We start from the raw sequence: 57,671 nt of genomic DNA on the forward strand, positions 1-57,671 counted from the left end.
TTTGTGACCTGTACGCCCGTTCTCGCGCAAAAGCAGGCCTGTCATAACATAACGGCAGCCTACCAACGGTCATACCTGTCGCGCGGCGCGGCATTTCATCCGAAGGATGCAGGGATGGCGGCGGCCACTGCCAGTTCACGGCGTTAATCATTAATGAAACGAAACGATAGGAGAATGGGCCAAAGCCAAGTATAATGTACTTAACAATGAAAACGGTTAATGGGGCAAAGGAGTGAACCGATAGATGCACGATAAAATAAACGTACTGCTGATCGGCGAAAATGAAGGGGCGGCCTGGCATCCGCTCGAGCCCGCAAGGCAGGAGCTGGACGACATATTATCCAGCCGCTTTCATATCACGGTCACGGAAAATTACGAAGAGCTGGCAAGGCTCGACGCAGCCAAGTATGCTGCGCTTATCTCGTATACCGACTGCTGGAAACGCGACCTGACACCGGACCAAATCTCCGGATTACTGCGATTCGTATCCGGCGGGGGCGGCCTGCTCGCCATCCATAACGGCATTTCGCTTCAGCGCAGCTACGAGCTGGCACAAATGATTGGCGCCAAATTCACCGGCCATCCGCCTTATCAGCCGCTCCGCTATGTCCGAGCGCTCTCCGGACACCCGCTGCTGGCCGGCGTCGCTGATTTTGATGTAAACGAAGAGCCTTACATGTTCGAGTTCGATCCGTTCACACCGAAAAACGTTTTCCTTGAATTCGAATACGAAGGGGCGCGTTATCCTGCGGCGTGGGAGCATGCGTACGGTCTGGGGAAGGTCGTCTATTTGCAGCCCGGCCATCGGCAAGACTCGTTCCGGCCGGAAGCGTACCGGCAGCTGATACGCAACAGCGCGCTTTGGACAGCCGGCGTGGAGGTGTGAAGCACAGTGGTCACGAAGACTGGAAAGTCCGGCACGGGATGCCGGACTTTCGCAATTAAGATTTGGCCTTTACATCCAGCAAACGAAGCAGTACCGTTACCGCTTCTGCGCGAGTCGTCAGGTCGAGCGGATGCAGACGGGCCGTATCGTCGCCCTTAATGGCATGACCTGTTAACCCCATGAAGGCGATGCGGAGTAGCTAACGAAAAAAAAACCAGTCGTTCCGCCTATTCGCGGATGACTGGTTTATAGCGAGTATTCGCGGCTCGCAAGCCATATGTCGCCGGGAAGCATCGGAGATCGCAATTGTTGCCTATCGATCGCCTTGCAGCTTCGTCAAGCTTACCATCTGGATGCACAGGCATAAAATATCAATCGCCGTCTCCAGCTCTTCAAGCTTGGGAAACGTCGGAGCGATTCGTATATTGCGGTTGCGCGGATCTTTCCCGTAAGGGAACGTCGCTCCGGCCTTGGTCAAGGTAACCCCCGCCTCCGCCGCCATGCGAACGACTTCCGTCGCGCAGCCGTCCAGCGTATTCAAGCTGATGAAGTAGCCTCCGTTCGGCTTGTTCCACCACGCGATCTGCTTTCCGCCGAGCGATGCTTCGAGCTTGTGCAGCACCCGATCGAATTTCGGCTTGATGATGTCTGCATGCCGTTTCATGTGGGCCTCGATATGGTCGATATCCCGCAGAAAACGAACATGCCGCAGCTGATTGATTTTGTCCGGACCGATCGTCTGTGCGGATAGGTGCTTCCGGATATGGCTTACATTGGCCTCGCTCGACGCCATCGCCGCAACGCCGGAGCCGGGGAAAGTTATCTTCGACGTGGAGCAGAACAGGTAGACGCGGTTCGGATGCCCTGCCGCCTTGCAGGCCGCCAATATAGGCTTGAGCGGATCGGGCTCGTCCGTCAAATGATGGACAGTGTAAGCATCGTCCCAGAAGATCGTAAAGTCCGAAGCTTTCGTGCGCATGCTTGCAAGCCGGTCGACCGTCTCATCGGAATACGTAATGCCGTCGGGATTGCTGTATTTGGGCACGCACCAGATGCCTTTGATCGCGTCGTCCTCTCCGGCGAGCTTCTCCACCTGATCCATATCCGGTCCGCCCTCGAGCATGTCGACGGCGATCATTTCGATGCCGAGCTGTTCACATATGGCAAAATGCCGGTCGTAGCCCGGACTCGGGCATATAAATTTGACCTTCGGCAGCTTCCCCCACGGCGTTTCGCTCCCGTATACGCCATGAAGCATCGCCCTGGCTAACGCATCGTACATCATATTAAGGCTGGCATTGCCGCCGATGATCACCTCTTGCTCGCTCACGCCGAGCAGTCGGGAGAACAGCCGTTTCGCTTCGGGAATGCCGTCGATGCCCCCGTAGTTCAGGCAATCCGTGCCGTCCTCGGCTTGTAACGGATCGCTCGAAGTCAATAGATCGAGCATGCCTTTGGAAAGCGCAAGCTGCTCGGGACAAGGCTTGCCCCGGGACATATCCAGCTTCATGCCGCGCAGCTTGTACGCATCGTAGGACTCCTTCAGCGAAGCGTACAGACGGTTGCGTTCCGTTTCGCCCAGATTCGTGAAACTCGCAGATGGATTCATGCTCCCCAGCCTCCGTAGAACAATTTTCCAAATTATACTATAGTTCCAGGCGAAACGCACTTGCGAAATGCAAGGGGTGGGCCGAACCCAAAGGGACTTGCCGCTATGCTCCGGTCCTTGTGCCGATCTTCATAATGATAAAGCGCGCGAGCGCGGAGGCCGCATTGTAAAAAAGAAAAGAGAACAGCAATTTCCACGAGTTTAATTGGTAATACCCGATCCAAATAAAGATCGGCTCGGCGATGAACGCCAAAAAAGCCGCCGTTATTGCATTGGCGATCAGATGCTTTTTCCAATTCGTTGAAAACATCTGGTAGATAATCATCAGCACAATCGGTACTAGAATCGAGTCTGCCGTCAGCAGCGGCGGGATGGTAGGCAGCAATTTGATCGGATAGCCCCACCATGCCAGGTTCGTGCCGAAATCGTCCAGGATGATAGCCATAATATTGATCATGCAGCCGTAAAAGGCAATTTCATATGCTCTTTTTTTATCCAGTATGATCCACCACAGGATAAGAGGAATCGTCGTCAATCCGGCAAGGAGAAACCATTCCCACGTGAACAAGGATTCGTCCATCCATTGTTTATAATCGAGCTGGTGCAGCTGCTCCCGTGCTTTCTGCACTTCTTCAAACGCTTTCGTAATATGGCTGCTGCGAATAATCATTCTCCCCTTTGGAACCGATGCCGCGACCCGGCCGCAGGCCGCGCTGATCAGCCGCTATGCGCGCATGCTTTTACCCTATTGTGCGCTTGAAGTCGGCAGATTAAACATGATTTGGTAAAAGGGGCATAACTTGACATGACAAGGACAGAGACGATCTGCGGGAATGAAAAAATGCCGGACGGATAACCCGCCGGCAGCTCTCTCTTGTGCCGAGTTTGCCGATACCGCTTCTCGATGGATTCGGCCGTTTCGTCCGAAACGGGCCTGCCTTCCAAATAATCGTCCAGCACGTCATAGGCGATGCCAAGCTCCGTTTCGTCCGCTTGTCCCGGACGCTGGTCGAGCAGGTCTGCGGTCGGTGTCTTCGTGTATAGTCTTGCCGGCGCATGCAGCGTTTGCAGCAGCAGCGCTCCTTGGCGCTTCGTTAGTCCTGTTAACGGCGTTACGTCGGAGGCGCCGTCCCCGAATTTTGTGAAAAACCCCGTGACCGCTTCCGCCGCGTGATCCGTGCCGATGACGAGCGCCTGCTCGAAGGCGCCGAGCAAATATTGCGCGGTCATCCGCATGCGCGCCTTGACATTTCCCTTATCGTAATCGCTGATCGGCACGGCTGTCGCCTGTTCGAACTCAGGCACGAACGCGTCCGTCATAGGACGAATATTCAACGTATATACTTGATCGGGCTGAATGAAGGCCAGCGCCAATTGTGCGTCGTCTTCATCCCTTTGCGTACCGTATGGCAAGCGGACGGTGATGAACCGGTAATCCGCGTCCGCTGTCTCCTTTCGCAGTTCCTCCGCGGCAAGTTGCGCCAGCTTGCCGGCCAATGTGGAATCCTGTCCGCCGGAGATACCCAGAATGAGCCTCTTATGACCCGTGGACTGCAAGTAATCTTTCAGGAACCGCACCCTCCGCTTGATTTCATCATGCGGATCGATGACCGGCCGAACCTGTAATTTCGTTATGATTTCCTGCTGCATCCTTCTCATCGCTGCTCCCATCCTTTCATTGCAATGCTGATTTACCATATTTTATCACAAGAAAGGAATCATGGAAGGCGATGCTCCTTGCAGTCAACCCTTCGCTGCGCTGCTTTGTCGGTCGCGATATGCGGCACATTCGTCCAGCCACCTGCGCGCGAGCGCCGGCCGGGAGGCAAAATGCAGATGTGTATACCCGGCTACGATGCGATGCAGCAAGCAGCCCTCCGGCTTCGTGCCCCGCAGCCCTTTGCTTGTATAAGCGGCGGGCAGCTCTGCGCCTTGCTGAAACGTCGAGTAGTGAAACTCGTGCCCGCGGGCCAATTCGCCGGGTCCGAGCAGGAAGTTGCCCTCCATGCCGGACACCTCGCGGTAGCCGAGCGCGGCCAGCTTGCGCTGCATCGTGACGATGCCCGGGATGATGCCCGCCATTGGATAGCGGGTTCCCTGCGTGTCCTCGATCGCTTCCGTCAAATACATGAAGCCGCCGCATTCCGCCAGTGTCGGCAGCCCCTTCTCAATGGCCCCGCGAATCGACTGCTTCACATGCTCTTGCCCGCTTAACGTTGCGGCAAACTCCTCCGGAAACCCTCCGCCGATATACAGACCGTCGACCGCTTCGGGCAAAGTTTCTCCCGCCAAGGGGGAGAAATAGCGAATCCGGGCGCCGTAATGCTCCAGCAGCTCGATATTTTCCGGATAATAAAAATGGAACGCCGCGTCGCGGGCAACGGCAAGCGTGACTTCCCGAAGCGCGGAAGGAGCAGGCGGAGCAAACAACACGGGCGTCTCACATACCACGCGCTCGGTCTCGTCTGCAAGCTCCAGCAGCCGGTCCAGATCGGTCGTCTGTTCGATCCGGCTCGCGAGCCGCTCGAACAAGCTGTCCAACTCTCCGCGCTCGATGGACGGGACGAGTCCCAAATGCCGCTCCGGCACCGTCAGCTCTTCTTCCCGGGCCAAATAGCCGATGACCGGGATGCCGCATTCATGCTCGATCGCTTCTTTGACGATCCGGTAATGGCCGGCGCTGCCGACTTTATTGGCGAAGACGGCGGCGATTCGAACATGCGGATCGAGCAGTTGAAAGCCTTTGACGACCGCGGCCGCGCTGCGGGCCATGCTTTGGCAGTTCAGGACGAGCAGCACGGGACTTTGCAGCAGCAGGCTGATTTCCGCAGTGCTCCCCGCATTCGACAGCGGATCTTTTCCATCGTATAAGCCCATCACGCCCTCGATCACCGCGATGTCCGCATCCGCCGAGGCGCGGCAATATATTTCCCGCACCGCTTCATGCGGCAGCATCCAGCCGTCCACATTGCGCGACGCTCGGCCGGTCACCGCCCGATGATACGTCGGATCGATATAATCAGGGCCGCATTTGAACCCCTGCACGCGCAGTCCTTTTCGCTGCAAAGCAGCCATGATGCCGAGCGTCACCGTCGTTTTGCCTGCACCGCTGCCAGTTCCGGCAATAACGATGCTCCGGCTGGCCGAAATCATGCTCATGTGCCGCACGCATCCTTTCTATTCTTATAATGCAGCAGCGCGCATTCGCCGCCACGCAATGCAAATTTCTACATACGATGTAATGATTATGAACAAGGAGGTCGGAACGTGCTACGAACGCAGGTGAAAACGTACAAGCACCGGGTGGGCAAATACCATTATCTAGTCATTCAAATATTTCAATCCGCCATCGCCAAGGCAGATATGGGAAACGTACTGGCGAGCAACGCAGTCAACGTAAAGATTTTCAAATCCGGGAAAACCGTCAGACCGCCGAAAAGGAGGTGATCCCATGCCCAAACAATCGAAGAAAAAACACAAGCGGAGCGGCAAAAATACCGTCAATGTGAGACAATCCGCTAATGCGAGAACAGGCCAGGGAGGCAACGCTTTTGCATTCAACGGTTCGGATGTAGGGGTTGTCCGGACCGACGTTACGCCAAGTAAAGGATAACTGTTATTTAAAGGAAGAGAGAAGGCGTATGCTTCTCTCTTTCTTTTGCATGAAATTACAGTACCCTACTAACCGTTCAGCTCAAGAGGCCTACAGTTAAAGCCAAGTTGTTTTGTCCGAGAACGGCGTCCGCTTGGTAGCCGGGGTGTCCGCAGCAGGATACCCGATGAACACGGAGCCGATGATTTTGCGGTTATCGGGTGCGCCGATGAAACGGTGCAGCCGTTCATCCCGTACCAAACCGATGCCGCGGGTTCTCCAAACCAAACCGAGTCCGAGCTCATGCGCCGCAAGCCACATCGAATGGATGGCGCAAGCGGCCGCATATTCGTTATCTTCAGAAGAAGCGTCGTCTCCCGGTACAAGATCGGCCGTTACGACAATGATCAGCGGCGTATGGTTCAGGACGGCGAGCGATTCTTGCACCAGATGCGGTTTCGCGGGAAACCGTTCCTCGAGAAACTGTCGGGCGATTTGTTCATATCGGAGCTTGGCTTCTCCTCGAATCACGTAAAAATGCCATGGCTCGCGCAGCCGGTCGTTAGGCGCCCAGGATGCGGCTTCGAGCAATGCGGCGATTTGGTCGTCCTCTACTTCGCGCGGTTCATAGCTGCGAACGGCGCGGCGTTGTTGTAACGATTGAACGATGCTCATCGTGCTGATTCTCCTTCTATATAAAGAAATTCCGTTTACAGGCCGGTATCGGGCATGGGCCGTGTAAGCTTCTTCTATGCATTCCTTCGGGCCTCGGGCGTTACGCGGGCAATCGAGATCGTCACGTTCCCGCTCTTCTTCTTCTCCAGCAGCCAACTGTCAGCTCCGCTGGACAATTTGGCCGCAGGATCGCTAACCCCATACGCCCCTGTATATTGAAACACCTTCTCCGAAGGATTCGGCAGAGGCACCGTGTTGAGCTGCTCCGGCGTGTAGATGTCCATGCGCCACTTGTATTTGCGGCACACGTCAAGCAGCCCTTGCTCGTCCTTCTTCAGATCAATGGTCGCGATATTGCGAACGCTCTTGACGGACAGCTGCAGATCGGCCATCGTCTCGGCGATGACCTGCTCGATTTCCTCCGCAGCCGTTCCCCGGTTGCAGCCGATCCCGAGCACAAGCGTCTTGGGCCGGTACAGCACGCCGTTATGCAGCAGCACCCTCTCCTCCTCCGGGGCGAGCAGCCGGTCCGTCACGACGAGAGCCGCGTCAAACCCGGCCTCCGCCGCTTCCTTGCCGCTTGCGTAAACCTTGATATGATCGGGAATCGGCCGGTCATACGTCCACCAGTTCGTTTCGCCCGCTTCCTGCACGACGGCCACCCGCTCCTCGTTCACGACCGATGCGCTGACCGGCGTCGCTTTGTCGAAGCTCTCGATCTCCCATCCGAAGCTGCGGCCGAACAGATCGACCGGGATCGTCTTCTGCACGTCCGAAGCGGTCGTAATGACCGGGCGGGCGCCGATCACCTGCGCCACCTCGCGGGTCAGTTCGTTCGCGCCGCCGAGATGGCCGGACAAGACGCTGATCGCGTGTTCGCCTCGGTCGTCGATGACGACGACCGCCGGGTCCGTCTTCTTATCCTCCAGAATCGGAGCGATCATGCGAACGACCGCCCCAAGCGAAATAAATAAAATAATGCCGCTGTACCGCTTAAACAAATCCGGCAAAATGAGCTTGACCGAGCCCTCGAACAGCTCGTAGCCCCGCTCCGCCTCATCGCCCCGCGCAAATTTGCTCATATAATATAAATCCGTACCCGGAAATTGATCGACCAGCGCTCTTGCCATTTCAACCCCATGCTTCGTGATGGCGACGGCGGCGAACGGCTTACTCATGCGCCGGCACCCCTTTCCGGTAGCCGTGCGTGAACGTCCTGTCGTACAGCTTGGAGCGGTGCTCGTCGCGTTCGACAATCGTCGGGTCCAGCGCCCACCCGGCCAAAATCATCGCATGCATGCGAATGCCCGCCTCGCGCAGATCTTGATCCAGCCGCTCCAGCGTCGTGCGGACGATCTTCTGATCCGGCCATGACGCGCGCTGCACGACGGCGACCGGCGTCGCTTCCGACCATCCGGCCTCCAGAAACTCCCGGACGACCTTCTTGGCGAGCGTCGCGCTGAGGAACAGCGCGACCGTGCAGTGATGCGAAGCCAGATCGCGCAGCTTCTCGCGGTCAGGGACCGGCGTGCGGCCTTCCGCCCGCGTCAAAATGACGGTTTGCGTCAGGTCGGGCACCGTCAATTCCGCCCCAAGCGCCGCAGCCGCAGCAAACACCGAGCTGACCCCGGGCACAATCTCGTAATCAATCCCCCGCTGCCGGAGCAGCACCATCTGCTCGAGGATCGCCCCGTATACCGACGGGTCGCCCGTATGCACGCGTGCCACCGATTGGCCTTCGCGAACGGCGCTCGCCATTTTCGCTACCATCTGCTCCAGGTCCATGCCGGAGCTTTGCAGCACTTCCGCATGGCTTCCCGCGCGCGCAATCAAGTCTTCGCTGACCAGCGAATCGGTATACAGCACGACGTCGGCGTTTTGCAAAATGTTCTGGCCTTTGACCGTAATCAGATCGGGATCGCCCGGCCCGGCGCCGACAATATATACTTTAGGTTCCAGCCGCATTATTTACGCACCACCATTAACGTCAAATATTCAAGCTCCTGCCCTTTGAGCGCGCGGACGTCTTTCCAGATCAATTCATGCGGCGACGTTACCTTCGTCACGACCGACGCCTTGTCCGTCATCCCCAGCTCCTCCAGCAGCTCGATCATCAGATCCAGCACCTTCGCCACTTTGATGAAGACGATGGCGTCATGCGATTGCAGCGCCTGCCTCATCGCTTCCTTGTCGCCGCTGGCCGGAACGATCGCGACCTGCTCGTCGCCGTCAGCCAGCGGCAGATCCAGACGCGCCGCAGCGCCGAGCACCGAAGAGATGCCCGGTACGGAGCGAACCGGCGCTTCCGGATGCTTCTCCTGCATCAGACGGGCCATATGGATAAAGGTGCTGTACAGGTTCGGGTCCCCTTCGGTCACGAAGGCAATGTCTTTTCCCGCCTGAAGCTGCTGCCAGCACAGCTCCACCGTCTTGCTCCATTCGCGGTCCAGCGTCGCCTGGTCTCTCGTCATCGGGAAGACGAGTCCGAGCATTTCCTTCTCCGCTACATCGACGTACAGCTCGACGATTTCGAGCGCGTACGATTTGGCGCCCATTCTTTTTTTCGGGTAGGCGATGACCGGGCATTCCTGCAGCATCCGGTAGGCTTTCACCGTGATCAGTTCCGGGTCGCCGGGACCGACGCCTACGCCGTAAAGCGTCCCTCGTTTTACCGCTGTCGCTGTCATGTTCATTCTCTCTCCTGTTCCGATTCCGGCGATGAAGGCCGGAAGCCGGTAATGACATAGATCGGATTCAGCCCTTCGAAGCGGGTCATATCCAAGATCGGCTTGCTGCGCCCGATCTGCACGAGCGCCACCCGCGTATCGAAGCCTTGCTCACGCAGCGCTTGCTGCGTATCCGCCAGCGTCTCAATCGTCGCCGCATTGACGACGATGCGCCCGTCCTCCCGTAGCCGGCTGCAGCATACGCGAATCAGCTCGCGCAGCTCGCCCCCGCTTCCGCCGATGAAGACCGCGTCCGGATCGGGAATCCTATCAAGTCCGTCCGGTGCCTTCGCATGAATCGCGGTGATATCCGCGCGAAACTTGCGGCGGTTCTGCTCGATGTTGTCCATGTCCGCTGTGTTCTTCTCCAGCGCAAACACTTGCCCGAAAGGCGCCAGTCTGGCGCATTCCACCGCCACCGAGCCGGAACCGGCGCCGATATCCCACACGACGCTGTCCGGCTTCAGCTTCAGCTCGGACAAGCTGAGCACACGCACTTCCTTCTTCGTGATCAGCCCTTTGTCCGGCTTTCGCTGGGCGAACGTCTCATCTTCGAAGCCAAAGCCGCCGAGGGCGGCAGGCGCCCCGGGCTTGCGCCGCAGAATGACGACGTTCAGCGGGGAAAATTCGGCCTCCGCCATGTCTCCGAGCGTCCAATGCCCGAATCGTTCACGTTCTCCGCCGAGATTTTCCGCAACGAACGCTTCATACTCGTCCATACCGAATTCGAGCAAATAACGCGCCAGCGCGGAAGGACTGTTCTCTTCATCGGTTAAAATAGCGATCTTCGCCTTCCCGTCGATCCGCTGCGCGAGGCCCCGCATCGGCCTGCCGTGCACGCTCTCCAGCACGGCGTCGTGCCAGCTGTCGCCGAGCCGGGCGAACGCCAGCTGCAGCGAGCTGAGATGCGGATGAATCGCAACCGCCGGCGATCCCGCCTTTTTGGCGATAAAGCCGGCGATCCCGTAAAACAACGGATCGCCGGACGCCAATACGACGATCCGGCGCGTTTCCCGCAGCCGCACAAGCTCTTCGACCGTTCGCGCCAGTCCGCCCTGCAGCGCGACGCGCTCGGCCGCAGCCTCCGGGAACATCGCCAAATGCCGCTCTCCCCCGACGAGCATATCCGCTTGTTCGATTAACTGCGCGGTCCTGCCGTTCAATTCCCTCGGTCCGTCGTCGCCGATGCCGATAATATGAATCCGGTTATCCACTGATTGCCGCCCTCCCCAATACATCGCCTTTCATGGTGACCAGCACCGTCTCTACCTGGATCCCGCTGCCGATATGCTCTAACGCATGCCGGCAGGCGTAATCGCATAATATTTCAAAAAATGCCGTCGTGCCCGCCTCCGCCATCAAGTCCCCGGCGTGCGACGCCGTATTCGCTCCCGCGACCTGAGCCTGAAGCTCCGGCGATGCTCCCGCTTCGCCGGCCGCCCGCGCCAGGAACGTGAAATCGACCGGCGCGCTTTTCGAATGAACCATCATCACGCCTTGCGCCACCTTGGAAAACTTGCCCATCATACCGACCAGGCTGACGGTTTCCATGCCGAGACGTTTGGCGTGCTGTAGCGAAAATCCGACGAAGTCGCCCATCTGAATGAACGATTCTTCGGACAATTCGGGGTACATGCGCATCGCGTATTTTTCGCTGCTGCCCCCGGTCGTCAGCACCACATGCTTACAGCCGGACGCTTTGGCGACCTGAATTGCTTGGACGACGCTCGCTTTATAAGCCGCCGTGGAGAACGGAACGACGATGCCTCGTGTGCCGAGTATCGAGATGCCGCCGATAATGCCGAGCCGGGCATTCAGCGTCTTCTTCGCCATCTCCTCCCCATCCGGGACGGAGATGACGACCTTGACGCCGCGCTCGATCTCGAACTCGGCCAGCACCTCTTCCACCGCGCGCGTTATCATCCTTCGCGGGACCGGGTTGATCGCCGCCTCCCCGACCGGAACCGGCAGTCCCGGCTTCGTCACGCGACCGACCCCGACGCCGCCGTCCAGCTCGATTCCGCTGCCGTCTGTCCAGCACACGGCAGCGACGATCTTCGCCTTGTGCGTCGCATCGGGATCGTCTCCGGCGTCCTTAATCGTCGCGCACTGCGCCATGTCCCGCGTATACTCGCATTCGAACAGCTCGAACGTATGCGCGAACCCCGCCGGCAGCCACACCTCCGCCTCGCTTACAGTCTGCTGCGTAATGAGCATCGTCAGCGCCCCTTTGGCGACGGCGGTAGCGCAAGCGCCGGTCGTGAACCCGTGCTTCAGCGGCTTTTCTTCTTGTCCTTCCACGTTATCGCTCACGGGCGCTCCTCCGGCTTATCCCCGTTTGTCGGCCATGAGCGACAGCGCGTTGACGGCGGCCACGACGATCGTGCTGCCGCCTTTGCGGCCGACATTCGTAATAAACGGAATGTCCAGCTTCAGCAGCTCATCCTTCGACTCGGCCGCCGATACGAATCCGACCGGCATCCCGATGACCAGGCTCGGCTTCGCCAGTCCTTCCTTCACCAGCCGGATCAGCTCCAGCAGCGCTGTAGGCGCGTTACCGATGGCGTAGATACCGCCTTCCGCTTCCTTGATCGCCTTGCGCATCGAAATAATGGCGCGCGTCGTATTCAACCGCTTCGCTTCCTCCATCACATCGGGATCGGAAATATATACCTGCACGTCTCCGCCGTATTTGCGGATGCGCTCCTTGCTGATGCCGACCTGTACCATCTGCACGTCGGCGATGATGTTCTCGCCGCGCCGGATCGCCTCGATGCCAGCCTGAATCGCTTTGGGCTGAAACACGAGGCTGCGCCCCAGCTCAAAATCGGCCGATGCGTGAATGACCCGCTGCACGACCGGATACTGTTCTTCGGTAAACGAATGCGCGCCGAGCTCTTCGGTAATGATCTGAAAGCTTTTATCCTCAATTTCCTGCGGCTGAATGGTCAGCGGCTTGAATTCCGTTTTAAAATCCACAGGCGTATCCCCCTTTGGCTCCAAATACTGTAGGTTTGCGCTTGCCTGCCGAAGCTACGCGAATATTCGTCCTACCTCGGCCAGCACGCCTTCATAGTCGGTAAACGCGGTGCCGAACTCAATTTCGGGCCGCGAGATCAGGATGACGTCGATTCCCAGCTGCAGCGCCGTATCCACCTTTTCGTCGACCGCGCCCGTCGTCCCGCTCTCCTTGGACACCATCACGGTCGTCCGGTATTGGCGGTACAGCGCCTCGTTCATTTCTCTTGTAAAAGGTCCCTGCATCGCAATGATGTTCTTCTGCTCGACGCCAAGCTCTTCGCACTTCTCCATATTGTCGCGCCGGGGCAGCATCCGGGCCACGAGCCGGATCTCCGGGTCGCCGATCAAATGCCGGGCGAAAATATGCAGCGTCTTGCTGCCGGTCGTCAGCATGACGGAGCCTTTGCGCCGCTTCGCCTCCAGCGCCGCTTCCTCATAGCCGGCCACCACCGTCAGCTTCGGGTGATCGCCGTAGACGAGCGACGCACGCTCGAAGCGGATGTACGGCAGGCCGAGCTCCTTGGCCGCCTGCATCGCATTGCGATGCGCCTCTTCCGCGAACGGATGGCTCGCGTCGACCACCACGCGGAAGCCACCTTCCCGCAGCAGCGCCGCCATCTCGCCGGCGGTCAGGCGCCCGGTTCGAACGGGCAGCCCGGCCTCCTGCAAGCTTTTGGCCGCGCTGTCGGTTACGACCGAGCACAGCAGCTCCCGGCCGCTTGCCGAGAGGCGGACGGCCAGCTCCCTCGCATCGCTTGTGCCGCATAGCATGAAGATCATCGCGATGCTCCCCCTTTAGGATCGCCCGAATAGCGGCCGTCTTGCTCGTGGTGAAGGACATGTTCGCGATCGCCGTGATCATGTCCATGTTCATGGTGATGACCGTGATTATGTTCATGTTCATGGTCATGGTCATGCTCATGCTCATGGTGATGATCATGATGATGATCGTAATGCCCGTGCTCATGATCATGCTCGTGATCGTGCCCGTGTTCATGGTGATGACCCTGATCGTGATCGTGATCATGATCGTGATGATGGTGATGCTCCATATGCGCAGCCGCCTCAAGCCTGTACTTGCAGTTGTCGCAGTTCATGAACGCCCGGCCGCCGGAAGCCTCGGACACCCGGTCGAGCAGCAGCTCGACCAGCTGCGGATGGAACCCGAAATAGCCGGCCAGCACGACATGAAGCTCTGGATGCTGTGCCGCAAAAGCGGCGGTCATGTCTTCGATGCGCTTGATCAGCACCCCGGTAAACAAAAAATACGGCAGGACGTAGATCGTCTTCGCGCCAAGCCTGCGGCAGCGGTCCAGCCCGTCTTCAAAGGTCGGCTCCGTCACGCCGATAAAGCTGCTTTCCGCCCATTTGACCGGCACCTGCTCCCAGAGCAGCCGGGTCATCTTGCAGAAATCGCTGTTGGCATCGCTATCGCTGCTTCCCCGGCCGAGGATCAGCACCGCCGTCTCCGGGTCCCGGCCGACTTCGTTCCTCCCGGAAAAGCCGGCTTCGGCAAGCCGCGATTTCAAGATGTCGACGACTTTCTGGTGGACGCCGATCGGTCGGCCGTAGATGAATTCGATGCCCGGATATTTCAGCCTGGCCTCGTCAATCGCCGCCGGAATGTGGATTTTGGCATGCCCCGCCGCGAACAAAATGATTGGTACAAGCACGACTCTGGTCGCGCCCTGCGCTGCGCAGTTGTCGATGCCCTTCATAATGTTCGGCGCAGCGAACTCCAGAAAACAGGTCTCAATCACATGCTCCGGCGCCATCCGGCGAACCGTCTCGGCAAACTGCAGCAGCTCTTCGTTCCCTTCGGGATCGCGGCTCCCGTGGCCGACTAACAATATCGCTTCCATTCCCATTCTCCCCCGTATCAATCGCCGCATACGGCGTTTACTTCCACTTGCGGCGCGTGCTCCTTGTGACGGAAGCCTCCGACCATGCCGACGCGCTTGAAAAATTTATGAAACCGTTCGTTCGGATGACCTTGTTCCGCATACTGCTTAAATATTCGCTCTACCGTCGGTACGATGTCCTCCGCCGTGATCCCCTCCGCCACAAGCTGCGCCGGATGCGCGTTGCGGCCGATTTTTTTGCCGCCGAGGAATAAATCGTACGCGCCGCTGCGGTGCACGATCCCGATATCTTCCAGCACTGCGCCGTAGCAAGCCATCCCGCAGCCGTTCACACCGATCATCAGCTCCTTCGGCGCCTTCATCCCGCCTACGAGCAAATTCAGCTTCTCGGCTACCGGGATCGCGCTGTCTTTCTCCAGGTTGCAGAAGTCGCACGCTTTGACCTGCGCCACATCGCCGATCGGGAAAACGAGCAGCTTTTCCTGCTTCAGCCGGTGAACCAGCTGCGACGGATCTTCTGTCTGCACGCGCATAATAATCTGGTGGTTAGGGGTATATTCAAGCTCTCCCGTCTCTCCAGCCAATTCAGCCAATATCGCCATCTGTCTAGCGCTGAACTTCTTATTCGCGATTCCCGGCGCAACGCCCGCTTCGAAGATCGCGATCTGCTTGGCCCTCACTGCGCCGATGCCCGGCTCCGCCTTGGGCAGCCTGCCGCCCGATACAAGGCCTGCCGCCTGCAGTGCGCCGAGCGCCTGCCTTGCCAGCGCGGCCGGATCGACCGACCTCTTGGCGGTCACTGGAACGGAAACGGGTGTCCCGCCATACGGTATCGCCGCCAGATCCGTATCCGCGAGTTCCTCTCCCTCCCAGTCTTCCGCCTCTTCCGACGAATGAAGCGACCAAGGCTCGGCTTCCGGCCGAAGCCGTTCATGCGGCTTCAGCGGCTGCTCGATCGAATCGAGCGTATATTTACGCTGATATCCGCGCGGCGTAATGATTTTGCCATGATAGACGAAGGTCGCCGAATTGCCGATAATGACCGTCGTCAGCATCCCGATATCATGCTCCAGCATCTCGCCCAGCGTCGTTACGATCACCTGCTCGCGGTCGCGGTATGCGCTTTTAACCAGGCCTACCGGCGTATCCGGCGACCGGTATTTCAGCACAATCCGCTGCGTCTCGACGATCTGCCTCGTCCGTCTCCCGCTGCGCGGATTGTACAACGCTATGACGAAGTCCGCGGAAGCCGCCGCTTCCACCCGGCGGGCGATCATCTCCCAAGGGGTCAAATGATCGCTCAAGCTGATCGTGCACGCATCATGCATAACCGGCGCGCCGAGCAGCGAGGCGCATGAATTGATCGCCGAAATGCCCGGGATCACTTCGACTTCCACCCCCGTCGCCGGGTTCCACCCTTGTCCGATCAGTACCTCGTACACGAGTCCGGCCATGCCGTACACGCCCGCGTCGCCGCTGGAAATGACGGCTACCTTGCGGCCCTTCTCCGCCTGCCGCACCGCTTCCTGCGCTCGGCTCACTTCCTCCGTCATGCCGGTCCGCACAATCTCTTGATCCGTAAGCAGACCGCGGATGAGATCGACGTACGTGTTGTAGCCGATCACCACCTCACTCTCTTCGATGGCGGCTCTTGCCCGTTCCGTAATATGCTCGAAGGAGCCGGGTCCGAATCCGATAATGAGCAGCTTCCCTTTCTCTCCCATACCCTTCACCTCTATCCATTTCATAGGCAGCCAACCAGGCTGCCGAATCCGACGAAAACAAAAAAAGCATTTCCGACAACATGTGTCAGAAATGCTCCGTTGATAAAATTAACCAAACTGCGCTTGAAATTCCGAAAGGCCATGAAACGACCGCCGGCATCCCAAACAAGGGGCACGCTTTCCAACACCACCCTAACTCCCGTAGGTAACAGTGTCTTCATGAGGCAGGTCTCCTGACTTCGAGCTTCCGTTCCGCGTCTTCCCGGATTTCTCCAGTGACATGGTGCAGAACGTTACCGATTTTATCCATTATAAAATCGATGCTCTTCACAGTGGCGGGTCCGTGCCGGTTTCTAACCGGTCTTCCCTATTAAGCCGAGCTGCATGCTGTAATCATGCAAAGCGGCACCTCAATGAATCGTTTATTCAGTTGTATACAAGTAACTATAGCATTCCGTCTTGGTGTTGTCTATTGAAACCGGTTTTGCCTGACAAAGAAGAGAGCGGTCTTGTTTGTGAGAATCGCTTGACATCAACGTCTAGCGCGTTGCAATTCTCCCATAATGCTCCGTTACCAGAAACCGCTGCGCCTGTCGGCCGCGTCCCTCCGGCTGCAGAGCGCGAACATGAAGCAGACCGTCAAACCGGTCGTTTAAGGTCAGCGCTTCACCGGTAACCCGATTTTGGATCGTATGCCAGTCCGGTTTCTCATCCGCTATAAGCCGCCACTGCTGAATCGGCCGATCCGATCCGTCCGCTAGCCAGACAAGTGCAAGGCGCTAAATTCCGAAAGGAATTCAAGAAAGGGTTACACGACGTGTCTCCTGACCCTAAATAAAACCCCCGACACTGCGCGTAACGCAGTATCGGGGGTCCGCAAGCTGCAAGGCTCGGTTATCCGCTCATTTCTTGGCTGTAGGAACGCTTCATATATGAGGTCATACCCCATTGCCGCAGCTTGGACGCCGCATACCGACGAATCGTATCGGTCATCGCATACTGCTGATCCTTGCTTGGCTTTAACGTAATGGTCAAGGAGAAATCGCTTTGCCCTATCATGTCCGCCACCGCTTCCGCGATCGCTTTTCTCCGGTCCTCATGCCGGTCGCCGATGCGCAGCAGCGCCGCTAACGAGAATGTAAAATATTGAAAATAATATTCCTCATCGCTATTGATAAACTCCGCATCCGTCGACACGTTCGTGAACGAGGCGCGGTCCCGCATCAATGCGATCAGCTCCGGCACGATGTCCGTGTCGGCCAGCTTGCCGAGCAAATAGATGGCGGTGTAACCGCGCACCTGATTGTACTTCCGGCTCGTTCGCGGAACGTAGCTGTCCCGCTCCCGCGCCATTTGCCGCAGCAGCGGCAGGGAGGCGCGGTCTTCCAGCAGCGCAAGCGCAATGGCGCTGTTGCGGCTCAGATGCGCATCGTCCGGCTGATGCAGCCACTGCTTCAATTCGGCGCGAATCCGGTCGCCGAGCCGTTTGGCCGACCAGATCGCGATGCCCGGCTTGTCGCTCATCAGCCCGAGACGGATCGCCCCCGTGTCGGTCAGCCATTGATGCGACGTATCGCCGGTTGGCACGACGCCGACCGGAACGCGGATGCCGACATCGTTGCGCTCATCCAGGCAGCCGGTCGCGCGAAGCAGCGAGGCCAGCTCCGGATACGGCACGCTGCGCAGCGGGACGCCGCCCTCGATCGACAGCGCTGCGGCGACTCCCGCCGCCTCCCCGCACTTCTGCATATCGCGCTTCATCCTGACGCAGGTGGCCATATCATGATCGAGCGCGATGCAGCGGCCGGCTACAAGAAGCCCGTCGACGCCCTTCGGAATCATCGCTCCGAGCGGGATGGGAACGGAAAAGTTGATTCCCCACAAGCTGGCCGCCACGATCCAGTCTTGATATGTCTCGCTTTCCAGCGCGACGTCTTTGCTGTGGTTATCCAGATTCGAATAAGCGTAAAATACGGGCTCGCCGGTTACCTTGTCGGCAAGAACATCGGCCAGCAATACATCGGCTTCCCCCTCAATGAAGCGGCCCTCCCGTATGCCCAGAAGCGGCGCGACGTAAATCAGCCGGTCGCTTGGCTCGTACCGCTCCTTCAGATGCGTCGAGCGCAGCGCAGAATCGAGTATCGCCTCAGATACGCTGTCTCCGTCCGTCGGGTCCACGTACCCGGAGTCGGTATAAAACTGATGCACCCCGGTATCGGTCGTCCGCTTGATCACGTTGGAGAACGGCTGCGCCATGCCGTCGGACGCTCTTCCGAACCGGAACGCGGCACCGGCCATGACGCTCACTTCGGCCTCCGCAGTGCAGTCGATGACGACCGTTGCCCCCGCTTCCTCCATGCCGTTCGGTCCGAACCAGCGCACGCCGGTCACTTTATTCCCTTCGAGGAACACGCCGGTAACCGTCGACTCATAGCGGATCGTTACCCCCGCCTCGGCGGCATGGCGCTCCAGCACGTATTTTTTCAATTCGCCGTTCACGCCGCCGGTCCGCGTATAGCCCTTTTGCCCCATGGCCGCCACTTCCTCGTCGAGCGGCTCGTACGCGCCCCCTCGAGAGCCGAAGTAATAGCCCTGCACCGTGCCGGCCGTCCCCGTGCCGCCCATGCAGTTGAGCCGCTCCAGGCCAAGCACCTTATGTCCGCGCCGAGCCGCCGAGATGGCCGCAAAGGCGCCCGCCGTGCCAAGGCCGACGACAATGACGTCGTACGTTGCCGCAAACGGCGCGTCCGGGCGCTCCTGCTGCACGACATGCCGATCAAGCCGATAAGATTGTTTCATGTAGTTGACATCCTTTCGAGTATCCGGCGTCAAACGCTTGAAGCCCATTATCCCAGTTGGCCGAAGGAAGCCATGTCCAGGCCGGGCCCAGGCTTCGTTCGCGCCCGGCGGTGCGAATCGCGAACGTTTCTGCGACGGCGGCCAGCGTCCACGGCGCGAACGCTTCGTACCGCTGCTCCCAGTAGCGGTGCAGCTCCGCTCTCGCTTCCGCCCAGCCGTCCGACGGCTGGAGCGACAGCTCAAGAATGAGCTCGCCCGGCATCAGTCCCTTGACGAAGCGGACGCGCTTCTCATCCCCGGGAGGAAGCGCCGGAACCGGAGCAGGCGCCGAGCTGTGCAGCATCGCGTGAATGCGCTTCGATTCGATAGACACGGAATGCGCCGGGTTCGACAGGCAGGCCGACGTCGTATCGATGAGATGATCGACGGTAATATGCTGGAGCCCGGAGGCGCTCAGCAGTGTCACATCATACCCTCTTGCACCCGCTGTGACGTCCACAATCTCGGTCATCATCCTCGCTTGAAGCCCCAGCTTGCGAATCCGGTGGCACAAGACCGGAGCCATGGCCGGGAGATGGACGCTGCCGCTCTCCGAGAGCAGATTGCGGCGCGCAAGCTCTGCGCGCAGCTCCTTGGCTGCAGCATTATGCAGCGTACTTGCCGACCAGCTTTCGCCGGTGTGGTACGCCGCGATGAATTCATGGCCGACCAGCGCCGACCGTTCCGCCAGCAGCGCGCTATCTTTCAATGCGGCCGCGATGCCGAGCCCCGCAAAGGTCGCTCCGTATACAAGGACGGGGTAATGCGATTGAAGCATGACAACTCCTTCTTTCCTTTAATTTTTTCCAAGTTGCACGTGTCGAATTGACGCTTTACATATTCCGGTATTCCCGCGGAGGAACGCCGATTTCATGGGAGAACACCTTGGCGAAATAGAGCGGGTCCCGGAATCCGACCTCCCGGGCCACGTCCGCGATCGTCAGATGCTTTTGTCTTAGCAGCAGCTTTGCTTTGTCCAAGCGGATTTTCGTAATGTATTGCACCGGAGAATAGCCGGTATGCTTCTTGAACATGACCGAGAAATAACTGGTGGACAAAGATGCCTTTCGCGCCAGCGTCTCGCGCTCGAGCGGCTCATGGTAATGATTGCGGATGTAGTCTTTGCACTTCAGGATCAGCTGCGCCATGACATTATGCTCCTCCTGCAGCAGCTGCTGTTCGCTGACCCGCTGGAGAATGTTCATGAAGGCGAGCTTCGTCCCCCACTCATAGCCCGGCTGCTTGCTGTGCCACAGGCTGTGCAGGCGCTGCATCTCGCCAAACATCGTCTCTTGATCCGGCATCGGCACGACAAAGTCGAAAGGAAGCACCCGGTCATCCGGTTCAACGCTGCGAATCGCCGTACCTTCCCATTCGATGAACTTGTAATCCATTCGAACGGTAAAATAGCACAGCGGCTGCTCCGGCGAGCTATTGATCAGCAAGCTCTGATTCATCGGGAAATGAAATACGCAGCCAGCGCTTAACGGGTAGCTTATACCGCCCAGTTCCATCGTGCCTTTGCCCTCATACGCGTACAGAAAGCTTCGAATATGCGTAGAAGGACTGCGGATCACATGACCGAGCGATCCGGCGTAAGAGCGGTCCCTTTGCAATACATCGATAATACGCAAATGAATCCGGTCGAAAAAGGCATGCTGCAACGAACGTCCCTCCCCATGCGGAACTGGTAATATAAAATTTTGAACGATCTATAACTCAATTATAGGAGCTTCACCGGCATAGTAAATGGAGGATGAGTTGAACCATATGGAATAAAAGTTGAATGTGCCGATGCTTGCGCAGCCCGTTCCGGTGCCCACATTCAGGTTCAACCAAATTTCCATAAGGTTCGTTCTTTTTTCTATTTACGGTGCTGCCGGTCATCCGCAATACTTTGGAAAGAGGCATAAGCTAGCGCAGACTACGTGAGGAAATGATACGAATAAAGAGGGGATGGTATGGTGAATCGAATAAAACGGAAGCATGGAAAGCGTAAAGACAAAGACCTGGTTAAGCTGCTGCTTGCTGCGGCGGCAGTCGCCGCGCTGATTCCTGCATGCTCGAACGCCCCGGGAAAAGCAGATTTGTCAAAGGCCGCCGATTTGTCGGCCCCGGCGGAGCTCGTGTTCTATGCGGCGAGCAGCTCGATGACGCCGGAGCTGTTCGAGGAGAAGATCGCCGGACCGGTGCGGACGAAATATCCGCAATATACGCTGAAGTATATTCCGCCGGGCACGGACTTAACCGGACTGATTACGTCCGGAACCGTGCCGGACGTGTTGTGGCTTTCGCTGTCCGAGATGCGCAAGCATTTGCTGCAGCTCAGATTGCAGTATGATTTGACCGAGCTCATTACGAAAAACAAGTACGACCTGAACCGGTTCGACCCTGCGGCTGTTCAGACGATCCGCAACGTGTCGGGGGACGGCAAAATATTCGGGCTGCCCGATTCGTTCAATCCGATGGTGCTGTTCTACAACAAAGACGTGTTCGACCGGTTCGGGGTCCCTTACCCGACGAACGGCATGACCTGGGATGGGGCTTATGAGCTGGCGCGCAAGCTGACCCGATCCGACAGTGGCGTTTCGTACCGCGGGATGGGCATGTTTTACCGGCTCGTCTTCAACGGGAACCAGTTTTCCTTGCCGCTGATCGACGCTTCGACGGCCAAGCCGCTCGCTTCCAGCACTCCAAATTGGAAGCGGTTACTTGACAATACGAAACGATTTTACGAAATCGAGGGCAACATGGCTGGCTTCAAGACGGGCAGCGACGGCAACTCGGAGCTGAACTCGTTCCTGACGGATCGAAACATGGCCATGATCGTTTCCCCGCTCTCCTCCTATAACCGGGAAGGATTCCAGAAGCTGAACTGGGACATGGTCGCTGCGCCGACATTCCCGGAGCTGCCGAAGGTCGGCTTCCAATCCGAACCGCGCGTCTATTTCATCACCGGCGGGAAGTATAAGGAGCAGGCGTTCCAGGCGGTCGCGCACCTGCTCTCCGACGAGGTGCAGATCAAGAACAATAAGGACGGACAGCTCACCAGCCTGAAAAACGAAGAGGTCCGCAAAACGTTCGGCCAGCAGACGCCGGCGCTCAGCGGGAAAAATACGAGTGCGGTCTATTACAATCAATTCGCGCCGACTCCCGCATTCAACCCGAATTACTCCACCGACCCGGCTACGATTCTGGCCAAGGAGTTCAATGAAGTCCTTGCCGGCAAGCAGGACGTCAACTCCGTCTTGCGCAGCACGGACGAGAAAATCGCCAAGGCGATCGAAGAGGAGAAGGCTGCGGCCAAATAGCATCCAACTCATTGAATCCTCAAAAAAGCGGCGGTTTCCCCATGGCCGGGGTAACCGCCGCTCGTTTTTCGCTTTCTTCCGCCAAACTATACCGTGAATTTGCCTACGCCCGCTTTTACTTTATCGGCCGTGCTGATCAGCCCTTGAGCAGACCCGGCCATCTCATCCATCGTCTTCAGCTGCTGCTCGACCGAAGCGGCGACTTCCTGGGCGCTGCTCGACGACTGCTCCGAAATGCGCGCGAGCTCCTCCATCGTAGCGGATATTTCCTCCGAGCTTGCGGACAACTGCTCCGTCGCTGCGGATATTTCCTGAATCTGCGCGGTGATGCTCTGCATCGATTCCGCGACCCGATCGAACCCTTCATGCGCCTTCCTTACGATCTCCGCGCCGCCAACCGCTTCCTGTGCGCCGGAATTCATGCTCTCGGCAATTTCGCGCGTATCCGCATTGATCGCATGAATCAGCTCCGCGATGTTCTCCGAGGATTGTCTGGACTGCTCCGCCAGCTTCCTGATCTCGCCGGCGACGACGGCAAATCCGCGTCCCTGCTCTCCGGCCCGCGCCGCTTCGATCGAGGCGTTCAAGGCCAGCAGGTTCGTCTGGTTAGCAATATCGGTAATGACACCGACGATGCCCGTAATATCGGCGGAGCGTTCGAGCAGCCGATCCAGCTGCTGAACCGCCGCCTGCACGCTCTCGTTAATACGCTCCATCTGTTCCACCGTGCCGGCCATCAGCTTCTGATTCTCCCCCGTTTCGGCGGAAACGGAAAAGACGTATTCGGTCACGTCCCCCGCCGATTCGGCAATCCGCTGCACACCGGCGGCCATCTCCCCGACCGCCCGCTTCGTTTCCTCGGTGCTCTGCATTTGCGCCTCGGAGCCTGCCGCTACCTCCTGCATCGCCCGGGCGATTTCTTTGGCCGACGACAAGCTTTGACCGGCTCCCTCGTACATGATATGCGAGGCGGCGACGACATCCTTCGTCGAGCCTGCAACGTCCTTGAGCAGCCCGGACACGCCGGCGAGCATCGTGTTGAAATTTTCCGTTAAGCGGCCGAACTCATCTTGATGCGCCACTTTCATCTGGAAGGAGAAATCACCGTGAGCGGCACGATTCGTCGCCGACATCAGCGCTTTGAAAGGAACGAGCTGCTTCGTAATAATGAACCAGATCAAAGAGGAGAATACGAGAGCAAGAACCAATGCCGTGACAATGGAGTGAATCACTTCATCCTTCAACATCTGCTGCACTTGACCGTAGTTGAAATCAAGGCCGAAAACTGCGATCACGTTCCCCTTCTCGTCCGTCACGTTGGATAGCGTACTGATATAGGTACCGTTCACGTCAGTGTAGCTATCCGTCAGAACGACCTTGCTCTCCTTCAAGGCGCCGACGCCTTTGATAAACGCATCGCCGAGCTCGTATTTGCTCATAGGAGGAAGCGCCTTTTCCAGCTCAGCGCTCGCTCCGATCATCGTCATATATTCCTTGCCGTCTTGCTTCGTTACGTCCGGATAAAGAACATAGGCATTCTCGACGAGATCCTTCGCCGACATTGAGCTAAGGACGCTGGACACCGTCTTCTGATTCTCGTCGGTCTTGACGTCCCCACCCGCCTTTTGTTTGGCGATGGTCCCGGCGACGAAGGCGCTGATCATATTCGTCGTGATCGCACTCGTCTCATGAATGGTGGTAATGTTACGAAGATAAAGCCCGCGAGCCGTCTGATAAGACATGAAAGCCGACACGGAAGAAAAAACAAGCAGAATGATGAACAGCGTCAGTGTCAGCTTGCGTGAAACGCTTCCAGTAATGACCTTGAACATAATAAACCCTCCTAATGTGGTTGATGAACTTGCAACGCTGTTCTCAAGGCGATATATGTCGTTTTATGTCGAAAAACACTAAAAATAACATAAAATTTTATCACCTTTTGTAGAATTATGTAGTATATATCGGTTCTTTGCCTCTTGGAATTTAGTGCTTTTCTCCCATCTTGCTCACTTTTTTAACGCATCAGCCGACTCAAGCAGCCGTTCCGCGCTTGCGCGCATTTGCCGCGCACTGCCAACTTTTGTAGAATGGAATCAAGGACGATGAGGAGGAGAACGAACAATGAAATACCGCAGACTCGGCAAGACGAATTTGAAAGTTTCCGTTATCGGCGTAGGCACATGGCAGTTCGGGGGCGAATGGGGCAAGACGTTTACCCAGGCCGAAGCGGACGCCATCTTGAATCAAGCGAAAGATTCCGGCATCAACCTGATTGATACCGCGGAATGCTACGGCGACCATACGTCGGAATCGCTGATCGGCGATTATATATCCCGCGGACGACGCGAGGATTGGATCGTCGCCACCAAATTCGGCCACCACTTTCACGGACATCAGAACCGTACGCCGCATTATTCGGCCCAAGAGGTGCTCGCACAGCTCGAGGCATCGCTTCAGGCGCTGCGGACCGATTATATCGACGTGTACCAGTTCCATTCGGGACCGGACGAAGCCTTCGATCAAGACGCGCTGTGGACGATGCTGGACAAGCAGGTGCAGGCCGGCAAAATCCGTCATCTCGGCACCTCGATCGGCAGCAACGATAACCTGCATCAGACCGATGCGTCGGAGAAAGTCGGCTCGCAGGTCATTCAGGTCGTATACAACCGGCTCGACCGCAAGCCGGAAGAGCGTGTATTTCCTTCCTGCCAGCGGCAGGATCTGGGCGTGCTGGCGCGCGTGCCGCTGGCCAGCGGCTATTTGAGCGGCAAATACAAGCCCGGCGCGACGTTCGGCGACAACGACGTAAGGCAGCGCCATGACCCGCAGCAGACGCTGGCCAAGCTGCAGGAGGTCGAGCGTATTGGCGAGCGTGAGGTACCAGAAGGCATGGATATGGCGACATGGGCGCTCGCCTGGTGCCTCAAGCACCCGGCCGTAACCGCCGTCATTCCCGGCTGCAAAAGTCCCGCGCAAGTGATCTCGAATGCGGCAGCCGCGAACTACGCAGGCGACGGCCATCCGCAAAATTGGGATAAGGCGACCGCGCAGGAAGCATAAAAATCCATGTTTTTCGATCAGACCGTCCATGGGATTCGGGTTGTCCCCGCGGTAGACTAATGACAACTCATTAGAAACTACCCGCGAAAGGTTTGGAGATGTAATGAAACTGTCGACCCGAATTTATTTGGATGCCGCCTTGCAAAACATTAAAAGCGTCAGTTTTTTTACATTTCTGCAGGTGCTGATTGCCAGACTTGGCGCAAGCAACTTTGAAATTGCGCTGTCCAATTCGCTGCCGCCTCTGTTCTGCGCGCTGTCTCTCGCGTTTTTGACGCGGCAGCTGCCCGTGACCAGAGGCGTTTTTTTGACGAGCGGCTATGTTCGCCAATTTGCCTTTTTATCGATGGCGCTGTCGGTGCTGCTGCCGAATCCGATCCCGTATTTGCTGTTATTCTGGTCCGTGAACGCCGTCGCCGTCATGGTGAACGGGGCCCAGCAGCCGGCGATTATGCGCCGCTGGGTCGAGCCGCGCGAATTCCCGAAAATATTCAGCAACAACAAGATGATCGGCATCGCCATCGTGACGGTCGGCAGCTTTGGCATCGGCCATTATCTCGACGCGTACAACCATATATTCCCGCTGAACTACGTCATATCCATGCTCGTCGGCTGCATCGCCACGTTCGCCGGCATGTCGCTGATCGCCGAGCTCGCGCCGCGCGAGAAGCAGCCGTTCCGACTGGCGCTCGTACGGCCCTTTCAGGAATGCGACCGCAAGACGTGGTGGATGGGGCTGAACAATGTCGGCATCGCCATGGCCGCGCCGCTGTTCATCATTTATCACGTCAAAGTGCTCAATTTGAGCAATTCGCAAATCGCCTACTTTGTCGTCACGGCGGGCATCGTATCGACCTTGCTGCTGCCGCTTGCCAGGCGCTGGATGGAACGATTCGGCCTGATGAAGGTGTATGGCGCGGCCGTCATCGGGATGGCGCTCTCGGTGCTGCCCTACGGCTTCATCGGCAGCTATTGGGCGCTTCTGGCTCTTCAAGGCTGGATCGGCGTATGTCTTGCCGTGCACGAGGTCGCTTCGCAATCGATCATGATGAACGAAGCCGGCAAACACAATAAAGAGATGGCGTATTTCTCCGACTTCCAGCTCGTCATGAACGCCGGCAACGCCGTCGGCGCTTTAATCGCGGGCTTCTTGACCGCCGTTCTGCCGCTATGGGGATGCTTTATCGTCATCGCCGCCAGCCGGCTGCTCTTTTACGTATGCTACCGCGAAGCGGCAGACGCGGAGCTTATCTCTCCGTCGAAGACGACATCCCGGACGCAAGCGTAGCCGGACGGCGGATGGCGTCGAAGCGATTTAAGGAGAAACTGCCAGCAGCTTGATCCTTGTCGAAACCCATACATTTGAGCGTGAAGGAAATGAATATGGAGCTCCAACCGCTGTTAAAGTCGTGTTCCTTGAATGGTTGAAGTGGTTTGAACACGACTTTAAAGGCGGCCGCTGTCGCTTTTCCACCCCATATCCATTTCCTTACATACATTTGGTGCTCCCTTCTACTTCTCTAGGCTTCTCTGGGACCGATCCGGTCTTCGATTCGGTTCTCATATCCATGGACTTCCTTGCCCGTGTAATACTCAGGGTACGTTTTCTCCTCCACACGCTTTGCTTCACTAGAAAACTATGGCGGCGCTTCCGGATCTCCACCGTTCATCAAGTACAATTCGCGCACAATAGTAAGCAGAAACTTTAGGCTTTCATGCATTTCACGCGCATAAGAATGCCCCGGATCGGATAGCCTTGTTTCATAAGATCAACCAAACTATTTATAGGTCAAATCGAATGATTTGTGAGTCAGCGATAGCCAAATAGCGAAATAATTGCCCAATCGAACGATTCAAAGGGTTCCTCCCTTGAATACTTGGAATAGGCCAACTACAGCGTCGTTTTTATACTTTTGAGGTGAAATGAGTTGAGTTTGCCCAAATATGAATTGGCTTTCCCTCACAAAGTCGCATCCCTCGCTCTCGTTGTCATTCAAAATAACCTGACCCGAGGGGTTGCGAAGCAAACCTGCTTCGTAAGCCGAAGTTTTGCTGGGTACGCAATTTTTCAGTTCATACTTTAACGCTTTAGTAAACTCTCTCAGGTTTAATTAATTTGTATCGTTAAACAAAAAACAGGAGCGCTTCGTCCTCTCGGGGATCGAAGCGCTCCTGTTCGTATGTATCGCTGCTTGCCGGTTATGGACCCGCGTTCAGCGCATGCGTGAACCGACGCAGCTGTGCTGCCGTCGGGTTAAGCCGACATGCGTTCCAGCAGGCAAGATATTTCTTCCGCCGGAAGCGGCTTGCTGTATATATAGCCCTGAATTTCCCTGCAGTCGGCATGGAGCAAGAAATCAAGCTGCTCCTTCGTCTCTACGCCTTCGGCAATGACGTGCAGCTTCAAGCTTCGGGCCATCGCCATAATTGCCTGCACGATCGCCGCATCGTCGGGGCTTACCGTAATGTCGCGCACGAATTGCTGCGCGATCTTCAGCTTGTCGATCGGAAATTTCTTCAAATAATGCAGCGACGAGTAGCCTGTCCCGAAATCGTCCATCGCAATATGCACGCCGAGCTTACGGAGCGCTTGCAGCTTGAGGATCACTTGATCAACGTGATGCATCGCCACGCCTTCCGTAATTTCCAGCTCGAGGTATTTGGGATCAAGCCCGCTTTCGTTCAGCGCGTCGAGCACTTCCTGCACGAAGTCGTGCTGGTAAAACTGCACGGGCGAAATGTTCACCGCCATTTTGACCGGCGGATAGCCCTGCAGCTGCCATGCTTTATTCTGCATGCACGCCCGGCGCAAAATCCATTTCCCCAGCGGGATGATCAGGCCGGTCTCTTCGGCGAGCGGGATGAATTCCGCCGGCGAGATAAAGCCGATGCGCGGATGCGCCCAGCGCAGCAGCGCCTCCATGCCGATGACGCGCCCGACTGTCATATCGACCTGCGGCTGGTAATAAAGCATCAATTCGTTTTGCTCCATCGCTTTGTTAAGCCATTCTTCCATGACCAGCTTCTGAATGACGCTGTCGTTCATCTCCGCCGCATAAAACGCAAAGCCGTTCTTGCCTTCATCCTTCGCGCGGTACATGGCTGTGTCCGCGTTCTTCATCAGTGTCACGGCATCGTCTCCGTCCGAAGGATACATCGAGATGCCAACGCTGCAGCCGACGCGAATTTCGTGGCCGTCGAGCAGAAACGGACTGGTCAACTGCCCAATAATGCTCTTGACCATCCGCTCCGTCTCCTCACGGTCCGCGATATCCCTCAGCATCAACGTAAATTCCCCTCCGCTTGGCCGCGATACCCGGTCGCCGGGCCGCAGCCCTACCCTCAGCCGGTCCGCCGCCTCGACCAGCAGCAGGTCGCCGAACGCATGGCCGAACGTATCATTCACATTTTTAAACCGATCGAGTGCAATATACAGTACGGCGAACTTGCGCTTGGACGTTTTCGCGCCGCGGACGGACAAGCTTAGCGATTTCTGAAACATTTGGCGGTTCGGCAGCCCGGTCAGCACATCGTGATAAGCCATGTAGGTAAGCTGGCGCTCCGTGTATTCGCGGTGGCGAATATCCACGATGACAAAGTAGAGCATCGGCATCAGCATTACCACCGTTCCGGCCCAGCTCAGAAGCTCCCCGGTCCAGTCCGTCGGCACGTGAAGAACAAGGCGGGCGCCATACTCCAGCAGCTCCAGCCCGGAAATCAGCCCCATTACATAACCGATGACTTTAGCCGGGCTTCCGTTTCGCTTCATAAAAACGACGTACAGCAGGGGAACCGATAGCAAGACGATCATCAACGTACTGATGTACTCCGCAGCATCGTTGCGGTAGCCGAACGCTCCCCTTCCGGCAAGCATGAACATTTCCACACCGGCCAAAACCGACCATAACCGCAGCTCCGAAACATGCTGAAAAAACTTGGCCTGTGCATTACGTCCGCGAGCCGAAGCCGTTTCTGCGGAAATCTTCTTGTTCACCATGATGATCCTCTGCTTCCTGTATAAGGTGTTAGCTTTATTGTAAAGCCGAGGAACCAAATGTACAAGAAAAATGTGGTTATTTAGACCTACATTTCATGACTGAACATACAGACCTGAAGGACTATACGTCGAATGCGGCTAATACACGCGTATCGTCTTTTCATAGACCGTCTCGTCGTCGGCCGAGTTCATCACCCGAATTTCCAGCTTCCAGTAACCGGGATACGGGATATAAGGTCCGCGCGCCTTGAAGCTGTATTTTTTCATGCCGTACGATTCATCGAAGCTTTGATCCTCGAACGGCTCCAGCGGCACCTCAATCGGCGCAATGTCCGCGCTCTTCTGCTCCTGCAATTTATATATGATTTGCTTCGGCTTCCCCAACGGTTCCGGGAGCCATACTTTTACCGTAAAATCGTTCACGCCGGTAGCGGCGGGATTGATCTGGGCCGTCATATGAATGTTGTTCCCCATGACATGCCAGTTCAGCGGCTCATTGACCGGAAGCGGCGTCAAGTACGTGAAGATGCCTACGATCGCAACGATCAGCGACATCAGCCCCCCGTCCGTCCGGACAAGCAAGCCGACCGACGCTTCCTTCCTCCTCCGGTATGCAAACCGAATGAGCGTCGCAGTAATGACGACAAGCAGCACAAGCCCCGATTTGACCAGCAAATAGGTCCCCCATGCCGTTTCCGTCACATAAGCGATATCCGGAAGGAAAATAAACACGGACGCGACACCCGACACGATCAGCAGAATTATCGAGAGCAGGGCGGCCAGCGAAAACGCGCCGTACAGCCTGCGGGCCTCCTCTCTGGCGGTTGACCAGAGCACGAGCATGAGCAGCAAGCCGCCGACCCACACGGAGGCTGCGGCCAAGTGAAGCCAGTCGAGCAGGATCGTCTCGCCCTTCGGCTCGAAGGCGGCGGCGTGGCCGAGGAAGCTTTTGGCTACCCATACGAGGGCGACCCACACATAGTCGAGCAAGGCGCTGCGGTACAGCAGCACGAAAGACAGCAGCGCGAGCAGCAGTCCGCCGATCCAGGCGTAGCCGATGCCGGTCGAAGCAAACAGCCGCAGCAGCCCTTGAGCCCCGGCGTCGCCGACGAGCTGCCACAGATGAGCCCACATGAACAAAATATAGATGATCAAATACGATTGCTGCAGGCGCTCGCCCCACAGCTTCAGCCTTGCGCGAACAGGCTCCGCCGTGCTGCTGCCGAACCACCGCATCCACAGAAGCCAGCCGGTGAATGCGAGCATGGACATATAAAAGGCGATCCGCGAAGCGAACCGCAGACCGTCTCCGAACGTAAACCGTTCAATCAGACCGCCGTGTCCTTGCGGATGGCCCAATTGCGGTGCAGCTTCCCCGCCAATAGCGTCGAGGCTCTGGCCTACCGCGAACAGGTAGGTGCCGTCTACGGGATGCCCGTCCGCCGAAATGACATGGTACGTGACGATATACGTCCCCTTCTGCAGCTTCGGCAAATCGAGCGCAAGAACGGTCTTCGTCGCGTTCATAACCGCGCTGCGCTCCGTAACCTTTCGCTTCTCCGCATCGAACACGCGCAAATAATACAGCCCTTCCTCCAGCCGTTCGTTGAAGGTGAGCGACACCTTGTCCGGCGGCTGAGCCAACGACGAGTTCGCGGCGGGAACCGATTCGACGAGACTGGCATGAGCTTCCGCCACGCGCGCCCCCGCGGCGGCAAATAGCAAGCTGATCATTAACATAAAGATGAAGCCTCGAGCAGCGAGGCGATATAAAGAACCGTTGCCAGGCAGAACCCCCTGCCTCATGTTGCGGTACAGCAATGAATAAACCTCCCCATCCTAACGTCCGGCGACTCTCGATGAAACTTCCGGAGAAGATGCCGGCCTGACGAACCGTTCCTCTGCCATTCAGCAGACGAACGATGCGGCTTACTCCGGTGACAACCGCTTTCGGCCGATAAATCCGTCGTCCATTCCATGGTAATACTCGATCCGCTCTTCCCCTTGTTTCCAGCAGAGCAGCACCTCGGCCCCGTCGATGATCGCGGGAAAATCAACCAGTCCCGTATCGAGATCCTTGAGCTGAGCCCCTTTCAGCTGCAGGCTGCGAAAGCCGGCATCGGCTTCGAGCTGCATCATCTCCATCTCGCACTCAATGGAAAAGAACGGGTCCTCGCCTTCCGGCGCGCCGTATTTGCGAACATGCGCCTTCAGTGCCTGCAGCTGGGCAAACTTGACCTCCAGACGCCTGCTGATCGTTTGCAGCCGGTCCAGATCAAGCATAACGGCGGGCAGCAGCGCGTTCGCTTCTTCCGGTGTAAAATATTTCTTCACGGTTCTCCCTCCATGACTAGAGCACGATTGTAATTCATACGACATCATTCGCTGTTTTCCGCCATTCGACAGCCCTAGACAAGACGCGGCGCGCTATGCCTGCGAATCTGTGCGTTCCCTTCGATGGGGCGGTCTGAAAGCGCTCATGCCGCAGCTTTCTATAATGTAGCATATTTTGGACAGACGAACCAAACAAGCGGATTCCCCGTCTCTGAAGGGAGCCGCTTGCCATAATTCGCGACCCGGCGACTGAAGCATATATAGCAAAAATATATTTACCTTCGGTCTAATAATCGGATTAAGAGTATTGTAAAATGGGGTTTTATTTTAAATAATCATATTAAATAATGGTATATTTTGGTTCAATCTGCTTATCGACAGCATTTTACAACCTATGTTATGATGAAATTCTTGATAAAGTGGTAACGTACTAAAGCAACATGACACACAATCAGACAAAAGGTGGTTTATTTTACATCATGAAACGCATGGCAACTATTGGTTTACTTCTCGCTTCGGCACTTCTGCTCGTTACAGGCTGCGCCTCCAAGCCGTCTTCCGCAGGGGAAGGCAAAAAGCTGGTGATCGGCATCGACGACAAATTTGCGCCCATGGGATTCCGCGACGAGAAGAACGAGATCGTCGGATTCGATATCGACTATGCGAAGGCGGCCGCGGAAAAGATGGGTACGACAGCCCAGTTCCAGCCGATCGACTGGAAAACGAAGGAATCCGAGCTGAGCAGCGGCCGGATCGACCTCATCTGGAACGGATATACGATTACCGACGAACGGAAAGGCAAGGTACTGTTCACGAAGCCTTATTTGAAAAATGCGCAGGTGATCGTCACGTTGGCCAAATCGAACTTGACCAAGCTGGACGACCTGGCCGGGAAAACGGTAGGCCTGCAGTCGTTGTCTTCCGCAGCGGATGCCCTGAACGACAGCCCGATCAAGTCCAAAATTAAAACCGTCACCGAATATGCGGATAATGTACTGGCTTTGAGCGACTTGAAGATCGGCCGCGTCGACGCCGTCGTCATCGACGAAGTGGTCATCAAATACTATATGTCCAAAGACAACGGCACGTTCAAGCTGCTCGGCGAATCGCTCGCTCCCGAGGAATACGGGATCGGCGTCAAGAAAGGCAACGAAGCGCTGCTGCAAAAGCTGCAAAAAGCGCTCGACGAGCTGAATCAGGACGGCACCGCCGCGAAAATTTCGCAAAAATGGTTCGGCGAAGATAAAGTGTTGAAATAGCATTTCATGAATGCAGCGAAAACGGGATCTCTTCGGAAATCCTGTTTTCATGTTGGAGGAATTTTCATATGTCCGTTGATCAACTCGTTACGATGATCAAGCCGATGCTCGAAGGCGCTCAAATGACGGTACTGCTGTTTTTGATCGCCATCGCGGTGTCTATACCGCTTGGCTTCCTGCTTACGCTCGCCGTACAAAGCGGCATCAAACCGCTCGCATGGTGCGCTCATACCTACATTTATGTGATGCGCGGAACGCCGCTGCTGCTCCAACTGCTCTTTATTTGCTTCGGGCTGCCCATGCTCCCGGTGATCGGCGAATACTTGGTGCTGGACCGTTTTACCGCGGCCTGCCTCGGCTTCATCCTGAACTATGCGGCTTATTTCTCCGAAATTTTCCGGGGCGGCCTGCTTGCCATCGATAAGGGGCAGTATGAGGCGGCCCAGGTGCTGGGCCTCAGCAAATGGCAGACGACGACGCGCGTCATTTTGCCGCAAATGTTTCGCGTCGCCCTCCCGGCCGTATCCAACGAATCGGTTACGCTGGTGAAGGATACCGCGCTGCTCTACGCCGTCTCCGTTCCGGAGCTGCTGCATTATGCGCAAACCGTCGTGAACCGCGATTTTACGATCGTGCCCTTCTTCATCGCCGGTATCATCTATCTGATCATGACGCTCCTGCTGACCGCATGGTTCAAATGGCTGGAACGGCGATTCAAATTTGATTAAAAGGAATGGCGAATGTGGCTATCATAGAAGTGTCCGACCTCAGCAAACGGTATGGCGAGCTCGAAGTGCTCAAACGAATCACGTTCGACGTCCATAAGCATGATGTCGTTGCCGTGATCGGCCCTTCCGGCTCCGGAAAAAGCACCATGCTTCGCAGTCTCGTTCATCTGGAGCAAATCGACGGCGGGACGATCCGGGTCGATGGCGAGGAGCTGGTGGAGGAGGGGGCGTACTCCGCCCCGCGCAAAATCAAACAGATCACTTCCAAGATGGGCATGGTGTTCCAGCATTTCAATTTGTTCCCGCATTTGACGGTACAGCAAAATTTGGAGCTTGCCCCGAGAATGGTCAAAGGGGAGTCGGCGGCCGAACTTCGGCGAAGAAGCGGCGAGCTGCTGGAGAAAGTGGGACTGTCCGGACGGGAGTCGATGTACCCGGCGAAGCTGTCGGGCGGCCAGAAGCAGCGGGTGGCGATCGCCCGCGCGCTGATGATGAATCCGCACATCCTGCTGTTCGACGAGCCGACGTCCGCCCTCGACCCGGAGCTGACCGGGGAAGTGCTTCAAGTCATGAAGCGGCTGGCCGAGGAGCATACGACGATGATCGTCGTGACCCACGAAATGGGCTTTGCCAAGGAAGTCGCAAGCCGCGTCCTCTTCATGGATGACGGCCAGATTCTCGAATCCGGCTCACCGGAGGAGCTGTTTGCGAATCCGCGCTTCGACCGGACGAAAGCATTTTTGAGTCATGGATTGAAATAACAGCTCGAATGTATCCGCAAAATGAGCAGCGCTACCCATCGTATCCCCCATTCGCAACCGTTGGCGATCAGGAGCATACTGGGGCAGGCTGCTTTTTTCGTATTCCAAATACAGCACGTTAGCCGCGACCATTCCCCCTTCGCCCGCAAATCGGCTATACTGTAGGAAAGTCTGAATGCAGACAAACCAAGGCACGGGGGTTCGGTATGATTGCGTTGATATTGTTTTTGGCAAGTTACGTGTACATGGGCTTTGAAATGCTCGCTTCCCGCATCCTCGGTCCGTACTTCGGCAGCGGCATTACCGTCTGGGCATGCATCATTTCCGTATTTCTGATCGGCTCGAGCATCGGCTATTTGCTCGGCGGCAGAACCGCGGACCTGCAAGGGAACCGGCGTTGGATTCGGATTTACTTGCTGTGGGCTGCCGTCTCCGTATCGATCTCCTGGCCGCTCAGCCGATTGACCTTGCCGCTGCTGTCTGAGGAAGTGACTATGGCGAGCATCCTGCTGCAAACGTCGCTCTTATTTTTAATTCCGTCCATTCTCAGCAGCGCCGCCATTCCCGGATTGATGAAGCTCGGGATCGGAGAACGAACGGAAGGCGTCAAAATCGGCATCTACCATATGGTCGTCAGCGTAGGCAGTGTGGCCGGGACGCTGATTACGACATTTTACATGCTTCCCGGAATGCGGCTGCAGCATATCGTCATCGGGTTCGCGCTCATTTATTTTCTCAGCTGGTTTATGATGGAAGTCAAATGGTACAAGCTGTGCCTGTTCGCCATCGCCTTCATCCCGCTGCTCGACATCGGCGGGGCGCGGCTCGGCGACAACCCGATCAAGGATCACGTATCGACGCCGTATCATGATATTTTCATCACCGAGAGCAGCGAATACAACGGACAACCCGGCGACTACGTGTTCATGCAGTTCGACACGCATGCGCTTCAGGGCGCCATCGACAAAAACGACCGTAACAACATTTTATTCAGCTACATTAGAGAAACGCTTCACATCGCGGATACGTATGCACCGCAGGCCCATAACATCTTTATGATCGGGCATGGAGCAGGCATTCTGACGAACGCGCTGGAGCAGTCGGGCAAAACGATCGAGGTGGCGGAGCTGGACCCGCAAGTGCTGGAGCTGAGCCGCAAATATTTCGGCTACGCAGGGGATCGGGTAGCGATTGGGGACGGACGGGTCCTTCTGAACGAGAAGCAGGACAGCCGGTACGATATGATCGTGCTGGACGCGTTCAAGGCGGAAGGCGTGCCGTTCCATCTGCTGACCCGGGATTTCTTCCAGCTCGTGCAGCGTAAGCTGAAGCCTTCGGGCCTCGTCGTCATCAACATGATCGGCGCGATCGAGGGAGATTCGCTGATCGAAGACGTGACGGCTACGACCGGCTCGGTCTTCGGTAGCGTCAAGACGATCGCCCGCTACGATGACAAGCAGATGGATCAGAATATATTGTACCTGCTGAGCCAGCAGCCGCTCGCCAGCGTCAAGACGAGCGAATACATGGAAGTAACGACCCGCGCGGGAAACATCATCACGGATCAATCGATTCCGAACCGGAAGCTGCAATAACCGCTGCAGACGCAAGCGTACACAAAAAAGAGGGCCTTGTCGCCCTCTTTTTCCAATTTACTTTTCTATTTGAACAAGTCCAGCCGGTTCGTAATGATCCCGTCCGCGCCTTTGTCCATCAGCGTGCTGGCGGTATTTTTATCGTCGACGGTCCAAGCGACGACCTCGACGCCGCTCAAATGCGCCAGTTCGATCAAACGGGGATATTTCGTCAGCAGCCCGCTGTGCACGAATAAAGCGGCGTTTTTGTAGGCGACCGCTTTGTCCAGCGCCGTCATGAACTGCGCCATGTCGTTATTGACGAGCAGCGCGATCTTCATCTTCTGCGAGATGCTGCGGACCGTATCGAAATCGGCGTAGTTGAACGATTGAATGACGCTCCGCTGCTCGAAGCCGGCGTTCATCAATTCGTTCATCATGATCGTAATATCTTCCTTGGTGCGATACCCTTTAATTTCGGGATACAGCGTGACGGTGCTTGTCTTCGCGAAGTCCAGCACTTCCTTCAAGGTCGGAATCTTCTCCCCGGCAAAACGAAGGTTGAACTTCGAGCCAGCGTCGAGCGCCTGCAGCTGCGCAAGCGTCAGCTTCTTCACTTCTCCCTTGCCGCTCGTCGTCCGGTCGACCGTATTGTCATGAATAATGACGGGAACGCCGTCCTGCGAAATCTGCACGTCGAATTCAAGGATCGCCGCTTTGTTATCGACGGCGGCTTTGAAGGAAGCCATCGTATTTTCCGGTGCGGCGTTCGAATAACCGCGATGTGCCGCCACGATGAACGATTGGGCCGGCTTGACCGGCTGGTTGGAAGTGAGGTTCACCACGCTGCCCTTCTCGTCCCAGTTGACGCCGAACCCGGTAGATTCGAAGGCGAAGCGGATCGGAACATAAATCGTCTTCCCGCTCAAGATCGACATCGGCACGTACTCATCGCCGTTTTTGTACATCCCCGCTTTGTCGCTGGGCTTCAGCTCTTGCCCGTTCAGCATCACCTTCACCTGCTTGATGGACGCCTCGACCGGCTTCGGCCATATATTTACGATCGTACTCGTTGCGGCAAGCCCCAGAAGTATAAAAAAAGATGCGCCAAGAATTAATTTCTTATCTTTGATCATGAAATCACTCTCCCGGAGTCTCTCTCTTTCTCCCCTGCCGCATACATTGCATGCAGCGAACACTGTAGTGGATTTTTAACAAATTATAGCATAAATGGCCAAGACGTTCGCCCCTAATTTTATATCCCCCCTCCTCCAAAGGAAAAAGCCCTTTGAATCGGCTGTTCAAAGGGCGAATGGTGCTGCCGTTGTTTGTTAACAAAGTTGTTGAATTTGTAGTAAAGTCGTTTAAATTTGATAATAATGCTGTTTAACATTGGCCCGTGCCGTTAAGCTCTAACGGGAGAATAGTTACTTACCAGTAGAAGCACTTGTGATCAACGCTGTCTTTCCTTTATAAACATTCATAATCTCATTCTCCTTTTCCGGAAAAGATAAACTTCAACACTGCATTATTGAATTGAAAAGGACATATGTCCGCTTATCAGTTATTTGTTACAATACATTCATGAGGTGGAATACAGTCCTCGACGAGCCAAGTTAGCCTTGAAAGCCGCCAAGGTGTCAAGATTTTCACGTAATAGGAGGGAGAAGCGCAGATGAGCCATCATTACCGCCCCCTGCATGCTCCCCAATTGCAGCCGCAGTTGCATATCCACTCGCACAACTTCCGGGAGTTTGCGCCGAGCCGTCGCCTGGCGTCGCATGTAGCTGCCTATTGGACGGTGGATTTCCTGCCGATACCGGGAAATCCGGGGCATCGAGTTATCCCCGATGGCTGTGTCGATATTATAGTGGACCTGTTCGCTTCATCAAGCAGGCAGGCTGCGTATGTCGCAGGACTAACGACACAAGTCGAAGTTTTGCAATTTGCAAAAGCACGCTCGGTATGGGGCATCCGGCTGTATTCGGAGTCGGCCCGCACGATCCTGAAGTCTCCAATATCGACATTAACGGCAAATCGTGTGTTTTTGGAGGATCTCTGGGGACAAGAGGCTCTCGATTGGGTCGAAAAGCTGCTTACTGCCCAATCCTTACCAGACAGGATTGAGGTCGTCGAGCAGCAATTGGGCCAAATACTGGATGCGACCGAGGCGCCCGCTCCCACTTTGGTCTACCAGAGCATGCAGTATATATACGAGGTCAAAGGTAATCTTTCCGTAACGGATTTGGCGGATAAAGTGAACTTCAGCGAGAGGCATCTGCGAAGGGCCTTTGAACTGGAGCTTGGCCTCAGCCCGAAGGAGATGCTCGGCATCGTCCGCTTTCAAAGCATTCTGGAGGAATTTTACATCGGAGACTATCTCAGCTTGACGGATTTGGCGCTTCAACACGGGTACTACGATCAGTCGCACTTCGCTGGCGTTTTTAAGCGATATTACGGACTTCCACTCAAACGGCTGACCAAGCAGGCGTGAGGAAGTCCGTTTTTTACTATTTTGAAATGAGGGACAATTACTATAATGGGAGTGAAAATCAAGCAAGGCGAAGGGAGCTGCAAAGCATGACTGTAAAGTTGAAACGAGTCGCGATTTACGTAGAAGAGATGAAGAGGGCGTTGGATTTTTATCGCGTGCTGGGGCTGGCTGTTCCGGACGGCGCCGACGAAGCGCATCACGTAGACGTGGAGCAAGAAGGAATTGTGTTTGCATTCGATATGGTGGAATCGGTAAAGAGTGTTTTTGAAGGCTGGGAAGATCCTGTAGGCTACCGGACCGAGCTCGCCTTTCAGTTCTCCAGTAACGAAGCGCTGAACGAAGTGTACCGTCAGTTGACGACGCTTGGATATGACGGCTTCCTCGAGCCCCGAGATACACCGTGGGGAGAGCGATATGCGATCATAAAGGACCCTGATAACAATTTAATCAGTCTCGTCGCTTAGCGAAGAGAGGGAATGCGCAATTAAACAACAAGCAGATAGGAAGCACTGTCGCCAGTGTATCTTCGCCTGCTTGTTGCTTACAGAGGAATAAATGAATATTATTACTTAATTGGATTGAACGGGTGCTATAATGCAACCGGAATAGGAAACAGGCCGTCGCGGCGGCTGCTCCTTCTATCGTTAAGCTAAAAAGGCAGGTTAACGCAACAATATACTTCCATCATCGTCTTATAAGGATAGGTAAAGAAGGGTATTTGGCAATGAGTAGCCTAACTTAAAAGGAAGGGGTAAGAAAATGGCAAGTTTAGGTTTATTAATTTTGACCGTTCTTATCTTCTTAGTTATTGCATTGTTTTTCGTGGGACTAATCTTTGATTTTATTCATCCAAGTTCAATTCAAATTCAGCTTTTAGGTGTTCATCTATCATTGTTTGGAGCTGTTGTAGTCCTAGCATATGAAGAATCTAGTGGCTACGGCTTTGTTATAGGGTTAATCGGTATTGTCATAGGAGTGTCTGGCTCATTTAGAGATTCTAATCCAGCTAAAATATCGAAAAGTAAGATGCAGACTGCTACTCGGCGGGAACGATAGCTGAATATGCAACCAGGACGAAGCTACCGGTACACGAACGACAGCTCGGTTACGTTAACTGGAATATAACGAAATCAAGGTCGCTGATTAAGGTTCAATGTGAGACATTCTGTACTCCAATGTTCCGGGGAAATAGGCACAATATTTCCATTTAAGCAGCTTACTTCTTCGCGTGAGCGGCCGATATAATGGAAAACTGACCATCTATTATTGAGTCTAGGAGGTACGAATCATGCGCAATGTGAACGCACCATTTCGGGCAAGAATCGGACTGTTGGACGACGGACCGCTTACGTTCGACCAGTTGAGCACTGTTCTCGAACGAACGGCGTTCACGGTCCCTTTTGAAAATTTTGCAATCATCGAATCCAGAACACAGACCATCTCAAAGGAGCAGCTCTTGGACAAAATTACGGTTCAAGGTGAAGGAGGCCTGTGCTATGAATTGAATACACTGTTTTGCTTCTTCATGCTGGACAACGGACTGGACGCCCGGATGGTCAGCGGCGTGGTATACAATCACGAGAAGCAGCGTTACCCGGCCACCGGACGTACGCATGTTACGATTCTGCTCCGGCATGAGAATCAGACTTACCTCGTCGATACGGGCTTCGGCAGTAATCTGCCGCTGCGACCTTTGCCGTTATCAGGCGAGCCTGTTTCCTCTTCAAATGGAGACTTTCGAATTGTCCCGGCGTACGGCGAGCATGCCGAACTTGGTGATTACGTCCTAGAGATGAAGCTGAAGCATAAACACAGCGAGTGGATGACCGGCTACGTATTCGATACCGCGAAGACTATTACCCACGATACTGAGCTGAATGCGATTCAGCGCATAATCGCCGAGCATTCCGACTCGCCGTTCAACAAGAAACCTCTTGTCACGAAGGTCACGAAGCGCGGAACGATCACGTTGACCCCCTCCTTCTTCACGGAGTGGTGTGACGGCGTCATGACCAAGACCCCGGTAGACGAGTCTAGCTACAGGGAACTTCTGTCGCGATATTTCGGGATGCGAAGACCTTGGTAAGATGTTGCGTTGTATACTCTTTAGCGGAGGGGCTTGTCGCGATGCAGCTCCTCTTTTCAATGAAGTAACTGGCAGATTTGCTTAACAACTGAACGGTAATGCATGGTACTATCTTAGTTGAAGGAGGTAAGGGAAATGTATGCACAAATTTTGTTTGGATGCTTGTAAATGGAATTTGTCATTTTCTCAATGTTAAATTTTTTCTAGAAAATCCGTAATAAATATATTAAGTGAGGATGAGCTAGCCTCATTCCAAAAAGGACTGATTTTTCCATATTTCTTATTAGGCACGACATTTATCATAATGGGGATTATCGAAAGAGAGGACATCCTACCGATGCCAGTTTTTCTTGGAATATATATTATATTGGGTGTCATTTCATTGGCTATGGTATTAGTAAATGACAAAAAACACACAGGTTATTATTTTGGGTAACACTTTGGGATTTTGAACTCCTAACGGAAACGATAGCTCAATCACACACGGCAGCCGGCCAATGTTCGGTTGCCGTTGTTGTGCTACTGGTAGGATAATTTGAATTCCGCATAGAAATAAGTGGTAAACAGAAATGCATAAGTTAGCAGCGATTTTCTTACTGGATTCAATGATTTTAAACAACTTTATTGCTGACCCGGCCCGCATCATAGGCCGGGTTTGCATTTTTTGCGACTATTTTAAACAACTTTATTCTCAGGGAACAGCTGCCAGCGGTGGTGCTGCTTGCTACGACCCGGTGGACCGGTAATGGCGCACCCCGATATGCCACACGAGCAGGCAAGGAACGAGAAACAGAATGCCGGCCAGCGGCATCAGCATGTAGAGCAGCGCGCTGCCTTGAACCCGGTCAAGAATATACTGCAAGGGCAAGTAGCTGACGCAGCCGAACGGGATGACGAAGGTGAAAAATACGGTCACTCCCCTGCGATAAATGTTCAGCGGGTACTGCGCCATTTCACGGCCGCCGTCGGTCAAAATATTGGCGATCTCAAGCCCCTGAACCGTCCAGAAGCAGAGCGTCGCCGTCAGTATAAAGATGCCGCTGAAGATCCCGATGCCGCCCGCGATCATGAACAGCAGCGTCAGCGCCTTCATGGCGCTCCACTCCACAGGCAAATGATACAAAGCCCAGACGAGGATGATCGCGCTCTGCAGCAGCCGGCCTACGCGATTGAATTCGAACCGGGAGCCGAGCACTTGCAGCACGGTGTTCCGCGGCCGAACGAGCAGCCGGTCGAATCCCCCCCCGGCCACAAGGGAGGAGAACGAGTCGAACCCCCGGGAAAAGCATTCGCTGAGCGAATAAGCCATCCCGACGACGGCAAACAACAGCGTGACCTCGAAGAAATCCCACCCTTTCAGCTGGCCGAACCGGGCGAACATAAAGTACACTCCGGCAAATACGGTGAGCGGCGTCAAGCACTGCCCCAGCGTCAGCAGCCAAAACGAGGCGCGGTATTGCATCTGGGATTTCAACAGTATCGATACATACTTCATATATAAGCTCATGCGGATCAGCCTCCCTGTACGACGATTTGACGCAGCGCCCGCCGGATCGCCCATCTGCCGAATGCCACAAGCGCAGTGAGCCATAGGACCTGCACCAGGATGCCCCATAGCGCTTCGCTCTGCGGAATATGCCCGGAGTATACGCGAAAAGGGAAGTCCGCCGTCCAGCGGAACGGAAGCCCATACGTGACGGTTTGCAGCCATGGCGGCATCAAGGGGACAGGGATGGTGAGCCCTGCGAAAAATTGACCGGCGATGGCAATCATGACCACCGAGCCTGTCGGCGACATCGTCCAAAATACCGAGATATAGATCAGCATCGAGATGGCGACCACGACCAGCATGCCGAGCAGCAGCGTCACGACGAACAGGGCCAGCCGTGCCGGTGAAGATGGCAAACTCATCCGGTAAGGCTCCGGCAGCAGCAGCACGACGACGGCAATCGGGATGCAGCGCAGCAGGACGGTTGCCAGCCGCTCGCCCACGAGCTTGGCGTACCAGAACGGATAAATGTCGCACGGCCGGCACAATTCGTAGGCGATATTGCCGGATGTGATCATCTGGAATATTTCGTTGTCGCGGATCCACAGCATGACGAAGCCGAGAAACATTTGCTGCAGCCATACATACGCGACCAGATCGCCAAGCGACATCGGCGGCGTGATTGTGCTCTGGCTGTAAAACGCTTCATACACCATGATGAATATAAATCCGAAAAACAACTGCGTCACCATGCCGGCCAACGCCGCCGAGCGATATTGCAGACTCGTAATAAACCGCAGCTTCCATACCGACAAATACGCACTCATACTTGATGCTCCTTGTACAGCTCGACGATCAGCTGCTCCACCGGCGTCGATTCGATCGCGACATCGAGCAGCTCTACATGCTCGGATAAGGCGGAGATGACGCCGGCAATGGCGGCCCGCTCCGTATCGACGCTGAATACGGCCCGCTCCGGCGACCACGAGATCAGCGACGCCCCGCGTATATCGACCGGCGTCGCATGCTCGCGGAAGTCGATCGTGACGAGCCGATGCGTTCCGAACTTGCCGCGCAGTGCGCTGACCGTCCCGTCGTACAGCAGCGTCCCTTTCCCGATCATCAGGATGCGGTCCGCCAGCGCCTCGATATCCTGCATATCATGCGTCGTCAAGATGACCGTTACGCCTTTTTCCTTATTAATCGTCTTGATGAACTGCCGAACGGCGATTTTGCTGACGGCGTCGAGTCCGATCGTCGGCTCGTCGAGGAACAATATTTTCGGCCCGTGCAGCAGCGAGGCGGCGATTTCGCAGCGCATCCGCTGGCCGAGACTGAGCTGCCGGACGGGCATGTGCATGATCTCCTGCAGACCGAGCGTTTCCGTCAGCAGGCTGAGGTTCTTTTTATATTCGGCTGCCGGAATGTGGTATATATCCCGCAGCAGCTCGAACGAGTCGATGACGGGTACGTCCCACCACAGCTGAGAGCGCTGGCCGAAGACGACACCGATATGCCGGACATATGCCGTCCGGTCTTTCCACGGCGTAAATCCCATGACGCTGCACGTGCCGCGGTCCGGCATCAGAATGCCGCTCATCACCTTGATGGACGTCGACTTTCCCGCCCCGTTCGGGCCGATATACCCTACGATTTCTCCTTCGCCGATCGAAAACGAAATGTCGTGAAGCGCATGGACGATCGTGTGTTCGCGGACAAAAAGGGCTTTCGCCGCCTGCCTTAGTCCGGCAGACCGTTTGGCTACCTTAAACGATTTGCTGATGCCCTGAAGCTCAATCATGCTCGCACTCTCCCTTCTTGCCGACTCTTCACACCGGTGGTATCGTAATCCTGAATCCGACCTTCCTGCATGGAACACAACCTCCTTCAAATGGGGTACTGACAAAATATATCCAAAACGCCCAAAAAAGTATAGACTTATAATCGAGTGTAAGTTATACTAATATTATAGAAGTCAAGGACGTCTATCTTTAGTTAAAATCTATCTAAAACAGGCATGCGACATATTTTATGTCGTTTTTTTGTGTTTATAAGGCTAGGCAAATACAAATACCCGCTTATGCAACAAGGCCGCCGGTCATACCGGCAGCCTTGTCTTCCGCTTGCTATATGCCCCGACGGTCCGTGAATCGTCAGGTGTTACTTCTCCTTCTTCATCTCAAAGTAATTGCCATCCCATAACATCATCAACGTCTGCTCATCCTTGATCATCAGAAAGCTGCCCGGATTCGTCCCATTGCGAATGTGTACGGTTTTAACCGATGGCGCGTAAATGCCAAGGTCGCTTAATGGAGTCCGGTACGCTCTCACAAAATCCTGGTTCGTCATTTCCTGTTCCTTATATTCAGGGTTCAACATTTCATCCTCGCCAAAGGACGCCTTTTCCTTCGTGTAGCTCGCTTTCATGCCGATGATGCGTTCGTCAACAGCCGTCGATATCGGCGCAGAACCAACCCACTTCTGAACGGTCCAATCTCCATAATATACAGGCTCAGGAATGGTTGAAGGCTCCGCGGGCAGCCTTGAGGTTATGGGGCCAAATGAGCCGATGAACAGCGCGATCAACAGCAGCGTAGAACAGTACAATTTGTTCATACCCTTCGCCTCCTTTTCCAATCTGCTATATATTATAGACGATGATGAAACGTATTAAGTTGGCTCAATATCTTCCCGTTCGATAAGCGAAGAGCAAGCTGGCCGTGCGGCAAACTCGCGATCGTATTCGTGAGGTCGCCTGTTTGCCCCTTACTTCAATCGATCAAGCCGGCCCTCCTTCACCTCAAACACCTGATCGGCAACATTCTCGAGCAGGCGGGCATCATGCGATATGAAGACGATCGTGCCCGCGTACTTTCGCATCATGGTCTCGAGCGCTTCCACGGCGGGAATGTCCAGAAAGTTGCTCGGTTCGTCCATAAGCAAAATATTGTAGCGCCCAAGCAGCAGTTTGGCCAGCTGGAGCTTGATAATTTCGCCGCCGCTCAATACCGATAGCTCTTTGCGAACGTCCTGATGCGTGACCCCCATGGATGCGAGTACGGCGCGAATGTCCGCAACGGGATACTCGCATTGCTCCTGCATGTAGGCCATGACGTTCTGATTCCGTTCGAACTTGTAACCGTTTTGGACAAAGCAGCCGATTTCCGCTTTAGGCGATAACGTAATGCCGCTCTCCCGGTCGCGAATCATGTGGAACAGCGTGGTTTTCCCGGCCCCGTTCGCGCCGACGATCGCAATCTTGCCCCCGAGCGGGAACTGAAAGGAGACGTTATCGAAAATCACCTTGTCTCCGAACCGTTTGCTGATCTCCTGTCCCGCAATCGGGAACGGGTTATGCAATGCCAGCGTCTTGCTCTGCCGGAATTGAACGCTTCGCAAGGCTTTCGGTGCGGCCACCTCGCCAAGCGCTTCGATTCGCCGTTCCATGTTTTTGGCCGCGTTATACAGCTTCTTCTGCTTGCTGCCTTGCGATTTCTGATGACTGAGGCGTCCGCCGCTTTCCGTCTTATTTTTTTTATCCGCTTTCTTTTCCTTTTGATCAAGCTGCCGGGCCTGGCTTTTCTTCTCCTCGATCGCTTGTTCCAGCCGCTCCCGTTCCGCCGTATATTGACGATATCGGGCAGCCTGGCTCTGCCGCTCCTCTTCCTTCTGGGCCAAATAGTCGGTATAGCCACCCCAATACTCGGTAATTCTCCCGTCCTTCAGCTCCCAGATCTTATCGACGACCTTATCCAGGAAATAACGGTCATGACTGATGATGAGCAGCGCCCCGGCATAATGCGTGAGCCGGTTCACGAGGAAGTCGATCCCTTCACGGTCCAGATGGCATGTCGGCTCGTCGGCAAACAGACCGTGCACCTGCCCCGACAGCGCCTGCGCAATTTTCACCCGCGTCTCTTCCCCGCCGCTCATCGTCCCGGCTTGCACCCGGTCGACATGGAGCTTGCCCATGATAGCGTAGTCCTGTGCGGCTTGGACAACCGCCTCTTCCAACTGAGGGATATAGGCAAACGTCCCTTCCCTTTCAATCTTGCCATGCTGCAGAGGGATGCTGCCCAGCAGCGCTTTGAGAAGCGTGCTTTTCCCCGCTCCGTTCGCGCCAACCAAACCGATGCGATCGTATTCATACAACTCCAACCGGTCGATATCGAGTACCTCGCGTCCCATATATTCCACATAAAGCTCTGTCGCTTTGATCAATAACATGAATAATCCTCCTCCGAAAAATCGCAGTTTCCGTCTTGAAACTTCGCAGGCTGACCTGCGATTTGCGAAGGGGAGATTATATAAAGAAGTACCAGTGTATGCTGCGCATGATTAGGGCTCCTTTTCTCTTCATTTGCTTTGAATCGGTACACATCCTGGCATGATAGCAAAAAAAAGCAGACCCAAGTCCACTGGCGGGCTTGGGTCTGCATAAAGTACGTACCAGAACAGAACGAAACGAGGCATAACAAAAAAAGCCGTCCGGATCGCGGTCGATGTCCTCATACGTGAAAATAAGCAGCTCGAAAAAAGCCCACCTTAGTGGTAATATCCGCTTTTTTATCGCCTGCTTACCTTAAACGCATAGAGTGAACCATCGATCGCAATCCTCCTCACTTAGATTACTGGTATCTTACCATCGGCGGCAGCAGCTGTCAATTTGCATCGCTGCGCGGAGCGGCATCCGACAGCCGCTTCACCTCGCGGCTCAGCTCCTGCACCGCCTGAATCAGCACGGGCACAAATTCCGTATAGCGAAGGCCGTGACGATCCGTGTCCCGATCGTATACGTAAGCCCCGGCGTCCATGCCGAGCGCGTCGAATACGGATTTCACCTCTTGGGCGATCAGTCCGAAGTGCATCCGATCGAACTGATGCTCGATGACGCGCTCCTTCCCTGACTCATCCTTGACCGTTTCCTTGTAGTCCTTGAACTTGAACGCAACCGGACGCAGCCGTTCGATCAGCTCCAGCGCAGCCGCAAGCGGTTCGACCCGCTCCTTCTCCCGGGCATCGGACGTGTTCACCGTCCCGGTGGCGGCGTAGATGTCTTTCCATCGGCTGCTGCTCGTTCCCAGGCTCACCGCGTTGTCCGCGTTCGGGCGAGTCGTGCCGTACACGGTGATGTCGCTCGGACTGAGCAGCATCCGCGTCACCGAATCGTTGCGCAGCCGCAAATTGCCCGCTGCGGACCGCAGGTCCAGCTCCCCGTTCTCGTTGTAGCCGATCATTCCGAGCTTATTGCCGTTGTAATCGTAGATCGTGACCGGCGTTGACTTCGGCAGCGAGATCGGAACCGTTCCGTCGATGCGGCCGTTGATCAGGCTGTCGTCGACGAAGCCCCGCGGCGTGAACAAGCCGCTCTCGGCCCCGAAGCGCGTCGCGCCCGTCCGCTTGAACAACGGCTGCCGGCAAATGACGCTGTCCGTTCCCGTGCAACGCACGAACACGATATCGTTCGTTTCCCCGGAAGGATACGGCGCTGTGCTCTTGCCGATAAACGGCGATGCGATAAAGCGGGCGCCGGCCGGATGGTTAAAGCCGCTCCTCAGGGCGGACCGGGCGCTCTTCGCCTCGAAGTAGCAGGCGATAAATTCAATGTCCCGGGCATCGTGGCAGTGCAGCAGCACATCTTCCCGCGTCTGAATCGTACAGTTCATGAAGATGATGCCGCGTACCGGCTCCCCGGATATTTCCAAGCAGGCAGACGGCGAGTCGAAGGGCCCCGCGAGGCCGCCGTTTGTGCACACGACCCCGCTGCTGTGATCGAACCCGGAGATATAGCAGTCGCTGATTACCGTACCGGCGAAGCCGAAATTCGAAGCCGACGTCCGAATCTCGCTTCCGGCCTTAATGCCGCCCGAGACCGGGTTCGGGCTGACGCCATCGAAGCGCAGCGTCGCGTCATCGACCCGGTTGGCCTGGCTGTACGTATACGGGTCCGAGCCGACACGGAACGTGCCGCCGCCGTTTGGGTACGGATTGCTCGGCGACCAGGCGATGCTGACGGAGCCGGACGACGATGCCAGGCAGCGATACACGTCGCCGCTGCGAATGCCCATCCCGACTTTGCCGCTGGCCACGCATTGCACGAAACGGTTGCTCTCTGCCGTCGGCACGCGATCCGGGTAGCGCGGATCGTTCATGCTGCTGATCAGCACGCCGTATTTGCGCCAGTAGCCGACCACCTGAATGAGATCATAGCGGCCCTGCGAAGCGTTCTTCAGCCACAGGCCGATATCCCACGCATCCCCGAAGCCGGGGTCCGTCGCGCTGTTGAAGCCTTCGATGCCGTTAAAAAAATGCGTGATCCGCAGCTGCGATATGCCGCTTTGCACCGCATCCTCGATCAGCACCGCAACCGAGAACGGCTCGGCCGTCGCCGGGTTGCTACCCGCCGCGTCCTCCCGGTAAAAGTTCGTCAGCTTGTAGTCTTGGCCGGACACGTCGGGATTGCTTCGCACGCCGCCGCCCATCCGCATATTCGTGATCCCGTATACGGTATGCACTTTCGGCCCCGTGCCTTTGAAGACCAGATGCGTTCCTTTGCCGTCGGTCTTTTTAATATTTTGCGCGCTCGGCACCCATTCGTCGAGCCCGGCTCCCCGCAGCACGACGCCGGAAGGAACGACGATCGTAGCGGAGCAGATGTACCGGCCCGCCGGAATATATACCGTGCCGCCCCGCTCGCCGCATACCCGAATCGCCGCTTGGATGGCCGCCGTATCGTCGGTTTGGCCATCGCCCCGCGCCCCGAACCAGCGGACGCTGATCTCGCCTTCGTACACCCGCTTCAGCCGCATGCCCGACTGGGCCACCAGTACGAGACCGGTATTATCGGGCGTCGCGGTATCGGCCGGATCGCAGACGAACGGCCCTTCCTGACCGGGATCCGTCACGAAGTAGACGAAGTCCGGATCGGGCGCCCCGTCGCTGCGGATGCCGGCAATCGTGGCCGTCACGCAATATTGAAGCGCCATCAAATCTTTCGGCTTCAGACGATCGTCCGTCCCGCCGCCGATCCCATATACGCTCGCTGCGACGAATGCCGCCCCGGCCGCGCCCACGGAGGAAAAAAACGTTCTTCTCGTAATGACGGGCTTCCCCGCCTCCCCCTTTCCGTGCACCTCGCTCCCGTCCTGATCCCGTTCTTGCCGCTCCGATTCCTTCCGGTCATCCGGCATCGTTCGCCCCCCGCTTTCATCCAAAATATTAAAACGGCATCTCCCGTTGAACCGCTTTCAACCATGTCGACGCAATCAGCATATCGCCCAGCGACGTCATATGGACGCCGTCGGTTGTCAGCGCTTTGCCCGTCTCCCGCCGTAAAAATGCGATAAACGCTTCATGCGTGGGCACGAGCACTGCCTGGAACGATGCGGCCAACTGCTCGACGATATCGACATACGGCTTCAGCATCCGGTTGCCGACCGAGTCGGGATATTCCTTGATGATCGTAGGCTGCATCAGAATAAACCGGCAGCCGGTCTCCGCTCTCGCCTGTTCCAGCAAGCCCCGGTACACTTCGGCGAACCGCTCCGGGTGCACCTGCTCCGCCTCAGGCGAATCGAGCTGCCGCCACACATCGTTAATGCCGATCGAAACCGATACCCAGTTCGGCCGATGCTCCAGCACATCGAGCCGCCACCGCCGCTGCAGGTCGATGACCCGGTTGCCGCTCGTCCCCTCATTGATGATCCGAAGCGACAGCTCCGGGCGCGCCGCAGCGAAATAATCATGCAGCAGCCTTACGTAGCCGCCGCCGAGCTTGAGCGGATCGTTCTTCCGCCCCTTGTCCGTAATGCTGTCTCCAATGAACACCAGCGTATCGTTTAATTGAAACGTCATCGCTTCTTTCCCTTTCCCTTTCCCTTCCCCTATCCCGTCGTTCCCCTGGAATCAGGCACGCAGCAGTAAGATTAATTGCGGAAATGCGCAATCGTATGGAACGTAAGGTAGTTCGCATTATGGTAATTGAAGGCGCCGTTGATGGCCGTCCGGCTGGCATACACGATGTTGTCGCCGTCAAACTGCCAATCGACGTACTGGAAGCCGACCTTCGTTGCGTCCTCGGGCCATCCGTTATCCTGGTAATTCAGAACGTCTTTGTGAATATGCCAATGCTCCAGATCTTCCGACGAGACCAATGTCAAAATATTGCGCTGACTCACGTTCGGAAGCGTCACCCGGTTAACCAAAGACCAATATTTGCCGCTTACGGCATCGTAATGGATCGTAAACTTGGACATGTTCCCGTGAAAGTCGATGACTTTCCGGAACGACAGCGGCGCTTCCGGGCGCTCGTCGTCGACGTTCAGCATAATCGCCCGGCCGTATTCGGGGCTGCCGCCCTTCGTATTGTAGCGGAGCAGGTTGACCAGTCCTCCGTCCGGGGTCACGACCGCATTGCCCTCGAGCAGCGACGGCTTCCCGCCTTCGATCGTGCCGGGCCAAACGCTAGAGTAAGACAGAAACGGCGTGACGGCCCATTGCGCCGGATCGAGCAAATCGCCGTCCGCAGGCACCGACACGATGCCGGTATCATGCCCGCCGGTTTGCCACGAGCCGAATTCCACCGCCGTCCAGAGGCGGCCCTTATGCTCCACGACCGGCATCGGCGCCCGATGCGGCCCTCTGGCCTCCCGGCTGCCCTCCGGAATAATTTCGGTAGGCGCGGACCACGTCCGTCCTCCGTCATCCGAGCGGCCGATCAGCAGCGCGCCGTACTCCGTACTCGTTCCGAGCATATACAGCGCCCCGCGGTGCAGGAACAGCTTGCCCCAGAAGCACGGGTACAGGTCGCACAGAAACGACCAGGTGCGTCCTTCGTCGGCCGAGCGGAACAGCTTCGTCAAGTTTTGCCCCGCTTTCCCCCAGTATACGTCGTGAGAAGCAATCCACTCGCCGCCAGGCAGCTTGACGATGGAAGGGCTGGCCGGCGAGCGGCCCGAGAAGCCGTACGTGTAATCGTCCGGATGAATGTAGTTGATGACCGTTCCCGGCACATCGCCGGTCCGTACCTGCCTGACCGGACTGTCCGCAACCGGCTCAGCTAAGCCCTCCGCCATCGCCCGAACGGATACCCGGTACTCCTTCCCGTTGTCGAGGCCCTTAAGCTCCGCGCTGTTCCCACCGTCCGCCACCCGGACAACAGCCAGCTCCGTTTCGTCTTCCCCGGACGTCAAACGGATCTCATAAGCGAGTGCTCCGGCATCATAAGCGCCTTCATACTTCCAGTCGAGCCGCAGTTTGCCGTCGCCGGGCGCCAGCCGCACGATATTCAAATCGCTGCATGCCGCTTCCTCTCCATGCACCGCACGCATCAACGCTTTCGTATTCGAATAGCCCCATGTTTGTTTTCGTACACCGATCATACGAACGCCTCCCCAATGTGCAATATCATTATCTCCTTGTGCAGCCTAACGGACGGACTCCTTCTCCTGGAACAACAGCCGTTTGACCGTCTGCCCGAGCTTCTCCAGCTGTTCTACTTCCATTCGATGATTGCCCTTCAGTGCGGAATCGTCCCGAACGCGGCAGACCGTCTCGATCGGCAGCCCGAGCTGCCGCAAGTGGTACTTCGCATTCACCGGGTACACCTGCAGCTCGATCAGCGAGGCAACCGTCAGAAACGACTGCAGCCGCTCGGCCAGCTCCGCGTTCTGGCGCCACTGCCCGATAAGCTGCACATACAAGTCCGGATGGAAATTCGCCATGACCCCGCTAAAACCTGCCGCGCCAAGCTTAAGCGACTCCAGCAGCGTCGTCGAATTGGCGTTGAACAGCTTCAGCTCGCTGCCGGCAACTGCTTCGAGCTTCGCTTTCATTTGCCCAATGTCGCAGCTCGTGTCTTTGAGGAACAGGAACCTTCCGGTCGACGCACACCACTTCAACGTATCGGGGGAGAGCAGCCGCTTGTACGGATACGGGCACTCGTAGACGCCGAAAGGAATGTCCGGCACCGCATCCAGCAGCTTCTGCGCGTTCCCGATCCATACGCTGTCGTCCTCCTCGGCCTTCGCAAGACGGTTGCTGACGATGACGACCGCATCCACGCCCGTAGCCGCCATTTGCTTCAATTCCTCGATCTGATCGGCGAGCTCGTCGGAAATATGCCCCGAGGCGATGACCTGAACGCGGCCAGCCGCCTTCTCCTTCACGAAGCGCGCAACACTTATCCGCTCCTCCAGCGTCAAATAAAACATTTCGCTCGATTGGCATACGGCGAACAAGCCTTGCACCCCATGACCGATATACCATTCCACCAGCCGTTCCAAGGCGTCGTAATCCACCTCGCCCTTCAATGTAAAAGGCGTAATCATCGTTGGCCATACGCCGCTTGCAATCGTTTTGCCCATCATCGTTCCCTCGCTTCGCTGAAGTAAAAATCTTGCATCCACAACTGCTTATGAATTTTGACAACCACCTTGCGGATCTTCCGGTCGCCGGTCACGCTGCAGCAAGGCCGGTGCACGTCAGCCGGAAAAAAGACGGCGAACATTCCCGGTGTGAGCAGCAAATCCGCATCGTCGAGCCCGGCGTCATACAGCAGCAAGTCTTTCTCGTCCAGCAGCTGCTGCGTGATACGCTGCTTGCCGTCGGCCCTGACGACCCCGATTCGCTCCTCGCCGCGAAGCAGACATTGAATGTCAATGTGCGTTTCATGCGACTCGGGCGTGCGAAGCGGCTTGGCCTCTGTCCCGACCGTCTGAACGATCGCAAACAAGTGCTCTCCTTCGATCGCATACGTGCCATCCTCCACGGTGTCAAAATTCGTCCGCCGAATATAATCGACTCCCGCCTGGATGGACGGATGAAACATATGTTTTTCCCGATCCCAGCGGATCAGATCGCTAACGATCATACAAAGCCTCCCTCAGTGGTTCCGTATAAAAGAACAAAGTTCTTACCATTTGGCACAGCTTCACAACCTAGCCCTAATCCTGCAATGGATTCGTTCTTAATTATAGAACAACGTTCTTACAAATCCATTTTAATACACATTGTTGGCGATTACAATCCTAATTTTTTCAAAAAAACGTTCCCGTGTCCGCTGCGCCTGTTTTTTGGCAAGCTTCAAAAAATTTACGAAAAACCAGTTGATATATTTTTTTGTATCCCGTACTATACAACTATAAACATATAATGATGAACATGGTTCTATATTGCAGAACATCAATGAGCCGTTAGCTTCGGCGAGCCGCTCCTCTTTTTTTCTAATATGTATAGAATCAAGTTCTTCATTATAGAACAAAATTGACGCATTGCATGGGATCAGTGCGGCACACAAAGGGGGAATCGGCATTTGGCAACACATTCAGGCGCTGCAGAGGGTTGTATACAAAAAATAAATACCGATCCGCAGCACGTTATGCAAGCGCTTTACTCATCGGTCGTTTCCGATCCACAAATCCATTCATGAGGTGATTCCAATGTTCAACAAGCAATCCAAATGGATGCTGTCCGGCCTCGTCCTCGGCTGCGCCGTTATGTCCGGCTGCAGCGGAGGCGACAAGCAGCCGCAGTCGAGCGGCAATACACCCGCGGTGCAAAATAACAGCCCGGTAACCGTTACGCTCTACGCGCGGACACTGCTGCTCGATGACGACTTCGATAAATATATTAAGCAGCCGCTAAGTAAAAAATTCCCGAACGTCACGATTCAAAAGGTGGATAGCGAAAAGGGGAAAACGATCCAGGACTTGTTGACGGCCGGTCAAATTCCGGATTTGATCTGGGAAGGCCTGACGAATATGCAAACGCTTAACGACCTGAAATTGCCCGTCGATCTGGAGCCGCTGGCCAAGAAGCACGGCTTCGATTTGAGCCGGCTCGACCCGACACTCGTGAAAAGCATCCGCAGCTATTCGGACAAAAATCAGCTGCTCTACCTGCCGTTCCGCGCGTTCTCCTTCGGCCTCCATTACAACAAGGACATCTTCGATAAATTCGGCGTCGAATATCCGAAGGACAATATGACATGGGATCAAGCCGTCGAACTGGCCAAAAAAGTGACGGGCACCCGCGACGGCGTGGAATTCCGCGGACTGCATTCGGGCATCAGCATCAACCGCATCCAGACGCAAATGTCGCTGCCTTATGTCGATCCGAAAACGGAGAAGCCGGTGCTGCTGTCGAACGACCGCTGGCAAACGCTGTTCCGCACCTATAAGGACATTTACGGCATTCCCGGCAATTACCCGAAAGGCGCCTCCTTCGGCGACGGCCGGAAAGCGTTCCTGGAAACGCGCAATTTGGCGATGTTCCCGCATTTGCTCCTGATCGGCGACGCCGATTTTGCCGAATCGGTCAAGAAAGGGCTGAACTGGGGCGTGACCACGTTCCCTTCCATGAAAGATAAGCCGGGCGTCGGTCCGGGCGTGTTCTCAGATGGCTTCATTATACCGGAAGGCGGCAAAAACCAAGATCTGGTCTTCCAGCTTGTCGCCCATCTGCTCTCGGATGAGGTGCAGGGCGAAGCGGCCAAGCTCGGCAATCCGCCGGCCGTTGTGAATCCCGAGGTGCGGAAGAAGCTGTATGAGAACAATCCGCTGGCTAAAGGCGTGAACTTAACGCCGATCTTCAACATGAAGTATGCCGATCCGTATGGCAGAACAGCATATGACAGCAAGGTTCAAAGCCTTGTGCAGAAGCAGCTGGAGCAATATTTTACCGACAAGGCGGATCTGAACACCGCCCTGCGCGTTGCGGAGGAGCAAATGATCAAGACGATCAATGAGGAGAAATTGAAAGCGAAGTAATGCCCGCGGGAAGCCGTCATCGCTTCGCGGCAAGTAAGCATTATCCAAATGCCCGACCGTCTTCGGACGGCCGGGCATTTCGCTGTGTGCAGCAGGTCATAGGTTCAGCAGTTCTCTGACCTTAACCTCCAGCTCCACCATGGAGAACGGCTTGTGCATAAACGCGTTAGCCCCGAGCTGAAGTCCCCGGTTCATGTCTTCTTCCCGGCTGCGGCCGGATAGAACCAATATTTTCTCAGCCGGACGCTGCCCGCTCGTCTGGAGCCGTTCGAGCAACCCATACCCGTCCAGCTCCGGCATGACGCCGTCCAGCAGACACAGGTCGACCGGCTGCTGAAGCAGGCTCCGGTACGCTTGCTCACCGTCCTCCGCCTCGATGAACTGCACCGGAAGATGCTTCAGCTTGGCGATCAATATCGAACGCAGGATGCGGTCGTCGTCGGCAATCAGCACCTTCTTGCTCGATTGCTGCGCATGCGTTCCCCCGGAAGCCGCGCTGTCTTCGCCTGTGCGGAGCACAACCTGATCGCGCCCGTGCTGCTTGGCATCGTACATCGCATCGTCGGACTGCGCGATCCACGCCTCCACCGTCATCCCCGGGCGCCATTCCGTTACGCCCGCCGAGAAGGTGATACGATACGACTCGCCCTCGTTTTGAGCGACGGGCTCCTTATGCGCCAAGGCGAGAATCGCTTCCACCGCTTTCTGGGCGTCCGCCCCGGACGTATTCGGCATCACGACGACGAATTCCTCGCCGCCGAACCGGGCCAGCAGGTCGGTCGAGCGCAGTTGATGCTGCAGCATGTGAGCAAGTCCTTGCAGCACCAGGTCGCCTACATGATGCCCGTGCGTATCGTTGATCGACTTGAACCGGTCGATGTCGATGAACACCAAAGAGATCGGCGCCGGATAACGGCGAATGCGATCGAGCTCCACTTGGATCTGATGATCGAAGTAGCGCCGGTTGTACACGCCGGTCAGCGGATCGCGAAACGCAAGCTGCTCGAACGTTCGCGTGCGCTTCAGCAAGCTGCAAATGCGCGCATGCATTTCTTCATAATGAAACGGCTTGGCTACGAAATCGTCGGCCCCCAAATAAAAGCTGCGCACTTTATCCTGCACGTCGTCGCGGGCCGACACGATCATCAGGGGAATCCATTTGAGCGTCGGATCCTCTTTCATAAACTCGAGCAATTCATACCCGCTGGCAGGCCGCATCATCAGGTCTAACGTAACCAGATGGTATGTCCGCTCCCGCAGCAGCCTTTGTGCAGCCGCGACATCTGCCGCTTCATCCACCTCATAGCCTTCAAGCGCGAGCCTTTGCGCCAAATACGAGCGGATGGCATCGTCGTCGTCGATCACAAGCAGCCTCTCATCGCGCTGCGGAGATACCTGGCGGTACAGATGCTCGTACTGCTCGTCGAGCTCCAGCTCGCGCCCGTACATCTCCAGCTCCAGCTTCAGCTCCTCCAGATGCGGCCGGGACGCCTCGGCGCTGGCCGCAGCGCACTCCGCTGCCGCCACCATTCCGCCGGATAGGCCCGCACCCTCATCCTGCGTCCACTGCCAGATCCGGTCCAGCGCTCCGGCCAGCAGGCCGATCCGCTGCAGTTCGAACATCGGCGCGCTTCCTTTGATCGTATGGGCGATTCGATAGACGCGCTGCCCCGCCGCTAGCGGCTCTTCACCGCCGGCCGCCGCTTCGATCCAATCGCTCAGCGAAGCCGTCTGCTTGCCGAGCTCATGAACATATCGTTTGCGCCCCTCCTTCATCAATCTGCGTTCTTTTTCATCGCGGTCTTGCATCATCCCGTTCATCTTCATCACACTCCGTCTTTCCTCCAGCAAACCGGGCGGGTCAAGGCTTGCCGCGCCGAATCATATCGCCAATCGTATCCAACAGCTGAAGCGGGCTGAACGGCTTGACGATATACTGCGTCACGCCCGCCGCCTTCGCCCGCTCCCGATCTTTCTCCAGCGCTTTGGCCGTCAGCAATATAACGGGCGCCTGCGCGTTCGGGTTCGGATGTCTCCGCAGCCATTCGCACACCTCTACGCCCGTCCGCTCGGGCATCATATAATCCAGGATGATCAGGTCGAACGTCTCCGATTGCAAACAATCGATCGCCTGCTGCCCATCCTCCGCTTCCGTAATTTCATATCCTTCGTCCTTCAGCGTTTCCGTCAGCAAAAACCGCAAGGCCGCCTCGTCCTCGGCCAGCAATATGTTTCCCGCTGCCATGCTGTATGTCCCCTTTCCCGAATGCCGCATCCATATTTTTCAACAAAATTCGTACTTTACATAAGCCAATAGTATGATGTATGAGACATAAGAACCATGGTATGATACGATTATAAAAAATATTTTAGATATATTGGTAGTTTTGCCCTATCGAAAGGATGGTCACATTGAACCCCGCTTCCATTGAACACTTGATCCGCAAGGTGTCCAAATATGTCAGCTTCGGACAACCGGTATCGTCCGGGTCCGTCATCAGCCAGCGCATTTCCGATCCCCGGATCCCGATGCAAGCCTATTACCTTAACATGAAGCTGCAAAATGAACAGGAGCAGTACTATCATGAGGTATGGCTGAAAATGAACGGCAGCTTCGCCGTTACCGAAGCCTGGTATACAGACAGCTCCGTCACGCGAAAGCTGTACCGTGATCCGTTGACGGCCGACCAGCTGCAGCAGGTGATCGGCGAAGAAGAATTCAGCGGCATCGTCCTGCGCATGACCGAAATTGTCAAAAAGTTCGAGAAAGACGACTGGAGGCCGCAATCACGGCGTAAGTAGGATCACGACGGATCCGCCGGGGCGCGCTCCGCTACGGTCTGCCTGCTCTCCCGATATTTCCGCCACGAACGTCCGG

At 56.0% G+C, this 57,671-nt stretch carries 52 protein-coding genes, 1 pseudogene and 1 riboswitch (1 of these 54 cut by a window edge); of the genes and pseudogenes, 16 read left to right on the forward strand and 37 right to left on the reverse strand.

The features are described 5' to 3' along the window. Positions 1–244 precede the first annotated feature (244 nt). Positions 245–886 carry a ThuA domain-containing protein gene (locus KXG62_RS08460; protein ID WP_218091509.1) on the forward strand — a complete coding sequence of 214 codons (642 nt, stop codon included), beginning with the start codon at positions 245–247 and terminating at the stop codon, positions 884–886. A 55-nt stretch (positions 887–941) separates the two neighbouring features. Here the strand turns inward: KXG62_RS08460 and KXG62_RS34355 are convergent, their stop codons facing one another. The 5 genes and pseudogenes from KXG62_RS34355 to KXG62_RS08480 all read right to left on the reverse strand — a co-directional run bounded on the left by KXG62_RS34355 (position 942) and on the right by KXG62_RS08480 (position 5,645). Next, positions 942–1,067 carry a hypothetical protein gene (locus KXG62_RS34355; RefSeq protein ID WP_281426679.1) on the reverse strand — a complete coding sequence of 42 codons (126 nt, stop codon included), beginning with the start codon at positions 1,065–1,067 and terminating at the stop codon, positions 942–944. A gap of 132 nt (positions 1,068–1,199) precedes the next feature. Then, complete coding sequence (locus tag KXG62_RS08465) at positions 1,200–2,495, reverse strand: aspartate aminotransferase type Ic (protein WP_218091510.1); 1,296 nt, start codon at positions 2,493–2,495, stop codon at positions 1,200–1,202. 103 nt (positions 2,496–2,598) lie between these two features. Next, complete coding sequence (locus tag KXG62_RS08470) at positions 2,599–3,165, reverse strand: CBO0543 family protein (RefSeq protein ID WP_218091511.1); 567 nt, start codon at positions 3,163–3,165, stop codon at positions 2,599–2,601. Positions 3,166–3,353: 188 nt separating this feature from the next. Continuing rightward, positions 3,354–4,145: pseudogene (gene nadE, locus KXG62_RS08475) on the reverse strand (ammonia-dependent NAD(+) synthetase); the annotation flags it as partial. Between the two features lie 93 nt (positions 4,146–4,238). Beyond that, positions 4,239–5,645, reverse strand: coding sequence for a cobyrinic acid a,c-diamide synthase CobB (locus KXG62_RS08480; protein ID WP_218091605.1), 1,407 nt, complete (start codon positions 5,643–5,645; stop codon positions 4,239–4,241). A gap of 117 nt (positions 5,646–5,762) precedes the next feature. Between KXG62_RS08480 and KXG62_RS08485 the strand changes: the two genes are divergently transcribed. Continuing rightward, positions 5,763–5,942 (forward strand): hypothetical protein, encoded by a 180-nt coding sequence (locus tag KXG62_RS08485; RefSeq protein ID WP_218091512.1) that lies wholly within the window; start codon positions 5,763–5,765, stop codon positions 5,940–5,942. 4 nt (positions 5,943–5,946) lie between these two features. Further along, positions 5,947–6,108 carry a hypothetical protein gene (locus tag KXG62_RS08490; protein WP_218091513.1) on the forward strand — a complete coding sequence of 54 codons (162 nt, stop codon included), beginning with the start codon at positions 5,947–5,949 and terminating at the stop codon, positions 6,106–6,108. Positions 6,109–6,204: 96 nt separating this feature from the next. Here the strand turns inward: KXG62_RS08490 and KXG62_RS08495 are convergent, their stop codons facing one another. The 14 genes from KXG62_RS08495 to KXG62_RS08560 form a co-directional block, all read right to left on the reverse strand. Further along, the gene (locus tag KXG62_RS08495; RefSeq protein WP_218091514.1) at positions 6,205–6,762 is read right to left on the reverse strand and encodes a nitroreductase family protein; all 558 of its coding nucleotides are present in this window, start codon (positions 6,760–6,762) and stop codon (positions 6,205–6,207) included. A 74-nt stretch (positions 6,763–6,836) separates the two neighbouring features. Beyond that, positions 6,837–7,940 carry a cobalt-precorrin 5A hydrolase gene (locus tag KXG62_RS08500; RefSeq protein ID WP_218091515.1) on the reverse strand — a complete coding sequence of 368 codons (1,104 nt, stop codon included), beginning with the start codon at positions 7,938–7,940 and terminating at the stop codon, positions 6,837–6,839. Then, positions 7,933–8,727 (reverse strand): precorrin-4 C(11)-methyltransferase, encoded by a 795-nt coding sequence (gene cobM, locus KXG62_RS08505; RefSeq protein ID WP_218091516.1) that lies wholly within the window; start codon positions 8,725–8,727, stop codon positions 7,933–7,935. Before cobM ends, KXG62_RS08500 begins: the two co-directional genes overlap by 8 nt. Beyond that, positions 8,727–9,455, reverse strand: coding sequence for a precorrin-2 C(20)-methyltransferase (cobI, locus tag KXG62_RS08510; RefSeq protein ID WP_218091517.1), 729 nt, complete (start codon positions 9,453–9,455; stop codon positions 8,727–8,729). Before cobI ends, cobM begins: the two co-directional genes overlap by 1 nt. Then, the gene (gene cbiE / locus KXG62_RS08515) at positions 9,452–10,702 is read right to left on the reverse strand and encodes a precorrin-6y C5,15-methyltransferase (decarboxylating) subunit CbiE (protein WP_218091518.1); all 1,251 of its coding nucleotides are present in this window, start codon (positions 10,700–10,702) and stop codon (positions 9,452–9,454) included. The genes cobI and cbiE overlap by 4 nt, the downstream gene beginning before the upstream one ends. After that, positions 10,695–11,801 (reverse strand): cobalt-precorrin-5B (C(1))-methyltransferase, encoded by a 1,107-nt coding sequence (locus tag KXG62_RS08520; RefSeq protein ID WP_218091519.1) that lies wholly within the window; start codon positions 11,799–11,801, stop codon positions 10,695–10,697. Before KXG62_RS08520 ends, cbiE begins: the two co-directional genes overlap by 8 nt. Before the next feature lie 15 nt (positions 11,802–11,816). Then, positions 11,817–12,467 carry a precorrin-8X methylmutase gene (locus tag KXG62_RS08525; RefSeq protein WP_218091520.1) on the reverse strand — a complete coding sequence of 217 codons (651 nt, stop codon included), beginning with the start codon at positions 12,465–12,467 and terminating at the stop codon, positions 11,817–11,819. A 54-nt stretch (positions 12,468–12,521) separates the two neighbouring features. Next, positions 12,522–13,289, reverse strand: a complete 768-nt coding sequence (gene cobK, locus KXG62_RS08530; RefSeq protein ID WP_218091521.1) for a precorrin-6A reductase — start codon at positions 13,287–13,289, stop codon at positions 12,522–12,524. Next, positions 13,286–14,371, reverse strand: coding sequence for a sirohydrochlorin chelatase (locus KXG62_RS08535; RefSeq protein WP_218091522.1), 1,086 nt, complete (start codon positions 14,369–14,371; stop codon positions 13,286–13,288). The genes cobK and KXG62_RS08535 overlap by 4 nt, the downstream gene beginning before the upstream one ends. Positions 14,372–14,388: 17 nt before the next feature. After that, entirely contained in the window at positions 14,389–16,095 is a 1,707-nt protein-coding gene (cobJ, locus tag KXG62_RS08540) for a precorrin-3B C(17)-methyltransferase (RefSeq protein ID WP_218091606.1), read from the reverse strand. Positions 16,096–16,115: 20 nt separating this feature from the next. Next, positions 16,116–16,316 (reverse strand): hypothetical protein, encoded by a 201-nt coding sequence (locus KXG62_RS08545; RefSeq protein WP_218091523.1) that lies wholly within the window; start codon positions 16,314–16,316, stop codon positions 16,116–16,118. After that, positions 16,302–16,523, reverse strand: a riboswitch (cobalamin riboswitch). It overlaps the preceding gene by 15 nt. A gap of 466 nt (positions 16,524–16,989) precedes the next feature. After that, the gene (locus tag KXG62_RS08550; RefSeq protein WP_218091524.1) at positions 16,990–18,894 is read right to left on the reverse strand and encodes an FAD-dependent oxidoreductase; all 1,905 of its coding nucleotides are present in this window, start codon (positions 18,892–18,894) and stop codon (positions 16,990–16,992) included. After that, positions 18,872–19,711 carry a hypothetical protein gene (locus KXG62_RS08555; protein ID WP_218091525.1) on the reverse strand — a complete coding sequence of 280 codons (840 nt, stop codon included), beginning with the start codon at positions 19,709–19,711 and terminating at the stop codon, positions 18,872–18,874. Before KXG62_RS08555 ends, KXG62_RS08550 begins: the two co-directional genes overlap by 23 nt. 55 nt (positions 19,712–19,766) lie before the next feature. After that, complete coding sequence (locus KXG62_RS08560) at positions 19,767–20,597, reverse strand: helix-turn-helix domain-containing protein (RefSeq protein WP_218091526.1); 831 nt, start codon at positions 20,595–20,597, stop codon at positions 19,767–19,769. A 297-nt stretch (positions 20,598–20,894) separates the two neighbouring features. On the opposite strand from KXG62_RS08560, the gene KXG62_RS08565 reads away from it, so the two are divergent. Next, on the forward strand, positions 20,895–22,244 hold the full coding sequence (locus KXG62_RS08565) for an ABC transporter substrate-binding protein (protein WP_218091527.1): 1,350 nt from the start codon (positions 20,895–20,897) through the stop codon (positions 22,242–22,244). A gap of 86 nt (positions 22,245–22,330) precedes the next feature. Here KXG62_RS08565 and KXG62_RS08570 read toward each other — a convergent pair whose 3' ends face one another. Beyond that, entirely contained in the window at positions 22,331–24,076 is a 1,746-nt protein-coding gene (locus KXG62_RS08570) for a methyl-accepting chemotaxis protein (protein WP_218091528.1), read from the reverse strand. Between the two features lie 289 nt (positions 24,077–24,365). Here KXG62_RS08570 and KXG62_RS08575 point away from each other — a divergent pair, with 289 nt between their 5' ends. Continuing rightward, positions 24,366–25,304 carry an aldo/keto reductase gene (locus KXG62_RS08575; RefSeq protein WP_218091529.1) on the forward strand — a complete coding sequence of 313 codons (939 nt, stop codon included), beginning with the start codon at positions 24,366–24,368 and terminating at the stop codon, positions 25,302–25,304. A 103-nt stretch (positions 25,305–25,407) separates the two neighbouring features. After that, the gene (locus KXG62_RS08580) at positions 25,408–26,592 is read left to right on the forward strand and encodes an MFS transporter (RefSeq protein WP_218091530.1); all 1,185 of its coding nucleotides are present in this window, start codon (positions 25,408–25,410) and stop codon (positions 26,590–26,592) included. Between the two features lie 966 nt (positions 26,593–27,558). Here KXG62_RS08580 and KXG62_RS08585 read toward each other — a convergent pair. From KXG62_RS08585 to KXG62_RS08595, 3 genes are all read right to left on the reverse strand, one after another. Continuing rightward, positions 27,559–29,301, reverse strand: coding sequence for a putative bifunctional diguanylate cyclase/phosphodiesterase (locus KXG62_RS08585; protein ID WP_218091531.1), 1,743 nt, complete (start codon positions 29,299–29,301; stop codon positions 27,559–27,561). 138 nt (positions 29,302–29,439) lie between these two features. Then, entirely contained in the window at positions 29,440–31,041 is a 1,602-nt protein-coding gene (locus tag KXG62_RS08590; RefSeq protein ID WP_246627354.1) for a copper resistance CopC/CopD family protein, read from the reverse strand. 189 nt (positions 31,042–31,230) lie between these two features. After that, positions 31,231–31,635: a DUF2203 domain-containing protein gene (locus KXG62_RS08595; RefSeq protein WP_218091532.1), complete on the reverse strand. Its 405-nt coding sequence runs from the start codon at positions 31,633–31,635 to the stop codon at positions 31,231–31,233. A 479-nt stretch (positions 31,636–32,114) separates the two neighbouring features. Between KXG62_RS08595 and KXG62_RS08600 the strand changes: the two genes are divergently transcribed. The 4 genes from KXG62_RS08600 (at position 32,115) to KXG62_RS08615 (ending at position 35,978) form a co-directional block, all read left to right on the forward strand. Then, the gene (locus KXG62_RS08600; protein ID WP_218091533.1) at positions 32,115–32,894 is read left to right on the forward strand and encodes an amino acid ABC transporter substrate-binding protein; all 780 of its coding nucleotides are present in this window, start codon (positions 32,115–32,117) and stop codon (positions 32,892–32,894) included. Positions 32,895–32,962: 68 nt separating this feature from the next. After that, positions 32,963–33,622 (forward strand): amino acid ABC transporter permease, encoded by a 660-nt coding sequence (locus KXG62_RS08605; protein ID WP_218091534.1) that lies wholly within the window; start codon positions 32,963–32,965, stop codon positions 33,620–33,622. Positions 33,623–33,636: 14 nt separating this feature from the next. Further along, positions 33,637–34,383, forward strand: coding sequence for an amino acid ABC transporter ATP-binding protein (locus tag KXG62_RS08610; RefSeq protein ID WP_281426680.1), 747 nt, complete (start codon positions 33,637–33,639; stop codon positions 34,381–34,383). Between the two features lie 206 nt (positions 34,384–34,589). Beyond that, the gene (locus tag KXG62_RS08615) at positions 34,590–35,978 is read left to right on the forward strand and encodes a fused MFS/spermidine synthase (protein WP_218091535.1); all 1,389 of its coding nucleotides are present in this window, start codon (positions 34,590–34,592) and stop codon (positions 35,976–35,978) included. 65 nt (positions 35,979–36,043) lie between these two features. Here KXG62_RS08615 and KXG62_RS08620 read toward each other — a convergent pair whose 3' ends face one another. Continuing rightward, positions 36,044–37,093 (reverse strand): glycerophosphodiester phosphodiesterase family protein, encoded by a 1,050-nt coding sequence (locus tag KXG62_RS08620; protein ID WP_218091536.1) that lies wholly within the window; start codon positions 37,091–37,093, stop codon positions 36,044–36,046. 539 nt (positions 37,094–37,632) lie between these two features. Between KXG62_RS08620 and KXG62_RS08625 the strand changes: the two genes are divergently transcribed. From KXG62_RS08625 to KXG62_RS08640, 4 genes are all read left to right on the forward strand, one after another. After that, the gene (locus KXG62_RS08625; RefSeq protein ID WP_218091537.1) at positions 37,633–38,451 is read left to right on the forward strand and encodes a helix-turn-helix transcriptional regulator; all 819 of its coding nucleotides are present in this window, start codon (positions 37,633–37,635) and stop codon (positions 38,449–38,451) included. 86 nt (positions 38,452–38,537) lie between these two features. Next, on the forward strand, positions 38,538–38,915 hold the full coding sequence (locus tag KXG62_RS08630; RefSeq protein ID WP_218091538.1) for a VOC family protein: 378 nt from the start codon (positions 38,538–38,540) through the stop codon (positions 38,913–38,915). Positions 38,916–39,210: 295 nt separating this feature from the next. Next, the gene (locus KXG62_RS08635) at positions 39,211–39,507 is read left to right on the forward strand and encodes a hypothetical protein (RefSeq protein ID WP_218091539.1); all 297 of its coding nucleotides are present in this window, start codon (positions 39,211–39,213) and stop codon (positions 39,505–39,507) included. 232 nt (positions 39,508–39,739) lie between these two features. Beyond that, complete coding sequence (locus tag KXG62_RS08640) at positions 39,740–40,537, forward strand: arylamine N-acetyltransferase family protein (protein WP_218091540.1); 798 nt, start codon at positions 39,740–39,742, stop codon at positions 40,535–40,537. A 724-nt stretch (positions 40,538–41,261) separates the two neighbouring features. On the opposite strand, the gene KXG62_RS08645 is transcribed toward KXG62_RS08640, so the two are convergent. From KXG62_RS08645 to KXG62_RS08690, 10 genes are all read right to left on the reverse strand, one after another. Further along, positions 41,262–42,044: an ABC transporter permease gene (locus KXG62_RS08645; RefSeq protein WP_218091541.1), complete on the reverse strand. Its 783-nt coding sequence runs from the start codon at positions 42,042–42,044 to the stop codon at positions 41,262–41,264. A 5-nt stretch (positions 42,045–42,049) separates the two neighbouring features. After that, positions 42,050–42,853 (reverse strand): ABC transporter permease, encoded by an 804-nt coding sequence (locus KXG62_RS08650; protein WP_218091542.1) that lies wholly within the window; start codon positions 42,851–42,853, stop codon positions 42,050–42,052. After that, positions 42,850–43,827, reverse strand: coding sequence for an ABC transporter ATP-binding protein (locus KXG62_RS08655; protein ID WP_218091543.1), 978 nt, complete (start codon positions 43,825–43,827; stop codon positions 42,850–42,852). Before KXG62_RS08655 ends, KXG62_RS08650 begins: the two co-directional genes overlap by 4 nt. A gap of 359 nt (positions 43,828–44,186) precedes the next feature. Continuing rightward, on the reverse strand, positions 44,187–44,642 hold the full coding sequence (locus KXG62_RS08660; RefSeq protein ID WP_218091544.1) for a hypothetical protein: 456 nt from the start codon (positions 44,640–44,642) through the stop codon (positions 44,187–44,189). 150 nt (positions 44,643–44,792) lie between these two features. Then, entirely contained in the window at positions 44,793–46,253 is a 1,461-nt protein-coding gene (locus KXG62_RS08665; protein ID WP_218091545.1) for an Msr family ABC-F type ribosomal protection protein, read from the reverse strand. A gap of 434 nt (positions 46,254–46,687) precedes the next feature. After that, positions 46,688–49,216, reverse strand: coding sequence for a glycosyl hydrolase family 28-related protein (locus KXG62_RS08670; RefSeq protein WP_218091546.1), 2,529 nt, complete (start codon positions 49,214–49,216; stop codon positions 46,688–46,690). A 28-nt stretch (positions 49,217–49,244) separates the two neighbouring features. After that, positions 49,245–49,880, reverse strand: coding sequence for an SGNH/GDSL hydrolase family protein (locus KXG62_RS08675; protein ID WP_218091547.1), 636 nt, complete (start codon positions 49,878–49,880; stop codon positions 49,245–49,247). Between the two features lie 71 nt (positions 49,881–49,951). Continuing rightward, on the reverse strand, positions 49,952–51,406 hold the full coding sequence (locus KXG62_RS08680; protein ID WP_218091548.1) for a hypothetical protein: 1,455 nt from the start codon (positions 51,404–51,406) through the stop codon (positions 49,952–49,954). Positions 51,407–51,451: 45 nt separating this feature from the next. After that, positions 51,452–52,393 carry a dihydrodipicolinate synthase family protein gene (locus KXG62_RS08685; RefSeq protein WP_343223449.1) on the reverse strand — a complete coding sequence of 314 codons (942 nt, stop codon included), beginning with the start codon at positions 52,391–52,393 and terminating at the stop codon, positions 51,452–51,454. Further along, a complete protein-coding gene (locus KXG62_RS08690) occupies positions 52,390–52,896 on the reverse strand; it encodes a NanQ anomerase/TabA/YiaL family protein (protein ID WP_218091549.1) in 507 nt (168 codons plus the stop codon). Before KXG62_RS08690 ends, KXG62_RS08685 begins: the two co-directional genes overlap by 4 nt. Positions 52,897–53,464: 568 nt before the next feature. On the opposite strand from KXG62_RS08690, the gene KXG62_RS08695 reads away from it, so the two are divergent. Continuing rightward, entirely contained in the window at positions 53,465–54,793 is a 1,329-nt protein-coding gene (locus KXG62_RS08695) for an ABC transporter substrate-binding protein (protein ID WP_218091550.1), read from the forward strand. A 96-nt stretch (positions 54,794–54,889) separates the two neighbouring features. Here the strand turns inward: KXG62_RS08695 and KXG62_RS08700 are convergent, their stop codons facing one another. Together KXG62_RS08700 and KXG62_RS08705 are read right to left on the reverse strand one after the other, a co-directional pair. Continuing rightward, positions 54,890–56,620, reverse strand: a complete 1,731-nt coding sequence (locus KXG62_RS08700) for a response regulator (RefSeq protein WP_246627365.1) — start codon at positions 56,618–56,620, stop codon at positions 54,890–54,892. 34 nt (positions 56,621–56,654) lie between these two features. After that, the gene (locus KXG62_RS08705) at positions 56,655–57,038 is read right to left on the reverse strand and encodes a response regulator (RefSeq protein WP_218091551.1); all 384 of its coding nucleotides are present in this window, start codon (positions 57,036–57,038) and stop codon (positions 56,655–56,657) included. Between the two features lie 167 nt (positions 57,039–57,205). Here KXG62_RS08705 and KXG62_RS08710 point away from each other — a divergent pair, with 167 nt between their 5' ends. Further along, positions 57,206–57,595 carry a hypothetical protein gene (locus KXG62_RS08710; protein ID WP_246627355.1) on the forward strand — a complete coding sequence of 130 codons (390 nt, stop codon included), beginning with the start codon at positions 57,206–57,208 and terminating at the stop codon, positions 57,593–57,595. 2 nt (positions 57,596–57,597) lie between these two features. Here KXG62_RS08710 and KXG62_RS08715 read toward each other — a convergent pair whose 3' ends face one another. Then, positions 57,598–57,671, reverse strand: the 3' portion of a protein-coding gene (locus KXG62_RS08715; protein WP_218091553.1) for a gamma-glutamylcyclotransferase family protein. The gene runs 346 nt beyond the window's last position; the window shows 74 of its 420 coding nt (coding positions 347–420); the start codon falls outside the window, past its right edge — the gene reads right to left on this strand; the stop codon is at positions 57,598–57,600.

It is taken from the genome of Paenibacillus solanacearum (genome assembly GCF_910593845.1).
Lineage (GTDB): Bacteria > Bacillota > Bacilli > Paenibacillales > NBRC-103111 > Paenibacillus_G > Paenibacillus_G solanacearum.

Bases quoted from the DNA above. Each gene is read 5' to 3' on its own strand.
- KXG62_RS08460 (WP_218091509.1), top strand. From the start codon at position 245: ATGCACGATAAAATAAACGTACTGCTGATCGGCGAAAATGAAGGGGCG.
- KXG62_RS34355 (WP_281426679.1), bottom strand. From the start codon at position 1,067: ATGGGGTTAACAGGTCATGCCATTAAGGGCGACGATACGGCCCGTCTG.
- KXG62_RS08465 (WP_218091510.1), bottom strand. From the start codon at position 2,495: ATGAATCCATCTGCGAGTTTCACGAATCTGGGCGAAACGGAACGCAAC.
- KXG62_RS08470 (WP_218091511.1), bottom strand. From the start codon at position 3,165: ATGATTATTCGCAGCAGCCATATTACGAAAGCGTTTGAAGAAGTGCAG.
- KXG62_RS08490 (WP_218091513.1), top strand. From the start codon at position 5,947: ATGCCCAAACAATCGAAGAAAAAACACAAGCGGAGCGGCAAAAATACC.
- KXG62_RS08495 (WP_218091514.1), bottom strand. From the start codon at position 6,762: ATGAGCATCGTTCAATCGTTACAACAACGCCGCGCCGTTCGCAGCTAT.
- KXG62_RS08500 (WP_218091515.1), bottom strand. From the start codon at position 7,940: ATGAGTAAGCCGTTCGCCGCCGTCGCCATCACGAAGCATGGGGTTGAA.
- cobM (WP_218091516.1), bottom strand. From the start codon at position 8,727: ATGCGGCTGGAACCTAAAGTATATATTGTCGGCGCCGGGCCGGGCGAT.
- cobI (WP_218091517.1), bottom strand. From the start codon at position 9,455: ATGAACATGACAGCGACAGCGGTAAAACGAGGGACGCTTTACGGCGTA.
- cobK (WP_218091521.1), bottom strand. From the start codon at position 13,289: ATGATCTTCATGCTATGCGGCACAAGCGATGCGAGGGAGCTGGCCGTC.
- KXG62_RS08535 (WP_218091522.1), bottom strand. From the start codon at position 14,371: ATGGAAGCGATATTGTTAGTCGGCCACGGGAGCCGCGATCCCGAAGGG.
- cobJ (WP_218091606.1), bottom strand. From the start codon at position 16,095: ATGGGAGAGAAAGGGAAGCTGCTCATTATCGGATTCGGACCCGGCTCC.
- KXG62_RS08545 (WP_218091523.1), bottom strand. From the start codon at position 16,316: ATGAAGACACTGTTACCTACGGGAGTTAGGGTGGTGTTGGAAAGCGTG.
- KXG62_RS08550 (WP_218091524.1), bottom strand. From the start codon at position 18,894: ATGAAACAATCTTATCGGCTTGATCGGCATGTCGTGCAGCAGGAGCGC.
- KXG62_RS08555 (WP_218091525.1), bottom strand. From the start codon at position 19,711: ATGCTTCAATCGCATTACCCCGTCCTTGTATACGGAGCGACCTTTGCG.
- KXG62_RS08565 (WP_218091527.1), top strand. From the start codon at position 20,895: ATGGTGAATCGAATAAAACGGAAGCATGGAAAGCGTAAAGACAAAGAC.
- KXG62_RS08570 (WP_218091528.1), bottom strand. From the start codon at position 24,076: ATGTTCAAGGTCATTACTGGAAGCGTTTCACGCAAGCTGACACTGACG.
- KXG62_RS08575 (WP_218091529.1), top strand. From the start codon at position 24,366: ATGAAATACCGCAGACTCGGCAAGACGAATTTGAAAGTTTCCGTTATC.
- KXG62_RS08580 (WP_218091530.1), top strand. From the start codon at position 25,408: ATGAAACTGTCGACCCGAATTTATTTGGATGCCGCCTTGCAAAACATT.
- KXG62_RS08585 (WP_218091531.1), bottom strand. From the start codon at position 29,301: ATGGTGAACAAGAAGATTTCCGCAGAAACGGCTTCGGCTCGCGGACGT.
- KXG62_RS08590 (WP_246627354.1), bottom strand. From the start codon at position 31,041: ATGTTAATGATCAGCTTGCTATTTGCCGCCGCGGGGGCGCGCGTGGCG.
- KXG62_RS08600 (WP_218091533.1), top strand. From the start codon at position 32,115: ATGAAACGCATGGCAACTATTGGTTTACTTCTCGCTTCGGCACTTCTG.
- KXG62_RS08605 (WP_218091534.1), top strand. From the start codon at position 32,963: ATGTCCGTTGATCAACTCGTTACGATGATCAAGCCGATGCTCGAAGGC.
- KXG62_RS08615 (WP_218091535.1), top strand. From the start codon at position 34,590: ATGATTGCGTTGATATTGTTTTTGGCAAGTTACGTGTACATGGGCTTT.
- KXG62_RS08620 (WP_218091536.1), bottom strand. From the start codon at position 37,093: ATGATCAAAGATAAGAAATTAATTCTTGGCGCATCTTTTTTTATACTT.
- KXG62_RS08625 (WP_218091537.1), top strand. From the start codon at position 37,633: ATGAGCCATCATTACCGCCCCCTGCATGCTCCCCAATTGCAGCCGCAG.
- KXG62_RS08630 (WP_218091538.1), top strand. From the start codon at position 38,538: ATGACTGTAAAGTTGAAACGAGTCGCGATTTACGTAGAAGAGATGAAG.
- KXG62_RS08635 (WP_218091539.1), top strand. From the start codon at position 39,211: ATGGCAAGTTTAGGTTTATTAATTTTGACCGTTCTTATCTTCTTAGTT.
- KXG62_RS08640 (WP_218091540.1), top strand. From the start codon at position 39,740: ATGCGCAATGTGAACGCACCATTTCGGGCAAGAATCGGACTGTTGGAC.
- KXG62_RS08645 (WP_218091541.1), bottom strand. From the start codon at position 42,044: ATGAGCTTATATATGAAGTATGTATCGATACTGTTGAAATCCCAGATG.
- KXG62_RS08650 (WP_218091542.1), bottom strand. From the start codon at position 42,853: ATGAGTGCGTATTTGTCGGTATGGAAGCTGCGGTTTATTACGAGTCTG.
- KXG62_RS08655 (WP_218091543.1), bottom strand. From the start codon at position 43,827: ATGATTGAGCTTCAGGGCATCAGCAAATCGTTTAAGGTAGCCAAACGG.
- KXG62_RS08660 (WP_218091544.1), bottom strand. From the start codon at position 44,642: ATGAACAAATTGTACTGTTCTACGCTGCTGTTGATCGCGCTGTTCATC.
- KXG62_RS08665 (WP_218091545.1), bottom strand. From the start codon at position 46,253: ATGTTATTGATCAAAGCGACAGAGCTTTATGTGGAATATATGGGACGC.
- KXG62_RS08670 (WP_218091546.1), bottom strand. From the start codon at position 49,216: ATGCCGGATGACCGGAAGGAATCGGAGCGGCAAGAACGGGATCAGGAC.
- KXG62_RS08675 (WP_218091547.1), bottom strand. From the start codon at position 49,880: ATGACGTTTCAATTAAACGATACGCTGGTGTTCATTGGAGACAGCATT.
- KXG62_RS08680 (WP_218091548.1), bottom strand. From the start codon at position 51,406: ATGATCGGTGTACGAAAACAAACATGGGGCTATTCGAATACGAAAGCG.
- KXG62_RS08685 (WP_343223449.1), bottom strand. From the start codon at position 52,393: ATGATGGGCAAAACGATTGCAAGCGGCGTATGGCCAACGATGATTACG.
- KXG62_RS08690 (WP_218091549.1), bottom strand. From the start codon at position 52,896: ATGATCGTTAGCGATCTGATCCGCTGGGATCGGGAAAAACATATGTTT.
- KXG62_RS08695 (WP_218091550.1), top strand. From the start codon at position 53,465: ATGTTCAACAAGCAATCCAAATGGATGCTGTCCGGCCTCGTCCTCGGC.
- KXG62_RS08700 (WP_246627365.1), bottom strand. From the start codon at position 56,620: ATGAAGATGAACGGGATGATGCAAGACCGCGATGAAAAAGAACGCAGA.
- KXG62_RS08705 (WP_218091551.1), bottom strand. From the start codon at position 57,038: ATGGCAGCGGGAAACATATTGCTGGCCGAGGACGAGGCGGCCTTGCGG.